Source organism: Clostridium bowmanii (genome assembly GCF_018861315.1).
Lineage (GTDB): Bacteria > Bacillota > Clostridia > Clostridiales > Clostridiaceae > Clostridium_AD > Clostridium_AD bowmanii.
Window position 1 is genome coordinate 1 of record NZ_JAHLDL010000035.1, and the last position, 50,916, is coordinate 50,916.

Annotated in this window: 46 protein-coding genes, 3 tRNA genes, 1 pseudogene and 1 riboswitch; of the genes and pseudogenes, 36 read left to right on the forward strand and 14 right to left on the reverse strand. The window is 31.5% G+C overall.

The genetic code is table 11. The annotated features are described in order from the left end of the window. Positions 1–118 precede the first annotated feature (118 nt). From KPL51_RS18750 to KPL51_RS18760, 3 genes are all read left to right on the forward strand, one after another. Positions 119–193, forward strand: a tRNA-Gly gene (locus KPL51_RS18750). A gap of 5 nt (positions 194–198) precedes the next feature. Beyond that, positions 199–272 (forward strand) — tRNA-Gly (locus KPL51_RS18755). Positions 273–325: 53 nt separating this feature from the next. Next, positions 326–402, forward strand: a tRNA-Arg gene (locus KPL51_RS18760). Between the two features lie 173 nt (positions 403–575). Here KPL51_RS18760 and KPL51_RS18765 read toward each other — a convergent pair. The 3 genes from KPL51_RS18765 to KPL51_RS18775 are packed head-to-tail and all read right to left on the reverse strand — an operon-like array spanning position 576 to position 1,702. After that, a complete protein-coding gene (locus KPL51_RS18765) occupies positions 576–1,157 on the reverse strand; it encodes a manganese catalase family protein (protein ID WP_216164880.1) in 582 nt (193 codons plus the stop codon). A 3-nt stretch (positions 1,158–1,160) separates the two neighbouring features. Then, positions 1,161–1,448: a spore coat protein CotJB gene (locus tag KPL51_RS18770; RefSeq protein WP_216164883.1), complete on the reverse strand. Its 288-nt coding sequence runs from the start codon at positions 1,446–1,448 to the stop codon at positions 1,161–1,163. Next, positions 1,448–1,702: a spore coat associated protein CotJA gene (locus KPL51_RS18775; protein WP_224853478.1), complete on the reverse strand. Its 255-nt coding sequence runs from the start codon at positions 1,700–1,702 to the stop codon at positions 1,448–1,450. The genes KPL51_RS18770 and KPL51_RS18775 overlap by 1 nt, the downstream gene beginning before the upstream one ends. Positions 1,703–2,056: 354 nt before the next feature. On the opposite strand from KPL51_RS18775, the gene KPL51_RS18780 reads away from it, so the two are divergent. Then, positions 2,057–3,280: a hypothetical protein gene (locus KPL51_RS18780; protein ID WP_216164887.1), complete on the forward strand. Its 1,224-nt coding sequence runs from the start codon at positions 2,057–2,059 to the stop codon at positions 3,278–3,280. Positions 3,281–3,374: 94 nt separating this feature from the next. Here KPL51_RS18780 and KPL51_RS24680 read toward each other — a convergent pair whose 3' ends face one another. The 3 genes and pseudogenes from KPL51_RS24680 to KPL51_RS18790 form a co-directional block, all read right to left on the reverse strand. Further along, on the reverse strand, positions 3,375–4,307 hold the full coding sequence (locus KPL51_RS24680; RefSeq protein WP_512699093.1) for a cell wall-binding repeat-containing protein: 933 nt from the start codon (positions 4,305–4,307) through the stop codon (positions 3,375–3,377). After that, a pseudogene (locus tag KPL51_RS18785) lies at positions 4,290–7,499 on the reverse strand (bifunctional metallophosphatase/5'-nucleotidase); the annotation flags it as partial. The pseudogene KPL51_RS18785 and the gene KPL51_RS24680, both read right to left, overlap by 18 nt. A 365-nt stretch (positions 7,500–7,864) precedes the next feature. Then, positions 7,865–8,293: a hypothetical protein gene (locus KPL51_RS18790; RefSeq protein WP_216164892.1), complete on the reverse strand. Its 429-nt coding sequence runs from the start codon at positions 8,291–8,293 to the stop codon at positions 7,865–7,867. Between the two features lie 367 nt (positions 8,294–8,660). Between KPL51_RS18790 and pyrB the strand changes: the two genes are divergently transcribed. The 7 genes from pyrB (at position 8,661) to pyrE (ending at position 14,709) form a co-directional block, all read left to right on the forward strand. Beyond that, a complete protein-coding gene (gene pyrB / locus KPL51_RS18795; RefSeq protein WP_216164895.1) occupies positions 8,661–9,587 on the forward strand; it encodes an aspartate carbamoyltransferase in 927 nt (308 codons plus the stop codon). After that, entirely contained in the window at positions 9,587–10,021 is a 435-nt protein-coding gene (locus KPL51_RS18800; RefSeq protein ID WP_216164898.1) for an aspartate carbamoyltransferase regulatory subunit, read from the forward strand. The genes pyrB and KPL51_RS18800 overlap by 1 nt, the downstream gene beginning before the upstream one ends. Before the next feature lie 146 nt (positions 10,022–10,167). Beyond that, the gene (locus KPL51_RS18805; protein WP_216164901.1) at positions 10,168–11,364 is read left to right on the forward strand and encodes a dihydroorotase; all 1,197 of its coding nucleotides are present in this window, start codon (positions 10,168–10,170) and stop codon (positions 11,362–11,364) included. A 59-nt stretch (positions 11,365–11,423) separates the two neighbouring features. Further along, positions 11,424–12,287, forward strand: a complete 864-nt coding sequence (pyrF, locus tag KPL51_RS18810; RefSeq protein WP_216164904.1) for an orotidine-5'-phosphate decarboxylase — start codon at positions 11,424–11,426, stop codon at positions 12,285–12,287. A gap of 119 nt (positions 12,288–12,406) precedes the next feature. Continuing rightward, complete coding sequence (locus tag KPL51_RS18815; protein WP_216164907.1) at positions 12,407–13,141, forward strand: dihydroorotate dehydrogenase electron transfer subunit; 735 nt, start codon at positions 12,407–12,409, stop codon at positions 13,139–13,141. After that, complete coding sequence (locus KPL51_RS18820) at positions 13,134–14,030, forward strand: dihydroorotate dehydrogenase (protein ID WP_216164910.1); 897 nt, start codon at positions 13,134–13,136, stop codon at positions 14,028–14,030. The genes KPL51_RS18815 and KPL51_RS18820 overlap by 8 nt, the downstream gene beginning before the upstream one ends. A 112-nt stretch (positions 14,031–14,142) precedes the next feature. Continuing rightward, positions 14,143–14,709 (forward strand): orotate phosphoribosyltransferase, encoded by a 567-nt coding sequence (gene pyrE, locus KPL51_RS18825; RefSeq protein ID WP_216164912.1) that lies wholly within the window; start codon positions 14,143–14,145, stop codon positions 14,707–14,709. A gap of 337 nt (positions 14,710–15,046) precedes the next feature. On the opposite strand, the gene KPL51_RS18830 is transcribed toward pyrE, so the two are convergent. Then, on the reverse strand, positions 15,047–15,397 hold the full coding sequence (locus tag KPL51_RS18830; protein ID WP_216164915.1) for a hypothetical protein: 351 nt from the start codon (positions 15,395–15,397) through the stop codon (positions 15,047–15,049). 383 nt (positions 15,398–15,780) lie between these two features. Here KPL51_RS18830 and KPL51_RS18835 point away from each other — a divergent pair, with 383 nt between their 5' ends. Together KPL51_RS18835 and KPL51_RS18840 are read left to right on the forward strand one after the other, a co-directional pair. Next, positions 15,781–16,101, forward strand: a complete 321-nt coding sequence (locus tag KPL51_RS18835) for a DUF6442 family protein (protein ID WP_216164918.1) — start codon at positions 15,781–15,783, stop codon at positions 16,099–16,101. Then, the gene (locus KPL51_RS18840; RefSeq protein WP_216164921.1) at positions 16,088–16,309 is read left to right on the forward strand and encodes a helix-turn-helix transcriptional regulator; all 222 of its coding nucleotides are present in this window, start codon (positions 16,088–16,090) and stop codon (positions 16,307–16,309) included. Before KPL51_RS18835 ends, KPL51_RS18840 begins: the two co-directional genes overlap by 14 nt. 207 nt (positions 16,310–16,516) lie before the next feature. Here the strand turns inward: KPL51_RS18840 and KPL51_RS18845 are convergent, their stop codons facing one another. From KPL51_RS18845 to pflB, 4 genes are all read right to left on the reverse strand, one after another. After that, positions 16,517–16,807 carry a YnaG family membrane protein gene (locus KPL51_RS18845; RefSeq protein ID WP_216164924.1) on the reverse strand — a complete coding sequence of 97 codons (291 nt, stop codon included), beginning with the start codon at positions 16,805–16,807 and terminating at the stop codon, positions 16,517–16,519. Positions 16,808–16,898: 91 nt separating this feature from the next. Continuing rightward, positions 16,899–17,090, reverse strand: coding sequence for a hypothetical protein (locus KPL51_RS18850; protein ID WP_216165023.1), 192 nt, complete (start codon positions 17,088–17,090; stop codon positions 16,899–16,901). A 371-nt stretch (positions 17,091–17,461) separates the two neighbouring features. Then, on the reverse strand, positions 17,462–18,211 hold the full coding sequence (pflA, locus tag KPL51_RS18855; protein ID WP_216164927.1) for a pyruvate formate-lyase-activating protein: 750 nt from the start codon (positions 18,209–18,211) through the stop codon (positions 17,462–17,464). Positions 18,212–18,422: 211 nt separating this feature from the next. After that, entirely contained in the window at positions 18,423–20,651 is a 2,229-nt protein-coding gene (gene pflB / locus KPL51_RS18860; protein ID WP_216164930.1) for a formate C-acetyltransferase, read from the reverse strand. 410 nt (positions 20,652–21,061) lie between these two features. On the opposite strand from pflB, the gene KPL51_RS18865 reads away from it, so the two are divergent. The 11 genes from KPL51_RS18865 to KPL51_RS18915 all read left to right on the forward strand — a co-directional run bounded on the left by KPL51_RS18865 (position 21,062) and on the right by KPL51_RS18915 (position 33,584). Further along, positions 21,062–21,886 (forward strand): hypothetical protein, encoded by an 825-nt coding sequence (locus tag KPL51_RS18865; RefSeq protein ID WP_216164934.1) that lies wholly within the window; start codon positions 21,062–21,064, stop codon positions 21,884–21,886. A 16-nt stretch (positions 21,887–21,902) separates the two neighbouring features. After that, a complete protein-coding gene (locus KPL51_RS18870) occupies positions 21,903–22,700 on the forward strand; it encodes a sugar phosphate isomerase/epimerase family protein (RefSeq protein ID WP_216164937.1) in 798 nt (265 codons plus the stop codon). 264 nt (positions 22,701–22,964) lie between these two features. Next, a complete protein-coding gene (gene tig, locus KPL51_RS18875) occupies positions 22,965–24,257 on the forward strand; it encodes a trigger factor (protein WP_216164940.1) in 1,293 nt (430 codons plus the stop codon). 161 nt (positions 24,258–24,418) lie between these two features. Continuing rightward, entirely contained in the window at positions 24,419–25,003 is a 585-nt protein-coding gene (gene clpP, locus KPL51_RS18880; RefSeq protein ID WP_216164943.1) for an ATP-dependent Clp endopeptidase proteolytic subunit ClpP, read from the forward strand. A gap of 34 nt (positions 25,004–25,037) precedes the next feature. Beyond that, entirely contained in the window at positions 25,038–26,330 is a 1,293-nt protein-coding gene (gene clpX, locus KPL51_RS18885; protein WP_216164946.1) for an ATP-dependent Clp protease ATP-binding subunit ClpX, read from the forward strand. Positions 26,331–26,629: 299 nt separating this feature from the next. Further along, positions 26,630–28,312 carry an ATP-dependent protease LonB gene (gene lonB, locus KPL51_RS18890; RefSeq protein WP_216164949.1) on the forward strand — a complete coding sequence of 561 codons (1,683 nt, stop codon included), beginning with the start codon at positions 26,630–26,632 and terminating at the stop codon, positions 28,310–28,312. A gap of 396 nt (positions 28,313–28,708) precedes the next feature. Beyond that, positions 28,709–31,066 (forward strand): endopeptidase La, encoded by a 2,358-nt coding sequence (lon, locus tag KPL51_RS18895; protein WP_216164953.1) that lies wholly within the window; start codon positions 28,709–28,711, stop codon positions 31,064–31,066. After that, positions 31,047–31,649, forward strand: coding sequence for a ribosome biogenesis GTP-binding protein YihA/YsxC (gene yihA, locus KPL51_RS18900; RefSeq protein WP_216164957.1), 603 nt, complete (start codon positions 31,047–31,049; stop codon positions 31,647–31,649). Before lon ends, yihA begins: the two co-directional genes overlap by 20 nt. Positions 31,650–31,910: 261 nt before the next feature. After that, positions 31,911–32,285, forward strand: a complete 375-nt coding sequence (locus tag KPL51_RS18905; protein WP_216165013.1) for a hypothetical protein — start codon at positions 31,911–31,913, stop codon at positions 32,283–32,285. Positions 32,286–32,393: 108 nt separating this feature from the next. Continuing rightward, entirely contained in the window at positions 32,394–32,630 is a 237-nt protein-coding gene (locus KPL51_RS18910) for a hypothetical protein (protein WP_216164960.1), read from the forward strand. Between the two features lie 54 nt (positions 32,631–32,684). Continuing rightward, positions 32,685–33,584, forward strand: a complete 900-nt coding sequence (locus tag KPL51_RS18915) for a hypothetical protein (RefSeq protein WP_216164963.1) — start codon at positions 32,685–32,687, stop codon at positions 33,582–33,584. A gap of 105 nt (positions 33,585–33,689) precedes the next feature. Here the strand turns inward: KPL51_RS18915 and KPL51_RS18920 are convergent, their stop codons facing one another. Beyond that, a complete protein-coding gene (locus KPL51_RS18920; RefSeq protein WP_216164966.1) occupies positions 33,690–34,094 on the reverse strand; it encodes a bactofilin family protein in 405 nt (134 codons plus the stop codon). Between the two features lie 335 nt (positions 34,095–34,429). Further along, a complete protein-coding gene (locus KPL51_RS18925; protein WP_216164970.1) occupies positions 34,430–35,443 on the reverse strand; it encodes a VCBS repeat-containing protein in 1,014 nt (337 codons plus the stop codon). Positions 35,444–35,556: 113 nt separating this feature from the next. On the opposite strand from KPL51_RS18925, the gene KPL51_RS18930 reads away from it, so the two are divergent. After that, the gene (locus tag KPL51_RS18930) at positions 35,557–36,804 is read left to right on the forward strand and encodes an ABC transporter substrate-binding protein (protein WP_216164974.1); all 1,248 of its coding nucleotides are present in this window, start codon (positions 35,557–35,559) and stop codon (positions 36,802–36,804) included. Positions 36,805–36,863: 59 nt separating this feature from the next. On the opposite strand, the gene perR is transcribed toward KPL51_RS18930, so the two are convergent. After that, positions 36,864–37,274 carry a transcriptional regulator PerR gene (gene perR, locus KPL51_RS18935; RefSeq protein WP_216164977.1) on the reverse strand — a complete coding sequence of 137 codons (411 nt, stop codon included), beginning with the start codon at positions 37,272–37,274 and terminating at the stop codon, positions 36,864–36,866. A gap of 176 nt (positions 37,275–37,450) precedes the next feature. Between perR and KPL51_RS18940 the strand changes: the two genes are divergently transcribed. The 11 genes from KPL51_RS18940 (at position 37,451) to KPL51_RS18990 (ending at position 50,569) form a co-directional block, all read left to right on the forward strand. Then, positions 37,451–38,827, forward strand: coding sequence for a PhoH family protein (locus tag KPL51_RS18940; RefSeq protein WP_216164980.1), 1,377 nt, complete (start codon positions 37,451–37,453; stop codon positions 38,825–38,827). Positions 38,828–39,002: 175 nt separating this feature from the next. Further along, on the forward strand, positions 39,003–40,025 hold the full coding sequence (locus KPL51_RS18945) for a phosphodiester glycosidase family protein (protein ID WP_376770104.1): 1,023 nt from the start codon (positions 39,003–39,005) through the stop codon (positions 40,023–40,025). Between the two features lie 30 nt (positions 40,026–40,055). Further along, positions 40,056–41,084: a hypothetical protein gene (locus tag KPL51_RS18950; RefSeq protein WP_216164986.1), complete on the forward strand. Its 1,029-nt coding sequence runs from the start codon at positions 40,056–40,058 to the stop codon at positions 41,082–41,084. Positions 41,085–41,598: 514 nt separating this feature from the next. Beyond that, a complete protein-coding gene (locus KPL51_RS18955) occupies positions 41,599–42,213 on the forward strand; it encodes a site-2 protease family protein (protein ID WP_216165016.1) in 615 nt (204 codons plus the stop codon). A 412-nt stretch (positions 42,214–42,625) separates the two neighbouring features. Further along, positions 42,626–43,291, forward strand: coding sequence for a tRNA (guanosine(46)-N7)-methyltransferase TrmB (trmB, locus tag KPL51_RS18960; protein ID WP_216164990.1), 666 nt, complete (start codon positions 42,626–42,628; stop codon positions 43,289–43,291). 331 nt (positions 43,292–43,622) lie between these two features. Then, the gene (locus KPL51_RS18965; protein WP_244998143.1) at positions 43,623–44,798 is read left to right on the forward strand and encodes a permease; all 1,176 of its coding nucleotides are present in this window, start codon (positions 43,623–43,625) and stop codon (positions 44,796–44,798) included. A 61-nt stretch (positions 44,799–44,859) separates the two neighbouring features. Further along, positions 44,860–45,741 carry a TIGR03943 family putative permease subunit gene (locus KPL51_RS18970; protein ID WP_216164993.1) on the forward strand — a complete coding sequence of 294 codons (882 nt, stop codon included), beginning with the start codon at positions 44,860–44,862 and terminating at the stop codon, positions 45,739–45,741. A gap of 317 nt (positions 45,742–46,058) precedes the next feature. After that, a riboswitch (cobalamin riboswitch) is annotated at positions 46,059–46,247 on the forward strand. 129 nt (positions 46,248–46,376) lie between these two features. Next, positions 46,377–47,936, forward strand: a complete 1,560-nt coding sequence (locus KPL51_RS18975; RefSeq protein WP_216164996.1) for a cobyric acid synthase — start codon at positions 46,377–46,379, stop codon at positions 47,934–47,936. A gap of 195 nt (positions 47,937–48,131) precedes the next feature. Then, entirely contained in the window at positions 48,132–48,290 is a 159-nt protein-coding gene (locus tag KPL51_RS18980; protein WP_216165000.1) for a hypothetical protein, read from the forward strand. 35 nt (positions 48,291–48,325) lie between these two features. Next, complete coding sequence (gene cbiB, locus KPL51_RS18985; RefSeq protein ID WP_216165003.1) at positions 48,326–49,294, forward strand: adenosylcobinamide-phosphate synthase CbiB; 969 nt, start codon at positions 48,326–48,328, stop codon at positions 49,292–49,294. A gap of 360 nt (positions 49,295–49,654) precedes the next feature. Then, positions 49,655–50,569: a transposase gene (locus KPL51_RS18990; RefSeq protein ID WP_216165007.1), complete on the forward strand. Its 915-nt coding sequence runs from the start codon at positions 49,655–49,657 to the stop codon at positions 50,567–50,569. The last annotated feature ends 347 nt before the right edge of the window (positions 50,570–50,916 follow it).

Consider the following 50,916-nt stretch of genomic DNA (forward strand, 5'->3'; position numbering starts at 1 on the left):
AATGGCAGACGCACTAGACTTAGGATCTAGCGCCTTACGGTGTATGGGTTCAAGTCCCTTCACCTGCACCATTACTATTTACAAGTAAAATGTTATAAATAAATTGCCATGAACATATGCGGGGGTGGCTCAGTGGTAGAGCGTCACCTTGCCAAGGTGAACGTCGCGAGTTCGAATCTCGTCTCCCGCTCCAAATATGCGGGTATAACTCAATGGTAGAGTGTTAGCCTTCCAAGCTAATTACGAGGGTTCGATTCCCTCTACCCGCTCCAATCTAAGTCTTTAGTATTTATACTAAAGACTTTTTAAAAATTTTTTTTATTTTGCGCTCATAGCTCAGTTGGATAGAGTTGCAGACTTCGAATCTGAAGGTCGAGGGTTCGACTCCCCCTGGGCGCACCAACAAAGCCTTGCAAACATTATGTTTGTAAGGCTTTTACTTTTGCCAAAAATCAGTTTTGTCTGTAATTCCTTTGAGCACAAAAAATTAAAAAGGGAGCTAACTGCTCCCTTTTTTCACTATATAAATTAATATTAACATTAAATAATTAATACTTAGTTAAATAGGATCTTAATTAATGCATTATAAATAAATGTGGTTGTTGTAGATGATCCTGTACAATTCTTAGAGCTTCACCAAATCTTTGATAATGAACAACTTCTCTTTCTCTTAAAAATTTTAAGGGTTCTATTACATCTGGATCATCAGCCATATTAATTAGATATTCATAGGTAGCCCTTGCCTTCTGTTCTGCGGCTAAATTTTCAGTAAGATCTACAATTGGATCCCCTTTTGATTGAATATATGATGCATTAAATGGAACACCAGAAGCACTTATAGGGTATATTCCTCTACCGTGGTCTACGTAGTAGGCTCCCATTCCTTCTTTTTCAATTTCTTCTAGACTTGCGCATTTCATTAGTTGCCTAACCATACTAGCAACCATTTCCATGTGAGCTAATTCTTCGGTGCCTATATCATTACAAGTTGCTATAGCTTCTGGGGTTATCATTGAAAATCTCTGACTTAAGTATCTTAATGATGCTGCTAATTCACCATCGGGTCCCCCATATTGAGTAATAATAATTTTTGCCATTTTAGGACTTGGAGTTTTTATTTTTATTGGATATTCTAAGAACTTATCGTATGTCCACATAACTTAAACATCCTCCTTTTCAAACTTAAAATTAGCTTCATTATCCCAAGTCCATGGTTCATTATTCCATTGCCATGGATAAGGGCTTAAGGAGTTATTATTAGTCAACATGCCATAATTCATCTCATAGTTATCTTTTAGTACTCTCCACTGTATAACAAAATTATTATACTCTACGATAGCCTCTCTATCCATTGGATGGGTATTAAGGAACAAAGCTAAGTCCGTTATCATAAATCGTGTAGCGCTAATTTGTTTCATCATTTCCATTTTATTCATTTCATTTCTCATTAGTATCTCTCCCCTTGCATTGTTTCAAGTTGACATGGTCTACTTTTTTTGTCCTCACCTTTGTAGGGACTGTAGAGTTCGGGGAAAGCAGTTCCTCTTCTTAGTGCCTGAATTGGTGCGAATAGAGCACAAAGGAATTGGTATGGAACGTACGCAGCAGCTAATCTAACATTTTCAATTACAGTTTCTTGTGGTATGCAACCGCTGATTGCATTGCTTTGTGGTATTTTTTTTTCCATATCTATCTGTTTCAATTTGAACCTCCAGAAAATATTAAGTACATAATATTATATGGACACATTTAAAATAGTGTGTATAGATTTATTAATCTAGTTCTAAATTATACTATTCACATTTTAAAACAAATTTATAAGGTAAATCTTGTATAATTTGTAGTTATTTATTGTTATATTTATTGTTATATTTATTGTTATATTTATATCAAATTGAACCTTTACTTTTGTGTTATATAATGGTAATATTTTAAATATATATAATTGTACATTTGAGGTAAGTATTGTAACATATGCAAACAATGTATTTGTAAAATTTACAAATATATTTTAATAAATTATGAAATAAATATTATTATTAATGGGGGCGTAAAAATGATAAAAACAAAAAGATTAGTAGCATTAAGTATTGGTTTGATTATGACAGCTTCACTATTTACTGGATGCTCAACTGATGGACTAGTTCTTATGAATGCTTTTGGAAAATCTCAAGAAATAACTTCTATGCAGAGCCAAACGGATATCTCAGTAAAAGTATCTGGTTCTAAAATGTCAGAACAGGAGCAGCAAATGATGAGTACAATGTTGCCTATGATAAATGGTGCGAATATTTCTGTATCAACTAAAATTAATCAGAATAAAGAGAAAACAATTGGTAAAATGCAAAGTGATATTTCACTAAAATCAGACCAATTGCCTGAGCCTATAAGCATGAGTGTTTGGGCAGATACAGATATGAGTGGAGATGTTCCTGTAGTTAATGAGGTGGTTAAGATGCCTCAATTAATGACCGCTCAGTTTCCAAAGAAATTACAGGGCAAAGAATATATGGTAATGAACTTATCTGATATGACAAGTGCACCAGGTATGGTTCAGCCTAATTATAAAAAGCTTATTTCTTTTAGCAAAGAATTTCAACCTAAATTTCTTGATTTTATTGCTAAGTACTCAAAACAATTTAATCCTACTACAGATTATATTAAAAATGTGGCAAGTCAAAACTTTTTAGAAGATAATATAATGAAATCTGCAGACGTTTATCAAGTGAAATTAACAGATAAGTCCTTTAAGGATTTAATGCATTACACTTTGAACAATCTTGCTGGAAATGCTGATGCCATGACATTTGTTAAGGATTATATGTTAGCTATAAGCTCAATTTATGATGTAACTGATGCAAAAAACAAAACTAATAAGGATGAAATAAACAAGGCATTTGATAATTTAACAACTGAATTACCACAACAACTTGCAACTTTAAACAAAGCATTGGATGCTATTGAGGGTATAAAAATTCTTGGAGATAATGGAATTACAATCAATTATACTGTTAATGATGATGGATATGTTATAAAAGAAAAGGGCAATGCTGAATTTGTTGTTGATTTACCTAGCATAATTAAATTGGCTGGAAACACATCAGTACCCAGCACTTCAAGCGACCCAACTGGTGTATATACCATAGGAGTAAGTTTTAACACTGATATGACCAATATTAATGGAGATGTTAAAGTTGTATTCCCAAAAGTAGATTCAACTAATTCATTTAATTTCACTGATGTAATGAAGTTAGCTTCTGAAGAATTACCAACAAAATAATAAAAAATTAAGACCTCATTTCTATAAGTTCTAGAAATGAGGCCTTAATTTTTTTTGCTTAATTAATAGTTTTTATTGTTATTTTTAAATCTTGTTATTGTAGTAGTGAAGATGCTATTTTATTACTAACTACTCCTTCTCCACCAAATACAATTACATTTGTTATCTTTTGTTTATTTAACAAGGCTTTCTGCTTAGTTACATCTTTATTGTCCACAAGCAGAATACTACAATTTTTTCTTGCAGCCAGGACCGAGCCACTTAGAGCATCTGGGAAATTTAATCCAGTAGCCACAGCTGTAGTAATTGTAGTTAGATTAAAAGTCTCCATTATCTTCATGGAAGTTTCATACCTATTAGCTCCACCCAATCTTACTATAGTTATTTTACTGTTTAGTTTTTTAATTTGTGTTTCGATATTAGTGCTAAGCACTCCTGTTCCGCCTATTAAATATACAGTTGTTGGTTGTATATTAGTAATGTCTTTACTAACACTAGCTGATAAACTATTTTTACCATTTAATAACATTGAATAACCTTTTATATCAGCTATGCTTGATATGCTTAGTGCATCTGCAAAACTATCTCCTGTAGCGATAACAATGTTTGTACCTTTAGCTACATTTTGAAAATCAACTATTTTTTGATTTGTTTCATAACGATCCTTTCCACCAAGTCTTACTATTTTATATCCTTTAGTAGTTAGGTAATCTGAAATATTACTACTAACTGCACTGGTGCCACCTAATATATATATGCTTTTGTCTTTGCCTAAGGTTGTAGTAATATAATCTAATATATTTTTGCTGTCATTAACAGTTTTGTTAACTAAAAGCATTGGTGCATTGTATTTATAAGCTATTCCAGAACCAGCTAAACAATCAGCGAAATCATTTGCTGTAGCCAGAACTATAGCATCTGGTGTTTTAGTAGCATATTGCTCTTTAGCTATAGCTATAGAAGTTTCTATTCTATTAAGTCCAGCTAATCTTTGTACATTAGCGGGAGCTACAGAGGCTCCAGTAATTTTCCAATTATTTGTTGAAGATGGGGTTATAGTCTTATTGTCTTGAACATATTTCATCATTAAACTTCTAACCTGACCATCGTCTCCAAGTAATTTTGCTGAATCGTAAGTAACTAAAGATGCATCAGTGTTGCTTATTCCGGCTGCTGCCATGAAACCTCCACCACCGTTGTATCTGTAGTTGTTTATTGCAACTGTAAATACATCTGAATCCTTAATTAATTTTCCATTAACTTTTAGGTTCTTTATTCTATTTCCAGATACTATTTTTTTAGAAGCTGGGTCAATTGTTCCTGCTGCTTCTTTTAAGTCAATATCATAACTTGCTCCGTACAATTGATCTAAATTATAATCTGCAATATTAAGTGTTGGATCTTTTACTACTGCCTCTGTAGAAGTTGATGTTTGTTTGTAGTATCTTACTGTATATTCCATCCAATCCTTTATTTGTTTTCCGTTCATTTTTACTCCATAAAGGAAATTCTCGTATATATATACTCCCATAATATCTTTAATGGAAATATCGCCCTTTGGAATATATGCTTTTAAACTTAGTGGAGCTGCTATTGAAAGCTGTGTTTTAGCTGCCCCAGCTTGAACTTTGTTGATCAATTCCATTATTTCAGTTGGCTCAGTAATTTGATTGTCACCTTTATATTCTCCAGTGGACTTGCCAAGTACTGTTGAAGTATATTCTAATGTTTTAGCTTGATATGGTGCAATTAATGAAACTATTGCTGCGTCATCTGCAACTTTATCCATGGATACATTTTTAGTATTTAATCCTGTAACATTTCCAGTTCCATCAACAGCTATATCAATTTGTGAAACGTTTTGTGCCCATTTACCTGGTTCAATAACTGGAACAACTTTTCCTGCTGCATTTTTTAGGGTTAAGTCATTGACAACATTATGAACATGACCTGCAACTATTGCATCTATTCCATTTACATTTGTAGCTAAAGCTTTTATTTGATTTTCAGGAATAACATCGGCTGCGCCTTCTTCTCCACTGTGTGCGGATACTATTACAACGTCTGCTCCTGCTGCTTTTATGATCGGAACCCATTTTTTAGCTTCATCTACCAAATCATTAAAATGTAACCCTGCATAATGAGCTGCATCTTCCCAATTTGGTACAGTTTTTGTTGTAAGACCAAGGACTGCCACTTTAATTGTTTTGCCACCAACGACAAAAGATTTAATGATGTATGGTTCAACGAAATTTGTATTATCGGTTTTATAAGTATTTGCTGACAACATGGAAATACCTTGAGCCTTAGCATCAGCCTTAATTCTATTTAATGCTTCAAGTCCGTAGTTAAATTCATGATTTCCCAGAGTCCAACTATTATATTTCATAGCACCCATAACTGCTGCCATTGGATATTTTGTAGTTTTATCTAGCATATTATAGTAATAAACAAGTGGAGTTCCTTGAATAGTATCTCCATTATCTATTAACATTACATTTGGGTTAGTTGCTCTTAATCCCTTAACATAAGTTGAAACCTTTGCAAGTCCTTGTCCTTTGGATGGGGCTGCATTTGTTCCATAATCAAGGTTTAGAACATTTCCGTGTACATCTGAAGTTGCTACTACTGATATTGTAGCTACTATTTTATTGTCTATTCTATTATTCATTGCAACTGTCATTTTGCCGTTAGCTCTAACATCAGCATTTAAAGCATCTCTTACAGTGTAATGTGAATCTACGAGGCTTGTAACTATTTGAGGTACTAAGAAACCTGTAAAGCCATCCCCACCAGTTGCTACGAAATCTGGGGCATTTACTTTTACTATGTCTGTATCCTTAACAACTGTACTATTGCTTTCTCTTATTATGCTTTGTACTCTCTGGCCTAGTACTTCTGGTGTTGTAATTTTTCCATCTGTAGCAACTACGGCTGCCTTATAAGATGTTTTTGACGAATCATATGTGAATTTAACTCCAGAAATTTGTATTCCTTTGCCGTCCTCTTGAACAGCTTGCTCAAAAATATATTTAAGCTGTGCGCCTGTCATTGTTGTAGTACAAATAGTATTATCAAAAGGCATAATATTAAATATTGTTCCAACAGTTACATCACCTGCTGAAATTGGACTTAATCTAATACCTCCATTATTTACCATTCCAACTTCTGCAGGTGATTCTTTATAATTTTTTACAACATCTGCCATCCAATTTCCAAGTTGTGATTCGCCATAAGGGGCATCCACTTGGTCTTTAGTTAAAGCAGTAGCATTAGTTCCTATTTTTTCATTAAATACTGGAAGTAATGCTGCGCTAGCATCATCAACGATTTTCTTACATTCAGGATCAGTTGCTGAATCTACTGTAGTTGTAAGTGCTTTATAATTTTGACCTGCAGCTGAAAATGTAAGTGCATTAGAAGTAGCATCAACTGTAATTTTTAAATCTATATAACCTTTACCTGATGAATTTGCTATTAATGTAGGTACGTCCATGCCATCCGCATCTTTATTTACAAGATCTGCGATACTATGTGTATGTCCACCAAATACTGCATCTACTCCATGTAATTTATTAACCATAGTATTAAGTGATGTACCACCATCATGTACATCTGCGAGTATTATATCAGCTAGATTTCCATCTCTAATTTGTTTTGCTACTGCATTAATTTCTGTAGCTGTATCTTTAAAATCAAATTTTGATACTAGTGCTGGCATAATTATAGTTGGAGCATCTTTAAGTATAGCTCCAATAACTGCTATTTTTACTCCATCCTTAGTAATTATTTTATATGGTGCGTAGGGTCTAGTATTTTTACCTTTGTCATACATGTTAGCACAAACAATACTATAGTTTGCACCAATCATAGTTTCGGTATTAATTATATCAAGTCCCCAATCAAATTCATGATTACCAAGTGTTGTAACTTCCATTCCCATATTTGATAATACTTTTTGAACTGGAACTCCACGTAATACATTAGACACTGGTGTTCCTTGATATAAATCTCCACCACCCATAATTAATGTTCTATCTGGATTAGAAGCTTTTACATCCTTAACTGCTTTTGCAAGCGCTGCGCCCATAGGCTTTGTATTACTAGAATCTAGAAGTGCCCCGTGAAAGTCAGTAATCTCAATAATGTCAAATACCTTGTTACTTGTAGCTGCCTTTGCTGTCATTGTAAAACCAGAAGATAATAAACTAATGGTCATTAAAAATGATACAGCTAAGGATGTCCATCTTTTTGCCTTTGTTGATTTAAATGTTTTAAACAAAATATCACTCCCCTTTAATATTTTTTTTGAAACCCCGTTGAATATAAAACCTAAAATTTATCAATGTGTAAACGATACCACATTCTGTTAGTAGGTATGTTCATAATTATAGTACATTACTATAATTTTGTAAATATTAATAATTATATATATTAATACAATAATTTACCTATAAATATAGTGAAAAAAATGGAATTAATTTGAAGAATATTCCTATTTAACCTAATATAATACAAAAACCACCTTAAATTATATTTAAGGTGGTTTTTTATAATTTACATAAAAATTATAAACTTTTCAAACTATTTATCCCATAGTGTTTTCATAATGTTGTCATATTCATCTTCGACAGCTCGTGATAGAACTGAAAGTATAGTAATAACTAATTGTGCATCAAAATTATCACTAAAAGGTATGCAACATTTAGCATTTATTATATTATCTATTTCATAAAAAGATATGAATTTATAACAACTATTAAGGTCATTTAAAAGCTTGTATAATTTTGCTTTTACATTTTTATCATTAATAACATTAGCTATATCATATATGTACATATCAGCATAGGCATCATCATCAGTTATAGCTACAACGACTTTAACTTTGGCACCTTTAATCGATTGCTCTTCAGGAATGACAAAAGTTGTAAAACCCTCGATATTTTTATTGGTAACCATTGGTATGGAATTTTCATTTATAAATATTTGGAATAAATCAGCACTTTTTCCCATGTTTACGCCCCCATTAAAATTTTATTAGTTTGCTTTTTTAAATTACGGTATTAAAAGAGATAAAGACAAAATTATTATCTCATAAACCAACAAATATGTAAATAAAACAAGGAGCTATTTATATAATTGGGTTGACATAAAGCTAATTATATAGTACCATAAATGAAAGAATAAATAATGAATAACCTTTAATTTAGTCCGAGAGGCTGAGAAGGAAGCAAGTTTTATATTGGTATTGCTACGCCTTCTCATAATAGAGATGGCGTTTTTTATTTATTTAGGAATTATGAAATAAATAAATTTAATATTAAAAGTATTGTAGTACCTTTAAATTTAGTCCGGAGAGGCTGAGAAGGAGAGGATGTATATGTTAAAAGGAAGACATTTAATTGACCCAATGGATTTTACATTAATGGAGCTAGAGGAGATTTTTAATTATGCAGATGAAATAATTGAAAACCCTGCAAAGTTTTCTCATATTTGTGATGGAAAGATTTTGGCAACATTATTTTATGAACCAAGCACAAGAACGAGATTAAGTTTTGAAGCGGCAATGTTAAGACTTGGAGGTCAGGTATTAGGTTTTTCTGAGGCAAAATCAAGTTCAGCAGCAAAAGGAGAAAGTGTAGCAGATACTATAAGAACCGTAGAGTGTTATGCAGATATAGCAGCAATGAGGCATCCAAAAGAAGGAGCTCCGAAAGTTGCATCTATGAATTCTAAAATGCCAGTAATAAATGCAGGTGATGGTGGACATCAACATCCAACTCAAACACTAACAGATCTTTTAACCATAAGAAATATTAAAGGAACCTTATCAAACTTAACTATAGGAATTTGTGGAGATTTAAAGTTTGGTAGAACAGTTCATTCATTAATTAAAGCCATGTCAAGATATGAAAACATAAAATTCATACTAATATCACCAAATGAGTTAACAATTCCAACGTACATTAAAACAGAAGTATTGGGGAAAAATAATATAGAGTTTTTGGAAGTTGAAAAATTAGAAGGAGTTATTGGCGATTTAGATATTCTTTATATGACTAGAGTCCAAAAAGAAAGATTCTTTAATGAGGAAGATTATATAAGACTTAAAGACAGTTATATATTAGATAAAGATAAAATGAAAAAGGCTAAAAAAGATATGATAGTTCTTCATCCACTGCCTAGAGTTAATGAAATAGCTGTAGAAATTGATACAGATCCAAGGGCTTGTTATTTTAGGCAAGCAAAATACGGGATGTATGCAAGAATGGCACTTATTGCTAAACTTTTGGGGGTGGATAAATAATGGTTACAATAAATAGTATAAAAAGAGGAATAGTAATAGATCATATTAAAGCTGGTGTTGGAATAAAGATATTTAAATACTTAGGACTTGATAATGCGGATTATACAGTGGCACTTATTATGAATGCAACTAGCAAGAAACTTGGACGCAAAGATATAATTAAGATTGAAAATGAAATTGATATAGATTATACAGTGCTAGGTTTTATAGATCCTAATATAACAATAAATATAATATCTGGAGAAGAAATTGAAAACAAAGTTAAATTGCGGTTACCAGATAAAATCGAGCATGTTATAAAATGTGACAATCCAAGATGCATAACATCTGTAGAACAAGAAATCTTGCAAAGTTTCTACTTAGCCGATAGAGAAAAGGGCGAGTATAGATGTATATATTGTGATGAGATTAATAACCCTACTAGTAAATTATAAAACATGTAGTTTTAAACTGAGATTTAATTCTACAAAAAAATTTAAACACATTAGAATAAATATATGGTCAATATACTAGTATATTGACCAGGACAAGGATTTGCAGCTCCGCAGGGATGATTTAATGTGAGGGGAGGGTATATAACATGGAAATATTAATTAAAAATGCAAGAGTAGTTGATTCATCACAGGATTTTATAGGTGATGTTTATATAAATAGTGGAATAATATATGAAATAGGAAAAAAACTAGAAAAAGACTGTGAGGTAATAGACGGAGAAGGATATATTTTAGCCCCTTCTTTTATTGATCTTCACAGTCATTTTAGAGAACCGGGATATACTTATAAAGAGGATATATTATCTGGAAGTAAGGCTGCCTCTCGTGGTGGATATACTGCGGTAAATCTTATGGCAAATACAAAACCAGTCTGTAGCAGAATGGAAACTATAAATAAGGTATTAAAAAAAGCTAGAGAAATAAATCTAGTAGACATTCATCAATGTGCATCTATTACAGAGAATCTATGGGGAGAATCTATAGATCATCTATATGAGTTAACTAATGAAGTGAAGTTTATATCAGATGATGGCAAAGGGGTTGCCAGTAGTAGAGTAATGCTGGATGCTATGGTAGTGGCTAGAGAAAAGAATTTAACAATAATATCCCATGCTGAGAATGAGCAATTGGTAGATCTTGATACTAGACTTGCTGAAAATATGATGACATGGAGAGATATAGCCCTTTCAAAATTCACAGGTTGTAAACTTCACTTAGCGCATGTTAGCACAAAAGAAGCTATGCAAGATATTATAGAGGGAAAGAAGCAGGGGGTACGAGTAACCTGCGAGGTTACGCCACATCATTTAGCATTAACCGAGGAAACAGTGTATAGAGTAAATCCGCCTATAAGGAGTCCTGAAGATGTGGCTTTTTTAATCGAAGCTATAAAAGATGGTTTTGTGGATACTATATCTACTGATCATGCACCACACAGTATTGAGGATAAAATAAATGGAGCACCTGGTATATCTGGCCTTGAAACTGCGTTTCCTGTTTGCTTTACTAAATTGGTAGGAGAAGGGCATATAACTCTAAATAAACTATCTGAATTGATGTCAAAAAACCCAGCCAAAATAATGGGGCTGAATAAGGGTGAAATTAAAATAGGATATGAGGGAGATTTGGTTATTTTAGATACTAAAACTAAGTACAATATTGACACCTCTGAATTTTTATCTAAAGGAGGGAATACTCCCTTTGAGGGGAAAACTGTAACAGGTAAAGTAATTTGCACCATTAAGGCGGGGAATGTAGTTTATAAGGATAAGATCTTCAGATAAATATTTTATTCACAAATAAATATTTTATTCACAAATAAAATAGCAAAGGTGGAGTTAAGTTGATTATAGATAAATTATTTAAAAGTGTAGAAAACAATGGACATGTATGCATAGGACTAGATACAGCAATGGAATACTTACCGGCGAATTTTAGAAATAAATATGAATATGAGGATTATGCCTTATATAGATTTAATCAGCAAATAATTGATGCTACTTTTGATGTAGCAGCTTGTTATAAGGTGCAAATAGCATATTATGAAGCTCTTGGACTAAAAGGTTTAAAAGTATACAAAGATACATTGAAGTATATAAGAAGTAAAGGCGGCATAGTAATTGCAGATATCAAAAGAGGAGATATTGCAAAAACTGCGGGAATGTATGCTAAAGCTCATTTTGAAGGGGATTTTGAAAGTGATTTAATAACTGTAAATCCATATATGGGAATGGATAGTATACAGCCGTATCTTCCTTATTTAAAAAACAAGGAAAAAGGATTGTTTTCACTAGTAAGAACCTCAAATAAAGGTGCAGAAGATATAGAGTATATAGAAAACAAAGAAAATAAAAAGGTTTATGATGTTGTAGGGGAAAAGCTATTGAAGATCGGAAGCGAATTTATGGGAGAATGCGGATATAGCTCGCTGGGTGGAGTTGTTGGGTGCACTCATATAGATGAAGGATTAAAGATGAGAAAAAACTTAGAAAAAATGTTTTTCTTAATACCAGGTTATGGAGCTCAAGGTGGTGCAGCTGAGGATGTGGCCATATATTTAAAAAATGGAAATGGTGGCGTAGTAAATGCCTCTAGAAGTATTTTGCTTGCATATAAGAAGGTAGAAAATGGAGAAAGCCATTTCGAAGAATGCGCTAGGCAGGAAGCAATAAAGATGAGAGATGCCATAAGAAAAGCTGCAAAATAAGAAAAACTGCATTATATGAAAAACTATATTATAAGAATTAAATCTATAAATTTAATTCTTATAATGAGGGCATAAATAAGATGGTCCATGATTTTTATTAAGATACTGGAGGAGTTTAAGTGATATGCACCGTAGAGAAAATTTATGAGAATTTTGAAATAAGTGAGGGTATATACAAGATTTCTATAAAAGGTAAGTTTAACGTAAAGCCAGGACAATTTTTTATGTTAAAGGTAGGAGACTTGGAACCACTATTACCAAGACCTATAAGTGTGTATGATGTGGAGGATACGAAAATAAGCTTTTTATATGGAGTAGTAGGCAGAGGTACAGCACTTCTTAGTAAACTAAAGGAAGATGAGGAAGTTCAGATAATGGGACCTCTGGGAAATGGTTTCGATGTAGAGAAGTTAAAAGGTAAGATTGCTGTAGTATCTGGAGGAATTGGCATAGCACCACTTATTTATCTTATTAAAAGCCTTACAAACTGTGAAATAGATTTGTATTCGGGGTTTAGGAATGTGGACTATTCTGTGGACTGCGTAGAAAAGTATGTAGATAAACTTTATTTATCCACAGAAAGTGGGTTGAAAGGCCATAAGGGGTATATTACAGATATAATAAATCCCAAAAATTACGATACAGTTATATGTTGTGGACCGGAAATTATGATGAAAGTGGTTGTAAGTTTATGCAATGATGCTAAAGTACCTGTATATGTGTCCATGGAAACTCATATGGCCTGTGGAATAGGCGCATGTCTTGTATGTACTTGTAAAACTGTGGATGGAAACAAAAGAACCTGCAAGGATGGTCCAGTTTTTCTTGGAAAGGATTTGATTTTTAATGACTAAGGTAGAATTGTGTGGCGTGAATTTAAAAAACCCTGTTATAGCAGCATCTGGAACTTTTGGATTTGGTGAGGAATATAATCAATACTTTGATATCCAAAGATTGGGTGGAATATGTTCTAAAGGACTTACAATTAATGAGAAACAAGGCAATGATGGCATACGTGTTTTTGAAACGCGTGGTGGAATGCTAAATAGTGTGGGACTTCAAAATCCAGGCATTGAAAAATTTATAAATAAAGAGCTTCCCAGAATGCGAGAATATAACACAGCTATAATAGCAAATGTTGGTGGTGGAAATATAGAAGAATATATGGCTGCCATAGAGAGATTAAATAATGAAGCAATAGATATAATTGAATTAAACATATCTTGCCCTAATGTAAAATGTGGGGGTATGGCGTTTGGAATTAAGTCAAAGGTAGCCTATGAAACCGTCCGAGCAGTGAAAAGTATTTGTAGCAAACCACTTATGGTAAAGCTATCACCAAATGCAGAGGATATTGTAGATATGGCGTGCAGTTGCTGCGAGGCTGGAGCAGATGCAATATCTCTAGTAAATACTTTTAAAGGCATGGCAGTTGACATACATAAAAGAAAACCGATTTTTAATAATATATATGCGGGGCTATCAGGACCAGCCATAAAACCAATGGCACTCCGAATGGTACATGAGGTGTGCAAAGCTGTAAATGTACCTGTTGTAGGTATGGGCGGTATATGCTCTTATGAAGATGCTATAGAATTCATAATGGTGGGAGCAACGGCCGTTCAAATTGGCACTGCGAATTTCATAAAACCAGATATTTGCACGGATATAATAGAAGGAATAGAAGCTTATATGTTACGCGAAGGTATTAAAAATTTAAGCGAGATTAGAGGAATTATCTAAAATAGTTCAAAGCACAGAGATTAGAATTCAAAGTCTATACTTTGAATGTTGAATGTTTAAAGGGTTATGTTAAATTTTTAAGATGAGTTACTAAAAAACAGGAGGCGATTTTATGAATATTAATGTTTTAGATATACTAAAGGAATCAGGTGCACTATTAGAGGGACATTTTCTATTATCCTCAGGAAGACACAGTAATAGGTATTGTCAATGTGCAAAATTGCTACAGTATCCAGACAAGGCTGAAAAAGTGTTAAGTGTAGCAGTGGAGAAAATTAAAGATATAGATTTTGATGTGGTAGTAGGACCTGCTATGGGTGGTATAATAGTAGCTTATGAGGTAGGTAGACAAACAGGAAAGCCAGCCATCTTTACTGAAAGAGTAAACGGCACCTTCGAACTTAGGCGTGGATTTGAAATTTTGAGTGGACAGAAGGTTTTAGTTACAGAGGATGTAGTAACTACTGGTAAATCCTCTCTAGAAACAATAAAGGTTTTAAAGGAACTTGGAGCAGAAGTAGTTGGAATATGCTGCATTGTTGATAGGGGGAGTAGCACAATTGATTATCCAATTTATAGCTGCATAAAACTAGATATTGAAAGCTATGATCCATCAGAGTGTCCACTTTGCAAAGAGGGAACACCATATATAAAACCTGGTAGTAGAAATATAAAATAAAGAGAAAATCCACTTTCTCTTACAGCATGCTATAACTAAAAGTATATATTGCTAGAATGCGCTCACTTCGCCAAGTAATTCAAAAATTTATTTTATTTGCAGTTGCTAAAAAATATAAACTCGCTTTGCTCAAACATATATTTTTCTTCACGCACCTGCAAATAAAATAAATTATGAATTACTAAGGCTTGTTCTAACGCATTCCACGCAATATATACTTTTGTTAGAATGCTCTAAAAAAAGGATATTGTAAATCAAATCATGAAAGCTATTTATAATTTTTTTTAAAACTTTTACTTAACAATAAAAGAAAGATACGAAGTAACTCAACAAATGCTCACACACCATAGTGTATGACATATTTGTTTTCAGATATCGCCTTTCTTAGCAATATCATTAAATCAACCAAGTCTACTGATGATTTTGATTTTGTATCTTTTGAAACTATATTATAAAAAGCTTCTAATGATTCTGGAGGAATAAGAGTAACGCCCCACCTTGCAAGTGCAAAATCTGGTCTACTGTAGCAATGAAAGTAAGTTTTAATTAAAGTCAATTCATTCCACCAGTCGTTTAATATTTCATCATCAATAGAAACACAATTATATTTTTGAGGTTCATAATCAGAGGAATAATCTTTATTTCTTTCAAATTTATCTATAATACCGAATTCAGCAACACAAGGCATATTATCCCAACCTTCCTTATATAAAATAGTCCTTTACTTCGTGAATTTTAACGACTACGACGAAACAACCTATGAGTAGATTATACTATTAATAATGATATTAAATATATCAATAATTTTCATTGCTTTTTTAATAAAGTTCGTGTTTTATCAGCTTAAAGTTCGTTTATTTTATAATGAGGTCAGAGAAGTTAGTCATATAGCCAGAGTTCATCTTTAGCATATTTAACGAACTTTAACAAAACAAAGATTAGCTTGAATACCTATTAATTTAAGTCAATAAATATAAATGTAAAGTTAAATTGACTTAATGTAAAGTATTATTGACAAAGTAGAAAGCATAATATATTATTAGAATAAAATAATAAAAGGGGTTTTATTATATGAAAAAAGAAGAAATATTAGAAAAAAGTAAATCTGAAAATTTGTGGAGTAATGAAAGAAGTAAAGATATGGCAATAAATTCAGAAAACTACGCAGCAAAAATAGGAATGTTTCTATTATTAATAATTATTTTTTGGAAATGGGCTCATCATATACCATATAATGACTTAGCAAGTATTTTTTTTGTTCAGTTTGGAGTTTCTATTATTTATAAGTACAAGAATAAAACAGAAAGCAAGTTATATTTAGTTGCAGGCATTCTGATGTTATTTGGATCTAGTATATTTTTGTTGGATTTTTTTGTAAATGGGGTTAGATAATGTGGAAAAGTTAATATTAAAAAACAGGTTAAAGGTTGCAAGAGCAGAAAAAGATCTAACTCAAGATAATTTATCTGAAATGGTTGGCGTTTCCCGACAAACAATATGTTCGATTGAGAAGGGTGTGTTTTGCCCTACTGCGAAGCTTGCTTTTATTCTCTGTATTGCACTAGACAAGAAGTTCGAGGATTTATTTTACTTTGAGTAGGGCATATGTTATAAAAATATTATTAAAATAACAAGGGCATTCAATATAATATATAATTATCTTGAATGCTCCTTAAAGTATGTTTATGCAGTTTACGAATATCGTTTATAAATAAAAGTAAATACTCTTATTTAAATTTTCTGTTAAAGGATCATAAACGACCGTTTTTGATACATCAATGTTTAAATATATTACATATATGGATTTTTATACTCCGAAAATGAAAGTTCCTACATACAAAAATAACATTGGCCAAAATAATAATATAAAATTAATTACTATTAACCATAACCCCAATTTTGTTTTGTGTTTAATTACTCCAACTATTGAAAATATTCCACTAATAATTGCAAATATAACTGGGCCAAAATACAATAAAAGCCCTTCTAAACTTGTAGAATGAGTCGGTATTAGTTGAACAAACTCATTTACCAATACCAAAAAGGATACTATTAAAACACCTAATGAATATTTTGTAAATATACTTTCTTTTTTCATAGACTACCTCCTTAAACTATAAATTAATTTTACTTTATTTTAGAATCGCGAAACAACTATTATAAATATAATACCATTATTTTACACAAAATTATCTACATTTATAAATATCTTCATAAATGTAGATATTATCTTTTACATTTGCCCATGCACTATTAACTCCACGAGAAAACTCATGATGGCTTAACCCCCATGGTGGATTTCCCCAATTATAACTTTCCAAAATAAGTTCTTCTAATTTTAAAAAATCTTCATCTGTATAATACCTAAAAGTAATACTCAAAATATATACCCCTTCCTCGCCTTTTCATAGACTATTTATTAGTGATTTCTTGATTATAACCTTCATTTCCTGTTTTTTTACTCCTACTTTAATATTTATTTTACAATGATAAAGTGTACGTGTATATTCCTAGAATTTTTTATAAAAATATAAGACATACCCCTGCCATATTATTCTTAAAAGGAAATTGTACTCATTGATTATTCAATTGTCTACATATGCAAATAAAATAAATAGAAAAGACCTCCTATTTTTAAAATTAGGAGGTTTTTCTGTACCTTAACCTCTGTTTTCTTATAGAATGCTAACAAAAGTACATACTTTTCGTTATAGCATTCTATAGGAAAACAGATTGTTTACCATATGACGAGTTATGCTGTTTCAAATTCGGATAGTTCATTAGTTTTTACTAAATTATCTATTAATAATTGAAGCTGCTTAATTTTCTCTTTATCCATAGGCTCTACACCTTTTAGCTTATATGGAATGCCTAGTTCTTCATATTTACTGACTCCGAGAACGTGGTAGGGAAGAAGTTGAACTTTATCAACCCTTGGAACTTCTTCATTAATGATTTCAGCAATCTTAGTTATATGTTCCACAGAATCAGTAATTCCAGGTACAACAACGTGCCTTACCCAAACCCTTGATTTTGACTTTCTTAGTGCTTCCAAAAATATATTAAGATCGGATGTATCTCTACCGGTTAAATTAACATAACCCTTACTAGTTGTCTGTTTTATATCTAAAAGAACTAAATCTGTATATTCTAATATTTCAGTATAGTCACCATTTCCAAAACCAGAGGTGTCGAGAGCAGTATGAATTCCATTTAGTCTACATAATTTTAGACATTCAACTAGAAATTGAGGTTGCATTAATGGGTCACCACCAGAGAAGGTAACACCACCGCCGGATCTACTAAAATATGGTTTGAATCTAACAATCTTTTGAATTAGCTCTTCTGGAGTTATTTCGGTTCCTCCATTTAGCTTCCAAGTATCTGGGTTATGGCAGTAGGCACATCTTAATTTACAACCTTGAAGAAAAACAACTACTCTTACTCCTGGACCATCAACTAGTCCCATACTTTCTATAGAATGAATTCTACCTTTTACCATATATATTCCTCCTCCTATTTAGTACAAATACTCAATTTTAAAATAATTTAGCTTCATTTTATATTAAAACAAAAATCTAGGAATGTTTTTGCTTTAATATAAAATGAAATTTATGTTTAGTTTTATAGTTGAGTGTATAGTTAGTTTTATATAAGTTGAGAAGTACTTATGTGAATAAGCACCTCCCATACTATATAAAATTATGTTTTAATTAGATTTTTTTGTGGAAAGTTCTACTAATAACTTCAAGTTGCTGTTCTTTTGATAATCTGTTGAAATGAACGGCATATCCTGAAACTCTTATTGTTAATGTTGGATACTTGTCTGGATTCTCGTAAGCATCAACTAAAATTTCTCTATTTAGTACATTCACATTTAAATGATGTGCACTTTGTGCAAAATAACCATCTAAAAGGGAAACTAAATTATTTATTCTTGCAGCTTCATCCATTCCGAGAGCCTCTGGTACTATTGAGAAAGTATTTGAAACTCCATCTTGGCAATAATTTCTATAAGGAATCTTAGCAACTGAATTTAATGATGCTAATGCTCCATTTTCATCGTTACATTGTGTTGGGTTTGCTCCTGGAGCCAGTGCGATACCTTGTTTTCTTCCATCAGGAGTTGATCCTGTTTTCTTACCATAAACTACATTAGAAGTAATAGTAAGTGCTGATAAGGTGTGTTCAGCTCCCTTATAAGCTGGATGCTTCTTAAGCTCATCACTAAATTCTTTAATAAGATTAACAGCTAAATCATCAACTCTGTCATCATCATTTCCGTATTTAGGAAAATCTCCATCTACTTCAAAATCAACAGTTATTCCATTTTCATTTCTTATTGGTTTAACCTTGGCATATTTTATAGCACTTAAAGAGTCAGCTGCAACTGATAGTCCTGCAACACCAAATGCCATGAAATATTTAAGATCAGTGTCATGAAAAGCAAGTTGTCCAGCTTCATAAGCATATTTATCATGCATATAATGTATAGTATTCATTGTATTTACATACATATCAGCAACATATGCGAGTACTTTTGAATACATTTCTCTAACTGATTTGTAATCAAGAATTTCATCATTATTTTTTGGAATTCCAGGTACTACTAGTTTACCTTTTAATTCGTCAACTCCACCGTTAAGTGATAGTAATAATGATTTTGCAAGGTTTGCGCGAGCTCCAAAGAATTGCATTCTCTTACCTATTTCCATAGCGGAAACGCAGCAAGCTATGCCATAATCTTCTCCATAAATAGGTCTCATTATATCATCATTTTCATATTGAACTGCATCTGTTTCTATAGACATTTTAGCACAGTATTTTTTGAAGGTTTCTGGTAATTTTTCTGACCAAAGCACAGTCATATTTGGTTCTGGTGCTGATCCTAAATTTGTTAATGTGTGAAGGAATCTAAATGAATTCTTTGTTACCATAGCTTTACCATTAAGAGCTACCCCACCAATTGACTCTGTTACCCAATTTGGATCTCCACCAAATAATTCATTGTATTCAGGTGTTCTAAGATGTCTTGCCATTCTAAGTTTAATTACGAATTGATCAATGATTTCTTGTGCACCATCTTCAGTTATTGTACCTGCAGCTAAATCTCTTTCAAAATAGATGTCAAGGAATGTGGTTGTACGTCCAAGGGACATTGCAGCACCATTGTTCTCTTTTATACCTGCAAGATATCCAATATAAACTGCTTGAACAGCCTCGCAAGCTGTAGTAGAAGGTTTTGAAATATCAACACCGTATTTTAAGGCCATGCTCTTTACCTGAGCAAGAGCTCTTATTTGCATACTTAATTCTTCTCTATGTCTTATCAAATCATCAGAAGCATGTCCTGTTAATTCATTTAAGTCTTTTTTCTTCTGATCTACTAAAAAATCTATTCCATAAAGAGCTATTCTTCTATAGTCTCCTATTATTCTTCCTCTACCATATGCATCTGGAAGTCCAGTTAGGAGTCCTACATTTCTTGCAACTTTCGTAGCAGGTGTGTATGCATCGAAAACTCCTTCGTTATGAGTTTTTCTATACTTAGGAAAGAATTTTTCTATATCACTGTTTAATTTATAACCATATTCTTCAAGTGATTGCTCTACCATTCTGAAACCACCAAATGGGTTTACTATTCTTTTGAGTGGTGCATCTGTTTGTAATCCAACAATTACTTCATTTTCTTTATCTATATATCCAGGAGCAAAATTATCTATTCCTGAAATCTCATTAGTTTCTACATCTATAATACCTTTTTTTATTTCTTCTATAATAAGAGAACTCGCTTTATCCCAAACTTTATCAGTCTTAGTTGTTGTTCCTACTAAAAAACTATCGTCACCTTCATATAAGGTATAGTTTTTCTGAATAAAATCTTTTACATCAATTCCGTTTTTCCATTCATCGCCTTTAAAGCCATTCCATTGTTTAAACATTTTTTTTCCTCCTTAAAAACTTAATTTATTAATATAAATACATTGTAATATTAAAATTGAAACAGTTCAAGTGGTTATTTAAAAGTTGCAAAATTCAAAATATTAAGTAAATTATAAAACCGTTGAAATTCAACGATTAAACTATGAAATGTAATAAATAAAAAAACAATAACAGATTGATAATAAAGTGAAACAACCATGATTGTGATACTTTATAATAGAAGAAGATATTGTAATATTTATAAGTTTAATAAGTTGCATGGTTGTTAATTGTAAATCTATTATCTTAATGCATAGGAAGAAAAGTTTGTTGTAAAAACATGGCTGTGAAATCTCCAAAAAATTAATATTATTTTCATTTGTTATGAGTTATAATGAGTAATAGATTAATTAGGTTGGAGGTAGTTTATATGAGGAAACCGAGCATGTTTAGCAAAGATTATAAGAGTGAATTAAAAAAAAGAAGAAGGAAAATATCGCTATTGATTATTTTACCTATAATAGGGTTAACTATATTTTTAGTTACAGATTTTAATGCGCTATTAAATAAAGGTGCAGGTATCAAAAAAAGTATAAATAGTGTCCTATTAAATAAATCAAAGGATAAAGAAGAAAAGGCAGTAGAAGTTGAAAAAAAACCTGAGGTTGTCAAACCGGTGGTAAATTCCGAAAAAACTAAAGTTCCACAGAAGGAAGTAGCTTTAAAAAGTGAAATATTCGTTGCAAACTTATCTGATGGGCAAAAAATCAGTGTGGAATTTAATGTGGCTGCAGGGGAAAAAAGTATAAAGGGAGTATCGGATACTGAAGGTATAACATATGATATAAGTCCAAGTAAAAAATCAATAGTTATACAAAGCAAAAATAATCAACAGTTGATGTATGTTAATGTAGACAAAACAAGTAAAGATATTACAAAGAAAACATATGAGTCTAGTAAGGGTGAAATTTTGACCAAAGAGGGAATACTTGAAAATCATAAAAATTACAATTGGTCAGTTATGCCTAAGTTCATTGATGAAGATAATATTGCATACATTAGTGAATTACCTTGGATAAATGAAAAGGCACAGCAATATATATGGAAGGTAAATTTGAAAACTAATGTTCACATGCAAGTAAAACCTGCATCAGGTAAAAACATTGAATTTAAAAAAATAGCCACTAAGGGGCTTGAGACAAATGTAGATGGCAATGTTGTATATGTAACGGCTACAGGTGAGGCAATAGAGTAGAGAAAAGGGGTTTGGTATGGATATAGGATTATCTTCGGCATGCTTTTATCCTAATTTGCATACTGAAGACAGTATAGGTAAGATGAGTGAGTTAGGGTTTAATTGCGGTGAAATATTTTTAAACACATGGAGTGAGTACCAGGAGGAGTTTGTGAGGGTACTGCTCCAAAAGAAAGAAAACTATGGATTCAACGTAAATTCAGTTCATGCGTTTTCCAGTTCTTTTGAACCATATCTTTTTGATAAATATGATAGACGAAGAGGCGATATGTTAAAACATTTTAAGAGCGTTTGCAAAGCAGCAAAGACTTTAGGCGCAAGTTGTTATACCTTTCATGGTATGCGCTATACAGATTTTAATGAGCTAGATACTAAATTTGTTGTGGATATATATAGTGAACTAGCTTATATTGCTTTAGAATCAGGTATTAAATTGGCACAGGAAAACGTATCTTGGTGTATGTCTGCTGATTTGAAATTTTTAACACTTTTATCGGAAAAATTAAAATACCCAATATATTTTACATTGGATTTAAAACAAGCTTATAGAACCAAGGTTCCTTTGGATAAGTATATAAACCTTATGGGTAAGAAAATAGTAAACCTTCATATTAATGATAGAGATGAAAATCATTCCTGTCTTTTACCCGGAAATGGAAATTTGGATTATAATATGATATTAAGTAAACTAAAGAGTGTTGGGTATAGTGGAAGAGGCATTATTGAAGTTTACAGTGAAAATTATTCAAATTATGAGGAAATTACTAAGGCGAAGAATTTTGTTTCTAAGGCCTTTAATGACTTGAGTAACTAAATAGTTAGATGAAATTAAACAATTAATAGCTATTTAATTTGTGGAAATACATAATACAACAAAATCAAGTAATTATCTCACTTTAAATGTTAACAGAGTATAACATTAGTAAAATTATCTTGTAAATTATAAACAACTTGGTTATAATCAGTAATATTAGACTATATAAGCATATATGCTTAATAATATTTGTAAATACACTAAAAGTTATGTTATAATGTTAAGGTTAACAAAGCATTTGTGGTGATTAGGAGGAGTAATATAATGATAGTTAAAATGGAAAAATTAGAAAAAAATATTATTAAATTAGAAGTAACAGTAGAGGCGAAAAGATTTAGTGAATCTTTAAAAAAATCTTCTGCAAAGAATTCAAAAACTATAAACATTCCTGGGTTTAGAAAAGGTAAGGCACCAATGTCTTTAATAAAGAAAATGTATGGTGAAGGTGTTTTCTTTGAAGATGCTATAAACTTCTGTTGTGATGATACATATCCAGAGGCTTTAAAAGAATATGATATCAGTCCATTGGATTATCCTAAAATTGATATTGTTGAAATAGGCGAAGGAAAAGATTTTGTATATACTGCGTCAGTTGCAGTAATTCCAGAAGTAAAACTCGGAGAATACAAAGGACTCGAAGCTAAGAAAGCTGAATATAATGTAACAGATGATGAAATTGAAAACCAATTAAAAGGCATGCAAGAAAAAAATGCTAGAATCGAAGAAAAAGTTGATGGCGAAATTGCAATGGGAAATATTGCAGTTATAGACTTTAAGGGATTTATTGAAGAGGTAGCTTTTGAAGGCGGAGAAGGAAAAGACTTTGAACTTGAAATTGGTTCAGGATCATTTATTGATACCTTTGAGCAGCAGCTAATTGGATTAAAAGCTGGAGAAACTAAAGAAGTTAAAGTTAATTTTCCAGAAGCATATGGAAGAGAAGACTTAAATGGAAAACTTGCAACTTTTAATGTAACTGTTAAAAGTATGAAAGTAAAAGAATTACCAGCTATTGATGATGAGCTTGCTAAAGAAGTATCTGAATTTGATACTTTAGAAGAACTAAGAAATGACATTAAAACAAACCTTTTAAAATCAAGTAAAGATAGAGAAGTGAAAGAATTTGAAGAAGCTGTAATTGATGCAGTTTGTTCTAATGTTACAATGGATATTCCAGATATTATGATAAAAAGAGAAACTGATACAATGCTTAAAGATTTAGAAATGAAATTAAAATATCAGGGTTTAGATCTTGAATCGTATTATCAGTATACTAACAATACTGAAGAAAAAGTTAGAGAGTATATGAAAGAAGCAGCTGAAAAGAGAGTTAAAACTGATTTAATAATAACAGAAATAGCAAAAATAGAAAAAGTTGAAGCTAGTGATGAAGAATTGCTAGAAAAAGCTAAAGAAGTTGCTAAGCAATACGGAGATAAAGATTTAGAAAAAACAGCTGACTTAATAATGCAAGCACAAAAACAATATCTGAAAATTGATGTTGTAAATGAGAAAGTAATAAAGATGTTAGTAGATAGCGCTAAAGTTATTGCATAATGTATACTAAAATTAATTGCCAGATAACTGTCTGGCAATTAATTTTAATATAGGTTAAAAATAGGTTAAAAATATATGGTTAAAAATCAATTATTTAGGATAGAATTAAAATTAGATTAACGTTTCAAAGAATTCTATTATAGAGTAGAGGAGTGATTTATATGAGTTTAGTGCCAATGGTTGTTGAACAAACAAACAGGGGAGAAAGATCCTATGATATTTATTCAAGATTATTAAAAGAAAGAATAATTTTTCTAGGAGAAGAAGTAAATGATACTACTGCTAGTTTAATTGTTGCTCAATTGTTATATTTGGAGTCTGAAGACCCTGATAAAGATATTTATTTATATATAAATAGTCCAGGTGGCTCAATAACAGCAGGTATGGCTATTTATGATACAATGCAGTATATAAAACCACAAGTTTCAACTATTTGTACTGGTATGGCAGCATCTATGGGTGCTTTTTTACTGGCAGCTGGAGAAAAGGGGAAAAGATTTGCATTACCTAATAGTGAAATTTTGATACACCAACCTTTAGGTGGATTCCAAGGTCAAGCAACTGATATTGACATCCATGCGAGAAGAATTCTTAAAACTAAAGAGACACTTAATAGAATACTGTGTGAAAGAACTGGTCAACCAATAGAAAAAATTCAACATGATGTTGAAAGAGACTATTTCATGAGTGCGCTAGAGGCTATGGAGTATGGATTAATAGATGAAGTTATAAGTAAAAAGAAATAATATTAAGTGAAATAAGGTTAATAGAGGTGAAAATATGCCAAAGTATGATGAAAAAAAACAACTAAAATGTTCTTTCTGTGGTAAAACCCAAGACCAAGTTAGAAGATTAATAGCAGGACCGGGAGTATATATCTGTGATGAGTGTATAGAATTATGTTCTGAAATAATTGTAGATGAATTTCAGGGAGATGTTGAACTAGATTTAGGCACATTGCCAAAACCAGCAGAAATAAAAAAATATATAGATGACTACGTAGTTGGTCAAAATACCGCTAAAAAATCCTTGGCTGTTGCAGTATACAATCATTACAAAAGAATAAATTCAAATGTTAATGAGGGAGATGTTGAACTTCAAAAGAGTAACATATTACTTCTTGGACCTACAGGCTGTGGTAAAACATTGCTAGCCCAAACATTGGCAAAATATTTGAATGTACCTTTTGCTATAGCGGATGCAACAACACTTACTGAAGCAGGGTATGTAGGAGAAGATGTAGAAAACATCTTACTTAAATTAATACAAAATGCTGACTATGATGTAGAAAAAGCAGAAAAAGGCATTATCTATATAGATGAAATAGATAAGATTGCTAGAAAATCTGAAAATCCTTCTATAACTAGAGATGTATCTGGAGAAGGTGTTCAGCAGGCATTATTAAAAATATTAGAAGGTACTACAGCATCAGTTCCACCACAAGGCGGAAGAAAACATCCTCACCAAGAGTTTATACAGATAAACACAGCAAATATTTTATTTATTTGTGGAGGAGCCTTTGATGGACTTGATAAGATTATAGAAAAAAGAACTAGAACTACGTCAGTTGGTTTTGGAGCTGAAATAAGATCTAAAGAAGAAGCAGACGTAGGGGAGTTACTTAAGTCTATAATGCCAGGAGATTTATTGAAATTTGGTTTGATTCCAGAGTTTGTAGGAAGACTACCTATAGTGGTTACCCTTGAAGCACTAGATGAAGAGGCCTTAGTTAAAATTCTTAGTGAACCTAAAAATGCGCTGATTAAACAATATAAGAAATTGTTTGAGATGGATAACGTAGAATTAGAGTTTGAAGAAGAAGCGCTAAAAGCTATAGCCAAAGAAGCTATTAAGAGAAAAACTGGAGCTAGAGGACTTAGATCTATTATAGAAGATACAATGAAGGAAATCATGTTTGATATTCCATCTAATGAACAAGTATCTAAAGTAATAGTTAATGGAGATACTATTTTAACTCGAAATCCACAATTAGTTTTGGCTGAAAGTGGGAAAAGAGAGAAAATAAAAATCACAAAAAAAGTTAAAGCAAAAAAAGGTATAGAAACAGCTTAGTAAACTGAATTAAAAATATATTAAAAAGACAGATTATTTATCTGTCTTTTTTTAATTATATAGGACACAAAGTGTTTTTATTCGCAAAAAAAGTATATATTACGTATAATGCATTGAAGCGAGCTTTAGAACTTCTTATTTTCCTTTTGGATAAATTATCAAATAAAAAGCATTTGAAATAGAATATATTTATGGTAACTTGAGCATAATATCAAATGGTAGAATATTTAGTAAAACATAACAAATTATATATGAAAGGAGGATTTGTTTAATATATTTTATATTAAACTTTTGATAATATGAATATTCAATTTCTTATGTTAATACAACTTTTTTTTACAGTATTATTTGGAATATATGTTTTTAATGCGTTAAAAACTCACCAAAGTGGTAAGGTGGCAGTTAGTAAGGATAACAAAAAAGAAATGGAAAAATTAAGACAAATGAAAAGCATAAGCCTCACGGAGCCACTTACAGAGAAAAGTAGACCAACAAAATTTGAAGATGTTATAGGCCAGGAAAAAGGGATTAAGGCACTACAAGCAGCAATATGTGGGCCCAATCCTCAGCATGTCATAATTTATGGACCACCTGGTATAGGAAAAACAGCTGCGGCTAGATTAGTGCTAGAAGATGCTAAAAAAAGAGAACGTTCTCCCTTTAATGAGTGCTCAAAATTTATAGAAATAGATGCGACTACCGTTAGATTTGATGAACGTGGCATTGCAGATCCGCTTATTGGTTCTGTTCACGATCCTATTTACCAAGGCGCCGGGCCTCTAGGGGCATCAGGGGTGCCTCAACCTAAACCTGGAGCGGTTACAAAGGCACATGGTGGAATTCTATTTATTGATGAAATTGGAGAATTACATCCTATAGAAATGAATAAACTCCTTAAAGTTTTAGAGGATAGAAAGGTATTTTTAGATAGTGCCTATTATAATGGTGAAGATCCTAATACACCACTTTATATAAAAGAGGTATTTGACGAAGGCCTTCCAGCTGATTTTAGGCTTATAGGAGCAACTACCCGTAATCCGGATGAAATAATCCCGGCAATAAGGTCAAGGTGTGTAGAAATCTTTTTTAGGCAATTGCTTCCAGAAGAGCTGGAAATAATTGCAGCCAAAGCAATAGAGAAAATGGGACTTAAAATTAGTGATAAGGCAATAAAGCTTGTAGGTAAATACTCTAGTAATGGACGGGACACTGTTAACTTAATTCAGTTAGCTTGTGGCATTGCCATCAATGATGAGAGAGATGAAGTGAGTATTGAAGATATTGAATGGGTCATAGAAAATGGTCAGTATTACCCAAGGTCAGAAACTAGGATATCCGATAAACCGCAAATTGGTTATGTAAATGGCCTAGCAGTTTACGGAGCTAATATGGGAGCGGTACTTGAAATTGAAGCTTCTGCAAAAAGAGTGAAACTAAGAAAAGGTGTACTTAAAATCACGGGAATTATTGAAGAAGAGGAAATAAGTAGTACAAATAAAAAACTTAAAAGAAAAAGTACTGCAAGATCTTCCGTTGAAAATGTGGTTACGGTCCTTGAAAAGTATTTTAATATAGATTGTGATGATTACGATATTCATGTGAATTTTCCAGGAGGATCACCTGTAGATGGACCATCCGCAGGTATAAGCATAACAACTGCAATGTATAGTGCAATAAAAGGCATACCAGTAGATAATATGGTTGCTATGACTGGGGAGATATCAATTCATGGTAATGTAAAGGCCATAGGAGGAGTAAATGCTAAAATTGCTGCTGCTAAAAAAGCAGGAGCCACAAGGGTTATTATTCCGAGGGATAATTGGCAGGATAGCTTTAAAAATATTGAAAACATTATGATTATACCAGTTAGTAATATTACTGAAGTAATAAGTCAAGCCTTACTTCAGGAGAGCCCTAAAGATATTTCAATCACATTTGAGCCAGATGTGGATGTTATAGCAGCAGAAGCGTTAAAGCTTTAACGATATTTCAAATGGGGAATCTCCAATTTATCGTGTTCGATGCAAGTTACAGCTACCCAACGGATAATTTAACCACATTTATGTAATATAGTTGATGAGGTAAGATTGGCTATCTTCCTTTAAACAAATAACAAGTCGATACGATAATATATTTGACTTGTTATTTGTTTTTTTGTGCTTTATTATCTTATTTAAAATTTTGTAGTATTGAAAAATAAGCGCATTATAGGTATACTATAGTAGTCGAGTTATAAAATATACTTGCTATTAAATATAGCTACTATAAAAATGTAGTAAATTAATATTTAGAATGACCATAGATACTTATATAAAATGTAAAATTCTAATGTTACATTAATAAAAGATTATTAATTTAATCTAGAAAAGAGGGAGAAAATGGATAAAAATACAAAGCTTCTTCCGCTAATTCCGCTAAGAGGTATGAATATATTTCCATATATGGTGTTGCATTTTGATGTTGGTAGAGAAAAATCTATACTGGCACTTGAAGATGCTATGCTAAATAATCAGGAAATTTTTCTGGTTTCACAAAAACAATCAAAAATAGAACAACCAGAAGATAAGGATATATATAGCATTGGTACTGTTTGTAATATAAAACAAATATTAAAGTTACCAGGGGATACAATTAGGGTACTAGTTGAAGGATTAAAAAGAGGGAAGATATCGGAGTACAAAGATAGGGAACCGTTTGTGCGTGCAGAAATAGAAATTATTGAGGACGATGAATGCGCAGATGATAAGAAATGTAAGGCTTTAGTTAGAATTATAGATAAGGCTTTTGAAGAGTACATAAATCTTTCAGTTAACAATTTTCCAGATGCTCTCTTCAGCTTAGAAGAGACAAAAGAGCCAGGAAGATATTGTGACATTGTAAGTTCATATTTAATATTAAAGCCAGAAACAAAGCAAGAATTGCTTGAAGCACTAGAGGTTAACAAAAGATTAGAAAAACTATTGTTTATATTGAAAAATGAAGTTGAAGTATTAAAGATAGAAAAGAAAATTGGAGTTAAGGTTAAAGGTAGAATTGATAAGATCCAAAAGGAATATTATCTGAGAGAACAAATAAAAGCTATTCAAGAAGAATTGGGAGAAGATGACGAAAATAAGAGAGAAATAGATGAATATGAAAGTAAAATAAACAAGGCAAAACTTCCTAAAGCAGCAAAAGAAAAGGCAATTTATGAACTTAACAGATTAAAAAGTTCAGGGAATTTTTCTGCTGAAAGTGGAGTAATAAAAGGATATCTAGATTGGGTTTTAGCATTGCCTTGGAATAAAACAACTAAAGACAACATTGATATTAAGAAGGCTAGGGAAGTATTTGACGCAGAACATTATGGCCTAGAGGATGTTAAGGAAAGAATAATAGAATACTTAGCAGTTAAAAAAATCAGCAAGACTCTCAAGGGACCTATACTTTGTTTGGTAGGACCACCAGGAGTTGGAAAAACCTCTATAGCAAAGTCCGTTGCCAATGCATTAAATAGAAATTTTGTTAGAATGTCACTGGGTGGAGTTAAAGATGAAGCTGAAATTAGAGGGCATAGAAAAACATACGTGGGCGCGATTCCAGGTAGAATAATATATGCCATGAAACAAGCTGGATCTAAAAATCCACTATTCTTATTAGATGAAATTGATAAGATGAGTGGTGATTTTAAGGGAGACCCTGCAGATGCACTACTAGAAGTTTTAGATAGTGAACAAAATGCAACTTTCAGAGATCATTACCTAGAACTCGACTTTGATTTATCAAAGGTTTTGTTTATAACTACGGCAAATAAGTTAGATACTATTCCAAGACCATTATTAGATAGAATGGAGATTATTGAAGTATCAGGGTATACTTCAGAAGAAAAATTCCATATTGCTAAAAATCATCTTATTCCAAAGATGTTAAAAGAACATAACATGGAAGGGGATAAAATAATTTTTTCTGAACCTGCAATAAATTGTGTTATCGAAAATTATACTAGAGAGTCTGGGGTTAGAAGTCTTGAAAGACAGATTGCTGCAGTTATTAGAAAAGCAATAACAGAAATGGTAGAGAAAAACAAAGAAACTGTTAATGTTAGTGTAGCACATGTTAAACGGTATTTAGGAGCAGTAATATATACTTATGACAAAACTGAAGAAGAAGATAGAGTTGGTGTTGTAACTGGGCTAGCATGGACAGAAGTTGGTGGGGTTACCTTACCAGTAGAGGTAAGTGCTATGGAGGGGACTGGCAAACTTGAACTTACAGGGCAACTCGGAGATGTTATGAAAGAATCTGCTAAAGCTGGATATAGTTATGTTAGGGCTAATGCTGTAAAATATAATATTGATAAAGATTTTTATAAAAATAAAGATATTCATATTCATGTACCAGAAGGATCGGTGCCTAAAGATGGCCCATCTGCTGGGGTAACTATGATAACTGCAATGGTATCTGCCTTGACTAACAAAAAAGTAAAACATAATGTAGCTATGACAGGGGAAATTACACTTACAGGAAGAGTATTACCTATCGGGGGGCTCAAGGAAAAATCACTTGCTGCCTATAGAGCGGGCATTGATACAATTATAATTCCGAGAGATAATGAAAAAGATATACAAAAGATACCAAAGAGTATTGTGAATAAACTAAAATTTATAATTGCAAATAAAGTAGAAGACGTACTTTACAATGCATTACTAGAAAATAAATTAGATGGAGAGATAAATAATGGAGATAAAACAATCTGAGTTCATAATTTCAGCAGTAAAACCTACACAGTATCCCACAGATAATAGAGTAGAGTATGCTTTTGTTGGCAGGTCCAATGTAGGTAAATCCTCTTTAATAAATACTTTAACAAACAGACGTAAATTAGTTAAAGTTAGTGGAACTCCAGGTAAAACAAGACTTATAAACTTTTTTTTAATAAACGATAGCTTTTATTTCGTAGATTTGCCTGGCTATGGATATGCCAAAGTATCAAAAACTGAACAAGCTAAATGGGGAAAAATGATGGAGGATTATTTAATCCGCAGACCTCAGCTTCAAAAGGTAGCATTACTCGTGGATTGTAGACGTAAACCCACTAAAGATGATCTTCTAATGTACGGATGGATTAAGCACTTTGGTTACGAAGTTGTGATAGTTGCAACTAAAAAAGATAAGTTAAATAGAGCAGAATTAACAAAAAATAATAAGTTAATAAGAGAAACTCTTAATTTAGAGGATAGTGAAGAAATTATCAATATTTCGTCACTAAAAAAAACAGGTGTAAAAGAATTGCTAGGGAATATGTTTATAGACTCTGAAATTGAAGAAGAAAAATTATAAAGCAAGAAAAGCAAGAAAAGCTATAAAATAATAAAATAGATCTATATTACCTTGTGCAAAAAAAATAATTAGTGCACAAAGTGGTATGGTCTATTTTTTTGTTTTTTTATTTAAAATTCTGTGTCAATTTATTTCTACGAGAATAGTATATATTAGAACACAAAAGAAAAAGATTTTTTAAAGAATGGTCTAACAGGGTTAGGTAACAATTAATAATTATTGTCTAACTTAGAAAAATAGGAGGAGGGAAGTAAAGTGGATATGAATGGATTACTAAGCGGATTATCTAATTCTCAATCTCAAGGTAATGGATGTGGTCATGAAAAAAAATGTTGTAACAATAATAACAACAACAATGGCATCTTTGGCGGAAACTCAATAATTTTGATCATAATTCTTTTATGTTTCTGTGGAGGATTTGGTGGTCAAGGACAAAATTCTGGAACTGTTTGTGGATGCGACCCTAAACACTGTAAAGAACTATGTAGATGTGGATCAAGTAATGCCGGCGGATGCGGCGGATATGGTGGCTTTGGTGGCGGTGGCAGCTGGTGGATAATAATACTATTACTTTTATGTTTCAGCGGTGGAAATAACAGAGGATGCTCAAATAACTCAGAGTGCTGTGAAGATTAACAGCAAAGAAAAACGTTTATAGGTGCACAATTAGATAAATTTAAATATTAAAAAGCGCCAGTTAATAGTTATATCACATTGAAACATGCCCAGAAAGGGGGGTTTTATATGTCAAAAAAAAGAGATTGTGGAAATTCATGCTGTGGTGTTCAACCCGTAAATGCATGTGGAGTTCAAAATTTATGTAGCAATCCAATTTGTGCGTTAATAATCTTAATTATACTTCAAAAGACATGTCTACTTGAAAATAACAACTCATTTTTATTAATACTTTTATACTTGGGTTTTTGTTTTTGTAAAGGTGGAAATGTAGCAAATACTTGTAACAAAGGCTGTGGTTGCTAATTATAAAAATCAGGGAGAGCTTATGCTCTCCCATTTATAAATGAGGTGATAAATGTGTCAAAACATCATAAACACCATGGAAATAATATGAATAATGGAAACAACGATAACAATAACAGCAACGGAAATAATAACAATAAGGGCAACAATAATAACAGTAACAGTAGTAATGGCAACGGTAACAATAATGTTAATAATAACCCATTAGCATCTTTGTTAAATGGAAATTCTGACAATCCTTTGATGGCATTATTATCTGGATTACTATCTGGAAATAATGGTGGTGGTAGCGGTATGCTTGAGGGCTTACTCTCTGGTTCAGGAGGCCAAAACAACAATATCTTAACAAGTTTGCTTGGTAATTTAGGAGGGCAAGACAATAACATGCTATCAGGTTTGCTTGGTAACTTAGGTGGTCAAGACAATAACATGCTATCGAATTTACTTAGTAATTTAGGTTTAAATTCAAGTAATACAAATTCAACGACAAATGCTAGTTCGAAATCTAATTCTAATTCAATGGTTGCAAAAACTAAGAAAAATAATTCAAATGAAAATAATGATTCATTAAGCTCTAATTCATCAAATTTTAATGAAAATGAACCATTATCAAATATATTTTCAGGCATGGGTGGCATAGATTTAAGCCAAATCTCAAATATGTTAGCTGGAATTGATTTAAATAATTTGGATTTAAGTAGTTTAGATCTGGATAATCCAGGCTTTAGTAATATGATAAATTCTCTATCCAATAATCATTCATTTGAAAATAATGATTCCGTTGAGAGTAATGATGTGGAATTTAAACATACTGATCCCAAAGAAAGAACACATAGTATTATAAAGAACTTAGAGGATGAGGATGTTGGGCAACTAATATATATATTAGCTCATTTGGTAGATGATAGAAAACTTGAAATGCTCAATAAAATTGTAGACGAAAAATCCAATTAAGATGTTGGAGTTTTTATTTAGATGTATGCAATGATAATATTTTTTATGTTAATCATCTCAAAAAAATAACTAGCTTACTAACTAGTTATTTTTTTTGAGGATGACTTATAAATTCTTAATGTCGCTATCAGCACTATCAGTATTTTCATAGCCTAGCATGGTACATTTGCCATCAAGGATGCCACCTTCAGAAATCATTAATTTTTTGGCTGAAATGTCTCCTTTGATCTTGCCACAAGGTTCTATGGTTAAAGTGCTTTTACAAGAGATATTTCCATGAAGTATTCCGTTTATATATGCATTGTTGCATATCATATTTCCTTTTATGTGCCCAGATTCTCCTAGTATTATATCCTCTTCGCAAAATAGGTCGCCATCAATAGAGCCATCTATTTTTAACAACCCATTTATATTCATAGAGCCAATCACACAACATTGTTCACCTATTAAAGTTTCAATTCTATTCAATTCTTTTTCTTTATTATTATTATTATTATTATTATTAAACATACAAAATCTCCTCCAATGTTAAATTATTTTATAATTACAAGTGATATTGTTTTATAAAAATATTTCATAAAAATAAAATAAAATATGTTTTATAGTGCATAAAATTACGGGAAAAGGTTAATATAATAAATGTAATCGGAGTTAAAATCTCCATTAGCATAAAATTAATTATTAATTTTTTTATTGATTATTTTATGCGGAACCCCCCCATCCCCCTTGGGACCGATAATACGGTCCCTTTTGTATTTCATAAAATACATTAATATTGATTATAAAATAAATATATGATTAGTAGCTATATTCTATTACAAATTCATTTGGAAGGCCTGGGAGTTTTAGTTAATATTTATAGAGCTAATCTTGAAGGTAGAAGTATTATTACCATTTGGGAAAAGCTTAAGAATTAAATTTATGGTATAGTTTTTTGTCTCTTTTGGAGAGCTAATATTAGTTCCTTTAAAATTTAAGGTCCATAGAATATCACTGGCATTACCGTTTTTGTCCCAAGCATAATCTTTAAAAACTGCATCTTGAAAGTTTAAATACAATTTCCTGTTTGATAAATCGCTTAATAGTGAAATATCATTACCATTTAAGTCATCGGCGAAAAGTTCTTTTGAGATGTTTAGTTCTGCTAGTGGAAAACTTGTCATGAGATTTATAAAACCTGTTATGGTGTTTTTACCCATATAATTATCAGTATAATTATAGTCAAAGGATTTTAAACTATCTTTAATGAAAATATAACTTTTAAAATTGATTTTGCCATCCTTAATATTTCCAGATAAAACTTTAGGAGTTTTATTATTTTTACTGTCTATAAAGCCCAAAATATTGTTTGTGCTGCAAAATATATCATTAAATTTTTCATGGTTCCAAAGAAATACATGTTGAACGGCACTATTCTTTGTGGATGATGTATCACTAACTGAGGCTGTATCCTCTGTAGAGGCTGTATCCTCTGTAGAGGCTGTATCCTCTGTAGAGGCTTGAGTAAATATTTCAGGTACATTGTTCCTAGATACGTCCATTAAGGTTAGTCTCATTGGCCACTGCACGTAATAATTTCCTACAGTGTTAATTTTTTTAGAAGGCTCTAAATAATAGCTTTTATCTTCTGAATTTATCTGAATATAATATTTATCACTATTTGTTTTTATGTAGAGAATATCCTTAGTTCCATCACCTGTTAGATCAGCCTGCATTATTTTGTTTTCATTAACAATATTAAATGTACTTATGGAATCTTTCCTTGAAAATAACAAGGAAGTGAGCATTATTGTGCCTACAAAGATTGCTAAAGCATAATAAATAAATTTTTTCTTAAGAAATATTACCTGTAATTTCATATATTCCACCCCCTTTAAATTATATGTAGCAAATGTAATAATTATATATTTAATTAATTTATATAAAATAAATTTTAAAAAAATCCATATTATTAATATTATGAGGTGAACTTATGAAAAAATCATTTAAATATATGAAAAATCTATGTTCTGTTATTATTATATTAAGTATAGTAGGCAATCTTTCGGCTTGTAAATCTGAAAAAATTGCTAAAGAAAAAAAACTAAATATTTTTTTGGATATAAGTGATCAGTATTCTTCCAATGTAATTAAGTTTTTAATTGAAGATTTTAAAAAAAACAATCCAGATGTTGAAATAAAATTAAATGATGCCTTAGGTAATAAAAGTAGTGATATTATGGAAACAATTAATCTAGGTACAGAAATTGATGCGATTTTCACGAGTAGGAATACTTTAATAGAACTTACTAAAAAAGGAGTTTTAAGTGATTTGGAAAGTGCTTATGAAAAGAATTTTATTAGTGATAGATATTATGATGGTATGAGCTCTTATGGTAGAGTCGGAGATAAATTCTATGGTATAGGAGTTGTGCCCTATTCTATAGAACTACTATACAATAAAGCTTATTTAGAAAAATTACAAATATCTAATCCTAATAATTTAGAAGGATGGTTAAATGTTTTGAAACAAGTTAGTGCTAAGGGAATTAAGACCCCTATAGCACTAACAGATGATGTGGATGCTGGTGGATTTATATATTCGTTAACAGCTAATAAGGTTATAAATATTCATGACCTTGAACACAGCTATGATAGTGGTGAAGAAGGTTATAAGAAGCTCAAAGATATGCAGAAAACATTCGACTCATTTAACACTTTAGTAAAAGATAGTGGAATTACTGGGGATTCTTTTGAGGTGGGAAATGAACAAAGTATTAGCAACTTTAATAATGGCGAAATTCCACTGATGGCTTGTATTTCTTATTATAATTCTAAACTTAATGGACCCAATATGGGGATAATAGAAGATTATAATAACAATTCTAATTATGGTTCTAATGTGCCTATTATAATTAATTCTCTATTGTGTATTCCTATAAATGCAAAAAATGGAGATACTGCTAATGCTTTTATTAAATATATATATAGTGATGAGGTTCAAGCGAGAATTGCTCAGAGTGGAATTATAAGTGGAAATAAAATTGTAAATAACAGTGTAACTGGTATTGGAAAAATAATGGTTCAACATATGAACAAAGCTAATGATAATAGTATTCTTGTTTTATATAATTTACCTGAAAAGATAAAAAACGGAGTATTATTAGCTATAAGAAAGATTTTAGATGGTGGTTATAACTCTAAAGAATGGGATGAATTATTAAAAAAAGCTTACAAGTAAATTGTTCAATAAAAAAAGGAAGTATAAAATTATATTTATACTTCCTTTTTTTATTTCGTTTATTTTTGGCAATCTTTGCATAAACCATAAAAATATATTTTGCTTGCTAGAACCTCATAGTTAGTATATTGCTTTACGTCTTCATTTACATTTGAAAAACATATGCCTTCTATGTCATCAACTCTACCGCAACTCATGCACTGTATGTGAGGGTGTGTACTCATGTTACCATCATATCTAAAGTTACCTTCACCTACATTAAGTTCTATTATTAATTCAACTTGTACAAGAGTCTTTAATGCCTTATAAATTGTAGCCAAACTCATAGTAGGATAAGTTGGTTGAAGAGCTTTGTAAATCACTTCTGCTGAAGGATGCTCTTTTGTGGATTTTAAATATTTGTAAACTGCGATACGTTGAGGTGTTAGCTTTAATTTTTTCTCTCTAAAAATTGTAGTAATGTTCTCCATATACACCATCCTATAATGTAATTATATGTTATAAGACTTATTATATAATAAAAGCTATTACTTGTCAAAACATATATTGTAAAGTATCTTAATTAAAATTAAAAATTTTATTTCATTTTAATTCATTTATAGGATAAGTAACATATATTAGTTATATAGAGAGGAGGGCTGATATTTTGAAAAAAACCTACGTATTAGATACCAATGTTATTCTGTATTCACCCAGTGCTATATTATCTTTTGGAGAGAACGATGTAATAATACCTGAAGTGGTATTAGAAGAATTAGATAGTTTTAAAAAAGATAAAAGTGATTTAGGAGCTAATGCCAGATATGCAGCTAGACTTATTGATAAACTTAGACCTCAGGGAAAATTAAATGAGGGTGTTGAGCTAGAAAATGGCGGAAGACTTAGGGTTGAAATGAATCACTATGATACAAAAATTCCTCCTTCTTGGAGTAAAGAAAAGGCAGACAATAGAATATTACAGGTATGTAAGGGACTTAAAGAGCAAGGTGAAGATGTATGGTTAATAACCAAAGATATATTCCAAAGAATTAAAGCAGATGCTGTAGATATTAATGTAGATGATTTTTATGAAAAATTTGTGCCTGAATATGACAATCAGTATACAGGAAGAATTGAAGTATTTGTATCTTCCGAAAAGCTTCAGGAGTTTTTTAGTAAAAAAGTTTTACTGGCCAGTGCCTTACTTAATTATGATGAGAGTTCAGAAGAATATACCACACCGATTTTATACACAAACCAATTTTTAATAATTCATTCAATGGAAAACCCAAAACAAACTGCACTAGCTAGATACGATGGTAAAAATATAGTACCACTTTACAGTAAGGAGAGTAAGCCACTTGGAGTAGTGCCAAGAAATGTAGGACAGAGATTTATGCTAGAAGCACTAAGCATGGATGCAATAAAAGCCCCCTTAGTAATTGTTAAGGGGCCTGCAGGAACTGCTAAAACATTATTTTCATTAGCGGTAGGGCTTCAAAAAATACTGCAAGATAATAGTGAACACTACAGAAGAATTTTAGTTTGTAGACCTAATGTTACCATGGATGAGGATATAGGCTTTTTACCGGGTACGGAGCAAGAAAAAATATCGCCTTTTATGAGGCCAATATTTGACAATTTAGAAATACTCGTTGATTCTGATGAAAAGGAACGTTATAAAAATGAGAAAGAATTATTAGAAAAGATAAAAGATTTATTTGATAGGAGAATTATAACCACCGAAGCTGTTGCTTACCTTAGAGGAAGGTCCATAGTTAAAAATTGGGTTATTATAGATGAGGCACAAAATTTGTCACCAAAACAGGTTAAAACAATAATAACTAGAGTTGGTGAAGGAACTAAGTTAATTCTTATAGGGGACCCAGAACAAATAGATCATCCTTTTCTTGATTCTAGATCAAATGGCTTGTGTTATGCTTCTGAAAAAATGAAGGGCAGTGAATTGTGTTATCAGGTAACTTTAAAATATGATGAATGCGAGAGATCACCCCTAGCCTATGAAGGTTCGAAAAAATTATAAATATATTGATTTTATACAAAAGAGAGCATAAGGAATTATGCTCTCTTTTGTATAAAATTATAGTATTAGCAATTATATTCACAGAAATTACATTAAAATTTTGTTTTAATATGTATAGTTTTAATGTACAATAGGATAGAACATAATAAGAAGAGGGATGGGAAGTATGAGGAAACTGAAAAAAACTAGAAGAACTAAAAAAACAAAAAAACGTACAAGCACGCTTGTTATATTATTTATTGTATTTGAACTTGTTTTTACAGCGGTTACAGGCCCATATATGCTTTATTATGGTCCATTTAAAAATGCAAAGACTACAGTGGTAGGTGCAGCCATGACTACTCTTACATTACAATGGCTAGCGAAAGCATTTTTATCCGATGATAAAATAAAAGAAATTTTGAAGGGTCAATCGGTGGAAACTATAGCTCAAGCTAACCTAGATGACAAAACGTCAGGGGTAAAGGTAGAAAATAAAGATGATGATAGCATTGAAAGATATGACATAAAAGGTAAAAAATATAAAGGATACGTATTAATAATTAGTGATCCAACTAGGATTAAAGTTGGTTATAGTAGCAAATTGGGCAAGGAAGGCGAACTGACCAGTGAAATAGCAAAAGCTAATAATGCTGTTGCGGCCATTAATGGTGGTGCGTTTACAGACAAAGCTGCTGATGTGGAATGGGCAGGAACGGGAGCAAATCCAACAGGAATTATAATGTCAGGTGGAAAGTCTATTTTTACTGACATAAAAGATGAAGATAAAAGAATAGAGGTTGTTGCATTAACTAAAGAGGGAAAGTTGTTAGTTGGTCTCCACAGCATTACAGAAATGAAAAAAGTTGGGGTAGCTGAAGCATTATCATTTGGTCCAGCTATGATAGTTAATGGAAAGAAACTGATAAATAATAATAGTGATGGAGCTATGGGCATAGCACCTAGGACAGCTATTGCACAGAGGCAAGATGGAGCAATAATATTATTAGTTATTGATGGTAGACAAGTAAATAGTATAGGGGCTACTTTAAGAGAGGTACAAGACGTATTGTATGATGAATATGGAGCTTATAATGCTACTAACTTAGATGGAGGTTCTTCTTCTACTATGTTTTATAATGATGAAGTTATAAACAATCCTAGCGACAGTTTAGGAGAGAGAGCAATACCTTCAATTATGTATGTGGAGAGTAGATAATTAATATTTTAAATTAAAGGAGAAAGCATTATGAAATGGAAGAAAAGAATATTTATATGGATAGTAGTGTCTTTATCTTTACAATGTTTAGTCCTCTTTTATGTGGATCGTTATTTTTTAGCTACTGATTCAAAGGTGGATTCAAAAAAGGTTGAGCCAAATGAAACAGAAAAAATAAAAAACATTGATATTACTGTTCCAGCAAGTGCAGAGAATATATTAGTGTCCTATGATGCTAAATATTTATCTTATTATGAGAATGAAAAATTAAAAATTGTTAACTGTAAGGATGGAACTATAAAGGATATATCTGTAGATGATGGTTGTACAATTTCTTTTTCCAAATGGCTTCCAGATAGAAATAGAATGCTTTTGGTAGAGAAAAAGAGCTATGATGAGTCTAGTAATTTAGTATTATATCATTATGATGTGTCAAAAGGTGAAAAAGTAAAGATTAAAGATTTAGCTTGGGCTAACACGAAATCCGAAGTAGAAGATATTCAATTAGCAACATTAACAGGAGTTATTTACGTAAAAGTTTCAAGTGAGGGTGAGAGAAGTAGCATATACAGAATTGACAGAATGGGAGGTATGACAAAAGCTGATACAATTCCTAATTTTGTGAGTAATATCTCTGTGTTACGCCATGAAGATCAATTAATATACGAGGGCTCGGTTTATAATAAAATATATGCTACGGGTAGAGAAAGTTCTATAACTGTAGAAGGTGTGGACAAGCTAACACTACTTGGCGATGATGATAACGACAATGTGTATCTTGGAGAATTAAAAGATAAATTAATAAGCAAAATTTATTATGGTAAAACAGCAGATGGCACTGAAGACTGGAAAATGATTGAATTACAACAACCTACTGCTATAAAAGATTTATATGTTTCGTCAGATGGTAAAATGTATAAAAATGATTCACTTAAGGGTGTATTAAAGGAAATTAGTTCTGGAACTGAAACTAGCTATGAAGGAAAATTATTGCAGTTATATACTAAAGGATTAGTATCTTTAGTAAATAATAAAATATCTTTTGTTCCTTTTAAGTAGATAGGTATACTAAGTAAGTAGGTACATTAAGTAAGTGTGTACATTAAGTAAGTAGATATACTAAGTAAATAGTTGCATTTAAATAAGTTATTGTAATTTTAAACTATGCCTTAGGCATGGTTTTTTATTATAATATGTAATGCCTATAGGTATTACATACTTACAATCATCACATAATTATAAGTAAATTTAATAGCTTCATTTAACCAGGGCATAATATTGTTTACAAAAATATGTAAATAGGAATATCTTAATAGAAGTATGTTAATAGAAGTATATATGTATAAATATATAAGTATAAATATATAAGTGAAATTATATTTATATGTTTTGAAAATATTGGATTAAAAGTAAAAAAACTTTGCTATAATAGATATATTAAACATCTAAAAAATAACAAGTTAAAGATGCCTAACAAGTTAAGTAACAATTAGATATTGCTATTTATCTTGTAGGAATATAAGGAGAGATAAATTTGGATACTGAACAACTAAAAATATTATATAAGATTTTAATGATACCAGCAATTTTAATAGCATTTACTTTTCATGAGTATGCACATGCTATCACAGCAGACAGGTTAGGAGATAAAACACCTAGATTTCAAGGGAGACTTACACTAAACCCTATTGCTCATATAGATCTAATGGGATTTATTTTGATTTTGATAGTAGGATTTGGGTGGGCAAAACCTGTTCAGACAAATCCTAGTGCCTATAAAAATTATTATAAAGATGACTTGAAGGTTTCTGCTGCAGGGCCAATTGCAAATTTGATTATTGGTATTGTATTTGCAATTTTTCTTGTGTTATTTGAAAAGTTTTCACCGATTACCGGTGAATTAGGTAAAATAATACAGGCAATACTAGAAATTACAGGGTCCTTAAATTGTGTGTTATTTTTTCTTAACTTAGTTCCAATACCAGGGTTTGATGGATTCCACATAGTTAGAGATTTGTTTCCAAAGTTTTTTTACAATTTATCAGATTCGCTTACTAGGTATCAATTCTTAATATTTATGGTTCTATTATTACCTATAGTTGGTGGTCAATCAATTTTCTATTACATTGTACACGTCCCAGGTACGTTGCTATTTTATTTCTTTACAAATATTGTAGCAATGGTTTAAATGGACCGATAGATTATTATTTGATGAATTTTAATAGATGGCATAGCTCCAAGAAAGAAATAAGATAGCCCAGCTAACACTTGGTAATATTGGACATGTGTTTGCTGGAGGTATTATGCTACTAGAGGAGGTTAAACTTTTACGGCACTATTAACGTGATAAGTGCGGGGTAAGCTGGACAAGCTGGACAAGCTGCGGGGTAAGCTGGACAAGCTGGACAAGCTGGACAAGCTGGCAAGCTGGGGACAGTTAGCAACTAATGTGTATATGTATCAAGACAAGGCATCAAAAGTAATAGTTAAAATCTAAAACATTAAAGTTTGTTTAGATGAATTCCTGTGATATAATAAAGGGAATTTCAGAAGAATTATGTAGTAATTTTTTTAATATGTAAATATAAGGAGAAAAATATATGCGCCTAAGAAAAAAATATTGGGCTAGGCCGGAACTTGAGGCTAGCCATATTGTAGTAACAGACCATTATGCTCATAAAGGAAAATGGAATGTGGAATTTAAGAATAATAATGAAATACATCTAGAACTAGGCTGTGGTAAAGGTGGCTTTATATCAGAAAGGTCTAAGCAGAATCAAGATATTAACTTTGTAGGTATAGATTTAAAAGATGAGGTTCTAGTATTTGCCCTTAGAAAAGTTCTACAAGTAAGGGAAGTTAAAGGGACAGAAGATTTAAATGTAAGGCTTATGCCTCTAAATATTATGCTTATTGATGATGTTTTTGCAGAGGACGAGATAAGCAGGATTTATATAAATTTCTGTAATCCTTGGCCAAAGGAAAGACATAACAAAAGAAGATTAACTCACACTAAATCTTTAATAAATTACAAGAAATTCTTAAAGCCTGGCTCTGAAGTTTGGTTCAAAACAGATGATACAGAGTTATTTGAAGACTCAATAGAGTATTTCAAAGAATGTGGTTTTGAAATATTATTCTTGACTTATGATTTGCATAATAGTGACTTTAAAGAGAATGTAGTAACAGAATACGAAGCTAAATTTGCAGAACTAGGCATGAAGGCCATGTTTTTGAGAGCTAAACTAATTGTAGACAATAAATAAAGCAAGCTATATTACTGAGAGCATTAAAGAAAGTTATTTAGTACTTAAGAACCCCATGCATTTATGCGTGGGAGTTTCAGAAAACATAAATATAGTTATAAACAGAATTGTCCACACTAGACCCATAAAATTTGGGATTAGTGTGGACAATTTTTTTTGAAGCCGCATTTTATATTAGTATTAATTTTGGTCCAATTAAATAGAATTAAAGATTTAGCATTTTCTTTACAGAGTAGTTTTTATTTTATGATCAATTAATTGGAATAGTAACCAGTTTAAGGTAATATAATAGTCTAGAGTTTGTAAATATTAATAGCTAGGAGTTGAGCATTTGATTCAGGGAAATAAAAGGGTTTATGATAGTGAAATCAATATAATAAAAATTATGATTAGCATCATAGTCTTATTATTGGGAATATATTTTGTAAAGAGGAACACCTTTATCAGCTTAAATTTAAGGGTTCTTAATGACTTTTCTACAGTTTTTCTTAGTATAATTTTTGAAGGAATACCTTTTATATTAATAGGAGCATTGGTTTCCTCTATAATTCAAATATTAGTATCAGAGGAAGCAATTGCCAAAATAATTCCTAAAAATAAATTTGTTGGGATTTTGATTGCTTCCTTAGTTGGACTTGTTTTTCCTGTATGTGAATGTGCTATTGTGCCTATAACTAGGAGGCTTGTTAAGAAGGGTGTTCCATTAAGTATTGCGGTTACATTTATGTTATCAGTACCAATTATGAATCCGGTGGTTTTATTATCAACACACTATGCGTTTATGGGAATGTCATACATGGTAATAGCAAGAGCTATGTTTGGTATGATTGGCGCTATAACAATAGGTGTTCTTATTGGGGTACTTCATAAAGATAGTCCTTTTAAGCGACAGGTGGTTAGAAAGCCTAGAGGCACACGGAAAGTAGAAGGTGATTTTGAACATCATACTGTAGGAAGATTTAAAAATACTAACCTTATTAAACATAATCATATCCATGTAGATAAAAATAATGAGGTCTGTTCTTGTGGACATAGTCATAACCATAGTAATTATAATAATAAGATCATAAGAAACATAGAGGAAATAATAACGCATACTAGTGCAGAATTATATGATATAGGTAGATTTTTTATAATGGGAGTATTCCTATCAACGTGTATGCAAATTTTTATACCTAAGGAATTTATTTTATCCATAGGTGGAGGTGTTTTATCTTCCATAATAGTGATGATGGTGCTAGCTTTTGTATTATCAGTTTGTTCAGAAACAGATGCATTTATAGCTAGAAGCTTTTTAGGACAGTTTACCTCCGGTTCAATTTTAGGATTTTTAATTTTAGGGCCTATGATAGATATAAAAAATACAATTATGCTTTGTGGAAGCTTTAAATTGAGTTTTGTAGCTAAATTGATTTTCCTTATAATTGCTATTTGCTTTATTTTAGCTGTAATAGCAAACATATTTCCACTTGACATGCTAACTAATGGGTTTGCGATAGGTGATTAAAAATAAATGATGGTGTGGGATGGATAGTACTTGCAGATAATCTCAACACAAGGAGGTAGGTTTGAAAAAGAGGTTAAATTTAAATGAATTAATGTGGTTTCTTATATTAATAGGCTTCACTTGTTATTTTTACATGATTATCAGTACAAATAAATTAACACTATTTGTACATCCCAAAATGGTAAAATACGTAAATTTTGCATTGTATTTTTTTATTGTTTTGGTGATTTTTCAAGGAAAGAATATTTGCGAATTAAAAAAAGAAAAAAGCTTTAAGTTTGGCTATATAATGTTTTTAATACCATTGTTTTTAGGATTTCTATTAAAACCTGAAGGGGTGAGTGTGTACAGTGCAATAAATAAGGGGTTTTCGTTAACTTCACAATTGAAAATTGATGCATTAAAGCATAAGCATACTGTTTTAGAGGATGGAACAGAAGTATGTGAGCATAATGATGAAAATACTCATGTTGTTGAAAATACTAGTGATATTGAAAATACTAGTGCTGTTGAAAATAATAATGTTAAATTACCTATACCTATAGAAAGTATCTCACTTATAAAAGGCGAAACAATAAATGTAACTAATGAAAATTTCGTAAATACTTATGAAGATTTATACGGAAATACTAAGCAGAATATTGGTAGGCGTTTATATATGAAAGGCTTCGTATATAAACAAAAGGGACTTGATAAGGATGAATTTATCTTGGCTAGGATTCTTGTAAGTTGCTGCGCTGCAGATGCGCAGTTGGTAGGTGTTTTATGTGATTTTCCCCAGGTAAAAGAATTTACAGAGGGTACTTGGGTAAATATAGAGGGTATATTAGGGCAAAGAGAATATGCGGATTCTAAAAATGGAGAAATTAGTATAATTCCAATAATTAAAGTGAATAAGATAGAAAAAACAGATGAACAGAGCAATGAGTATATATATAATTAAGGAACTAAGAATTAGTGAACATAGCAAAGGCACAAAGGTACAAAGGTACAAAGGTAAGAAGGTACAAAGGGATATGAAAGGCATATTAAAGGCATATGAAATTCTTAATTATTGACATAATTAATGTAATGCTATAAACTTAATTATGTAGAAGAATATTAAATATTAGAATGTTTAGATTTAATGTTATGTTAGCATATTAGCAAAAAAGTGAATAGATATTTTTAGGTGCCTATTATTAATTAAACCGCTTTAGCGGATAAAGTTACTAACGTAGCTGAAGCTATGTTAATAGCTAAAGCTATGTTAATAGCTGAAGCTATGTTAATAGCTGAAGCTATGTTAATAGCTTATTAATAAGGTGAAAAGGGAATGTGGTGTGATTCCACAACAGCCCCCGCTACTGTAATTGAACACAAATTTTTATGCCTACCTGTAAAAAAACGGAAGGGCTGTGAGTTGAGTGAGTCAAGAGCCAGGAGACCTGCCTAAATCAGTAATATTAAGCTTTCGGCGGGAAAGAACTTGTAGAGTATAAGTTAGTGCAATAAGAAATTTGTACATAACAGCAGGTGTGAAAGCTTGCTGTTTTTTATTTTGTAACAATAAAAGCATGATAGATAGGAGGAGTAGTAATGGCTAAAATAATGATTCAAGGAACAGCTTCATCTGTAGGGAAAAGTATATTAGTAACAGCACTCTGTAGAATATTTAAACAAGATGGGTTTACTGTATGTCCCTTTAAGTCACAGAACATGTCACTGAATTCTTACATTACGTTAGATGGGAAAGAAATGGGACGAGCACAGGTGCTCCAAGCATATGCAGCTGGACTTGAGCCAGAGGCATTTATGAATCCAATTTTATTAAAACCTTCCTCAGATAAAAAGTGCCAAATTATAGTTAATGGAAAGGTTTTTGGAAATAGTACTGCTATGGAATATCATAATATGAAAATCGAATTTAGAGATATGCTAAAGATACAGTTTGAGGAAATAGAGAAGAAATTTGAAATTATAGTAATGGAAGGTGCAGGAAGTCCTGCAGAAATCAACTTAAGAGATAGAGACATTGTAAATATGGGAATGGCAGAACTTGTAGATGCACCAGTAATACTTGCAGGAGATATAGATAAAGGTGGAGTATTTGCATCCCTGGCAGGCACAATGCTTTTGCTTAATGAGGAAGAGAAAAAAAGAGTTAAAGCCACTATTATAAACAAATTTAGAGGAGATATAGAAATTTTAAAGCCTGGACTTACAATGCTTGAGGATATTATACATATTCCTTGTGCAGGAGTAGTCCCTTACTTTAGATTAGATTTGGAAGATGAAGACGGAACAGTAGAATTTAACAAAAAAATTACTGCACCTATTGACATTGCAGTAATATGGTTACCTCATATTTCTAATTTTACAGATGTAGATGCATTAAAAGCTGAAGAAGATGTATCAGTTAGATTTGTTAAGACTAAAGAAGAATTAGGAAATCCAGACTTACTTATAATACCGGGAACTAAAAATACTATTGAGGATTTAATCACCTTAAAAGCTTTGGGCTTGGCAGAAGCTATTATAAAATATAGTGTGGATGGCAACATATTAGGTATTTGTGGTGGGTATCAAATGCTAGGGAATACTTTAAATGACCCTGAGGGAGTAGAAACAAATTTAGAAAAAATAGATGGTATGAAGCTTTTAGACATAGATACAGTATTCCAAGGTGAAAAAATAACTACAAGAGTAAAGGCTCGTAGCATTAATATGGGATCTATAAACGCGGACAATAGCGAAAAGGATAATTTAGAAAGTTCTAATAACAATATTGAAGTTTATGGTTATGAAATACACATGGGAATTTGTAAATATGGGCACAATGCAAGGCCACTTTTTGAGATATATCATAAGAACCTTGAGCACCCTTCAGTGGAAGGCGAAGAAGCATGTGATTATGACGGATCAATAAATGAAACTGGAAATGTTATGGGTACATATATCCATGGAATACTTGATGGAGTACAATTTAGAGAATACATAGTAAATAGTCTAAGAATAAAAAAAGATATGGAGCCTAAAAAATCTAAGGTGTACGAAAATCTAAGAGAAAAGGAAATAGACAAGCTAGCAGACATAGTGAGAGAAAGTGTAGACATAGATTCTATCTATAAGATTATGGGAATTGAGAAGAAAGGTTAGAGGAAAAGTTGAGCAATCTTGAGCTTGTTGAGCTTGGAGGTGTGGAGGTGGGGGACAGTTAGAAACTAATTGAGGAAAGGCTGAAGAAGCTAAAAAGCTGAGGACGGTTAGCAACTTAAAAAGGTAAAAAGGTAAAAAGGTAAAAAGGTAAAAAGGTAGGGGACGGTTAACAACTTAATAAAGAAAGTTGAAAAGTTGGAAATGCTGAAAAGGCTGGAAAAGGCTGGAAAAGGCTGGGGACAGTTAGAAATTGATTGGATAAAGATGAAAGGTTGGAAAACTTGTGAAAAGTTGGGGACGGTTAATAACTTATTAAATAAGTTGAGAAGTTTTGGTAAGTTGATAACTTTATAAAAAATCAGAAAAGTATAAGATAGTGAGGAATTAACATGAAAATACTATTGGCAATGAATGTAATAGATTTAATATTGGCGGTACTCTTAGATGTATTAATTGGAGACCCATACTGGTTTCCACATCCGGTGATTTATATAGGAAAACTTATCTCTATATTAGATAAGTTAGGCAGAAAGTTATGTAAAACCAATAAGCAAATCAAAGCCTTTGGAGGGACCATTGTAGTTATAGTAGCCTTTTTTAGTTTTTTAGTGCCATTTATAATTTTATGGCTTTCTAAAGAAATTTTTTTGCTATACCACATTTTAAATATAATACTTATTTGGACAACAATAGCTGCTAGATGCCTTCATAAAGAGGGTAAAAAGGTATATGATTCCTTGGCTAAAAACGATATTGAGGATGCTAGATTAAAATTATCTTATATTGTAGGGAGAGATACAAAGGAGCTTAATGAATATGAAATAATACGAGCTGATGTGGAGACCATTGCGGAAAACACAGCAGATGGTGTTATAGCTCCTATTCTTTATGCAATATTAGGGGGAGCACCTTTAGCCATGATGTATAAGGGAATAAATACTATGGACTCAATGCTTGGATATATGAATGAAAAATATAAACATATTGGATTCTTTCCAGCAAAAACAGATGATGTATTTAATTTTATCCCTGCAAGAATAACAGGGCTTTTAATTTGTTTAGCGGCTCCACTGGTTGGAGGAAATGTTTTAGAAAGTATAAAAATAATGATAAGGGATCGAAAAAATCATAAAAGCCCTAATTGTGCTTATCCAGAAGGTGCTGCAGCAGGTGCGATGAAAGTTCAACTAGGGGGCACAAATGTATATTTTGGAGAAGAAATGTATAAACCTAGCATAGGAAATAAAATAAAAGAGTTAGGCAAAGAGCATATAGTAGATACAATAAAACTAATGTATGGTGCAATGGTTTGCTTAGTAATAATCTATTTAATAGGAGCGTTTTTTTTAATTGTATAAAACAATTCAATTTGTAGGAATATGCATATATACAAATTTACTTGGAATTAAGAACACTTTGGGGATTATTTAATAACAACTTGTGGATAAAAAGACAATTTATCTAATTAACAGTGGATAACTTTGTTTAAAATGAATATTATTATCTCACAAAAACAGTAAGAACTAAAAACTCAATTAAAGTATAATTGAGGCTTAATTAAGACTTGGTTGAGCTAGGTTGAACCGAAACAGCCGAGCCAGAACCGAGCCAGGCTAGGGACAGTTAACAATTTTTAAAAAAATAATTAAAAAATATGAATATCACCTTGACACATAGGCAAGAATTTAAAGAAAAGTTTGTGTGGAGAGGTGATTTTTATGGCTAGAAAGGCAAGAGAAAAAGCAGAGGATGCTATATTTCATATTATGTGTAAAAGTATTAGTGAACTAGATTTATTCCGGGATGAGGATGATAAAAGAAAGTACTTACTACTTGTAAAAAAGTATAAAGAACTTTATAATTTTAAGGTTTACGGGTATTGCATTATGGATAATCATTTGCACTTATTAATTGACACTAATGGTTCAGATATTTCAAAGGTGATGCATGGAATAAATTTTTCTTATGCAATATATTATAATAAAAAATATAAAAGAGATGGGCATCTCTTTAAAGACAGATTTAAAAGCAAAATAGTTAATAATAAAAGATATTTAAGGACTGTATCATTATACATACATAACAATCCAATTGACATTGCTGGCTATAGAACTTGTCCTGAAAAATATGCTTTTTCTAGTTTGGAAATATTTTTAGGAAAAAGACGAGACTATTATAAATTAGTGGATTATGTATTTGTTATGAGTCTTTTTGGAAATAACCTTAAAAGTGCAAGAAAAAACTACTATAACCTTATTTTTAAATGTAATGAGGAAAAATTAAAAGAAGAAATTGAATTTGAAGATGAAAAAACAGATTATAAAATGGGGAGAAAGTTACTTAAAAGAAATTTTAAAGTAGAAGATATATTAGAGTTTGTAACAACAAAGATGAATATTTCAAGGGATATGATCAACATAAAGTATAATAGAAATATTGTAGAAACCAAAGCATTAATAATTGTTCTAATGAGAAGCCTTTGCAATTTTAAATCCAGTGATATTTGCAAGGTGCTTGGAAATGTTTCGCATTCCAGGGTATCAAAATTAAGTACTATAGGTATTGGATTTATTGGAATAAAAGAAAAACATGAAAATATTATTGAGGATTTTATTAAGTATAATCAGTCTTAATATTTGAGTTATTAATGGCTTTGAGATAAATGGATAAAAATTTTAGTGCGTAATTTATATTTGTTTTATTTATATTAAAATTGGACAAGCATATAAAATAAAACTAATATGTTGCTAACTGTCACCTTGATAAACACGTTAACCCTTGCTTAGTTGCTAACCGCCCCCCTGATAAGCCCGTTAACCCCTTGCTTAGTTGCTAACTGTCCCCCTGATAACCCCGATAACTCATCGCTTAGTTTCTAAGCGTCCCCCTTGATAACCCCGATAACTCATCGCTTAGTTTCTAAGCGTCCCCCCTGATAATCCCGTTAAACCCTCGCTTAGTTTCTAGCGTCCCCCTGATA

Bases quoted from the DNA above. Each gene is read 5' to 3' on its own strand.
- pyrB (WP_216164895.1), top strand. From the start codon at position 8,661: ATGTTAAAAGGAAGACATTTAATTGACCCAATGGATTTTACATTAATG.
- KPL51_RS18925 (WP_216164970.1), bottom strand. From the start codon at position 35,443: ATGAAATTACAGGTAATATTTCTTAAGAAAAAATTTATTTATTATGCT.
- KPL51_RS18870 (WP_216164937.1), top strand. From the start codon at position 21,903: ATGGATATAGGATTATCTTCGGCATGCTTTTATCCTAATTTGCATACT.
- clpP (WP_216164943.1), top strand. From the start codon at position 24,419: ATGAGTTTAGTGCCAATGGTTGTTGAACAAACAAACAGGGGAGAAAGA.
- KPL51_RS18950 (WP_216164986.1), top strand. From the start codon at position 40,056: ATGAAATGGAAGAAAAGAATATTTATATGGATAGTAGTGTCTTTATCT.
- KPL51_RS18865 (WP_216164934.1), top strand. From the start codon at position 21,062: ATGAGGAAACCGAGCATGTTTAGCAAAGATTATAAGAGTGAATTAAAA.
- KPL51_RS18990 (WP_216165007.1), top strand. From the start codon at position 49,655: ATGGCTAGAAAGGCAAGAGAAAAAGCAGAGGATGCTATATTTCATATT.
- KPL51_RS18955 (WP_216165016.1), top strand. From the start codon at position 41,599: ATGATACCAGCAATTTTAATAGCATTTACTTTTCATGAGTATGCACAT.
- KPL51_RS18930 (WP_216164974.1), top strand. From the start codon at position 35,557: ATGAAAAAATCATTTAAATATATGAAAAATCTATGTTCTGTTATTATT.
- pflB (WP_216164930.1), bottom strand. From the start codon at position 20,651: ATGTTTAAACAATGGAATGGCTTTAAAGGCGATGAATGGAAAAACGGA.
- yihA (WP_216164957.1), top strand. From the start codon at position 31,047: ATGGAGATAAAACAATCTGAGTTCATAATTTCAGCAGTAAAACCTACA.
- lon (WP_216164953.1), top strand. From the start codon at position 28,709: ATGGATAAAAATACAAAGCTTCTTCCGCTAATTCCGCTAAGAGGTATG.
- KPL51_RS18790 (WP_216164892.1), bottom strand. From the start codon at position 8,293: ATGGGAAAAAGTGCTGATTTATTCCAAATATTTATAAATGAAAATTCC.
- KPL51_RS18835 (WP_216164918.1), top strand. From the start codon at position 15,781: ATGAAAAAAGAAGAAATATTAGAAAAAAGTAAATCTGAAAATTTGTGG.
- KPL51_RS18975 (WP_216164996.1), top strand. From the start codon at position 46,377: ATGGCTAAAATAATGATTCAAGGAACAGCTTCATCTGTAGGGAAAAGT.
- KPL51_RS18770 (WP_216164883.1), bottom strand. From the start codon at position 1,448: ATGAGAAATGAAATGAATAAAATGGAAATGATGAAACAAATTAGCGCT.
- KPL51_RS18845 (WP_216164924.1), bottom strand. From the start codon at position 16,807: ATGAAAAAAGAAAGTATATTTACAAAATATTCATTAGGTGTTTTAATA.
- perR (WP_216164977.1), bottom strand. From the start codon at position 37,274: ATGGAGAACATTACTACAATTTTTAGAGAGAAAAAATTAAAGCTAACA.
- trmB (WP_216164990.1), top strand. From the start codon at position 42,626: ATGCGCCTAAGAAAAAAATATTGGGCTAGGCCGGAACTTGAGGCTAGC.
- KPL51_RS18805 (WP_216164901.1), top strand. From the start codon at position 10,168: ATGGAAATATTAATTAAAAATGCAAGAGTAGTTGATTCATCACAGGAT.
- tig (WP_216164940.1), top strand. From the start codon at position 22,965: ATGATAGTTAAAATGGAAAAATTAGAAAAAAATATTATTAAATTAGAA.
- clpX (WP_216164946.1), top strand. From the start codon at position 25,038: ATGCCAAAGTATGATGAAAAAAAACAACTAAAATGTTCTTTCTGTGGT.
- KPL51_RS18830 (WP_216164915.1), bottom strand. From the start codon at position 15,397: ATGCCTTGTGTTGCTGAATTCGGTATTATAGATAAATTTGAAAGAAAT.
- KPL51_RS18800 (WP_216164898.1), top strand. From the start codon at position 9,587: ATGGTTACAATAAATAGTATAAAAAGAGGAATAGTAATAGATCATATT.
- KPL51_RS18780 (WP_216164887.1), top strand. From the start codon at position 2,057: ATGATAAAAACAAAAAGATTAGTAGCATTAAGTATTGGTTTGATTATG.
- lonB (WP_216164949.1), top strand. From the start codon at position 26,630: ATGAATATTCAATTTCTTATGTTAATACAACTTTTTTTTACAGTATTA.
- pflA (WP_216164927.1), bottom strand. From the start codon at position 18,211: ATGGTAAAAGGTAGAATTCATTCTATAGAAAGTATGGGACTAGTTGAT.
- KPL51_RS18765 (WP_216164880.1), bottom strand. From the start codon at position 1,157: ATGTGGACATACGATAAGTTCTTAGAATATCCAATAAAAATAAAAACT.
- KPL51_RS18910 (WP_216164960.1), top strand. From the start codon at position 32,394: ATGTCAAAAAAAAGAGATTGTGGAAATTCATGCTGTGGTGTTCAACCC.
- KPL51_RS18920 (WP_216164966.1), bottom strand. From the start codon at position 34,094: ATGTTTAATAATAATAATAATAATAATAATAAAGAAAAAGAATTGAAT.
- KPL51_RS18820 (WP_216164910.1), top strand. From the start codon at position 13,134: ATGACTAAGGTAGAATTGTGTGGCGTGAATTTAAAAAACCCTGTTATA.
- KPL51_RS18905 (WP_216165013.1), top strand. From the start codon at position 31,911: ATGAATGGATTACTAAGCGGATTATCTAATTCTCAATCTCAAGGTAAT.
- KPL51_RS18840 (WP_216164921.1), top strand. From the start codon at position 16,088: ATGGGGTTAGATAATGTGGAAAAGTTAATATTAAAAAACAGGTTAAAG.
- cbiB (WP_216165003.1), top strand. From the start codon at position 48,326: ATGAAAATACTATTGGCAATGAATGTAATAGATTTAATATTGGCGGTA.
- pyrE (WP_216164912.1), top strand. From the start codon at position 14,143: ATGAATATTAATGTTTTAGATATACTAAAGGAATCAGGTGCACTATTA.